50 protein-coding genes, 2 pseudogenes and 1 riboswitch (1 of these 53 only partly in view) are annotated in these 56,805 nt (G+C 70.1%); of the genes and pseudogenes, 35 read left to right on the forward strand and 17 right to left on the reverse strand.

Features of this window, described 5'->3' with window-relative positions; genetic code table 11:
- Window positions 1–245 precede the first annotated feature (245 nt).
- A complete protein-coding gene (locus tag AC6EH9_RS17515; protein ID WP_498424934.1) occupies window positions 246–1,286 on the reverse strand; it encodes a hypothetical protein in 1,041 nt (346 codons plus the stop codon).
- 112 nt (window positions 1,287–1,398) lie between these two features.
- Here AC6EH9_RS17515 and AC6EH9_RS17520 point away from each other — a divergent pair, with 112 nt between their 5' ends.
- A complete protein-coding gene (locus AC6EH9_RS17520) occupies window positions 1,399–1,917 on the forward strand; it encodes a GNAT family N-acetyltransferase (protein ID WP_498424936.1) in 519 nt (172 codons plus the stop codon).
- A gap of 140 nt (window positions 1,918–2,057) precedes the next feature.
- Here the strand turns inward: AC6EH9_RS17520 and AC6EH9_RS17525 are convergent, their stop codons facing one another.
- Window positions 2,058–2,357, reverse strand: a complete 300-nt coding sequence (locus tag AC6EH9_RS17525) for a hypothetical protein (protein ID WP_498424938.1) — start codon at window positions 2,355–2,357, stop codon at window positions 2,058–2,060.
- A gap of 173 nt (window positions 2,358–2,530) precedes the next feature.
- Here AC6EH9_RS17525 and AC6EH9_RS17530 point away from each other — a divergent pair, with 173 nt between their 5' ends.
- A complete protein-coding gene (locus tag AC6EH9_RS17530) occupies window positions 2,531–2,932 on the forward strand; it encodes a VOC family protein (RefSeq protein WP_498424940.1) in 402 nt (133 codons plus the stop codon).
- A gap of 246 nt (window positions 2,933–3,178) precedes the next feature.
- Window positions 3,179–3,358: a hypothetical protein gene (locus AC6EH9_RS17535; protein WP_498424942.1), complete on the forward strand. Its 180-nt coding sequence runs from the start codon at window positions 3,179–3,181 to the stop codon at window positions 3,356–3,358.
- Window positions 3,359–3,548: 190 nt separating this feature from the next.
- Here AC6EH9_RS17535 and AC6EH9_RS17540 read toward each other — a convergent pair whose 3' ends face one another.
- Window positions 3,549–4,088, reverse strand: a complete 540-nt coding sequence (locus AC6EH9_RS17540; protein WP_498424944.1) for a YaeQ family protein — start codon at window positions 4,086–4,088, stop codon at window positions 3,549–3,551.
- A 598-nt stretch (window positions 4,089–4,686) separates the two neighbouring features.
- Window positions 4,687–5,124: pseudogene (locus tag AC6EH9_RS17545) on the reverse strand (hypothetical protein); the annotation flags it as partial.
- Window positions 5,125–5,183: 59 nt separating this feature from the next.
- Here AC6EH9_RS17545 and AC6EH9_RS17550 point away from each other — a divergent pair.
- Both AC6EH9_RS17550 and AC6EH9_RS17555 read left to right on the forward strand, forming a co-directional pair.
- On the forward strand, window positions 5,184–6,026 hold the full coding sequence (locus AC6EH9_RS17550) for a hypothetical protein (RefSeq protein ID WP_498424946.1): 843 nt from the start codon (window positions 5,184–5,186) through the stop codon (window positions 6,024–6,026).
- 178 nt (window positions 6,027–6,204) lie between these two features.
- Window positions 6,205–6,693, forward strand: a complete 489-nt coding sequence (locus AC6EH9_RS17555) for a hypothetical protein (protein WP_498424947.1) — start codon at window positions 6,205–6,207, stop codon at window positions 6,691–6,693.
- Between the two features lie 150 nt (window positions 6,694–6,843).
- Here AC6EH9_RS17555 and AC6EH9_RS17560 read toward each other — a convergent pair whose 3' ends face one another.
- From AC6EH9_RS17560 to AC6EH9_RS17570, 3 genes are all read right to left on the reverse strand, one after another.
- On the reverse strand, window positions 6,844–9,084 hold the full coding sequence (locus tag AC6EH9_RS17560) for a hypothetical protein (protein ID WP_498424949.1): 2,241 nt from the start codon (window positions 9,082–9,084) through the stop codon (window positions 6,844–6,846).
- Entirely contained in the window at window positions 9,081–9,623 is a 543-nt protein-coding gene (locus AC6EH9_RS17565; RefSeq protein WP_498424951.1) for a hypothetical protein, read from the reverse strand. The genes AC6EH9_RS17560 and AC6EH9_RS17565 overlap by 4 nt, the downstream gene beginning before the upstream one ends.
- 62 nt (window positions 9,624–9,685) lie before the next feature.
- Window positions 9,686–10,708: a hypothetical protein gene (locus AC6EH9_RS17570; RefSeq protein WP_498424953.1), complete on the reverse strand. Its 1,023-nt coding sequence runs from the start codon at window positions 10,706–10,708 to the stop codon at window positions 9,686–9,688.
- 607 nt (window positions 10,709–11,315) lie between these two features.
- On the opposite strand from AC6EH9_RS17570, the gene AC6EH9_RS17575 reads away from it, so the two are divergent.
- The 3 genes from AC6EH9_RS17575 to AC6EH9_RS17585 all read left to right on the forward strand — a co-directional run bounded on the left by AC6EH9_RS17575 (window position 11,316) and on the right by AC6EH9_RS17585 (window position 14,162).
- The gene (locus tag AC6EH9_RS17575) at window positions 11,316–11,441 is read left to right on the forward strand and encodes a hypothetical protein (RefSeq protein ID WP_498424954.1); all 126 of its coding nucleotides are present in this window, start codon (window positions 11,316–11,318) and stop codon (window positions 11,439–11,441) included.
- A 267-nt stretch (window positions 11,442–11,708) separates the two neighbouring features.
- Window positions 11,709–11,945, forward strand: coding sequence for a hypothetical protein (locus tag AC6EH9_RS17580; RefSeq protein WP_498424955.1), 237 nt, complete (start codon window positions 11,709–11,711; stop codon window positions 11,943–11,945).
- Window positions 11,946–12,020: 75 nt separating this feature from the next.
- A complete protein-coding gene (locus AC6EH9_RS17585; protein ID WP_498424957.1) occupies window positions 12,021–14,162 on the forward strand; it encodes an oxidoreductase in 2,142 nt (713 codons plus the stop codon).
- Window positions 14,163–14,180: 18 nt separating this feature from the next.
- Here the strand turns inward: AC6EH9_RS17585 and AC6EH9_RS17590 are convergent, their stop codons facing one another.
- From AC6EH9_RS17590 to AC6EH9_RS17600, 3 genes are read right to left on the reverse strand one after another with little or no spacing between them, the layout of a single operon-like run.
- Window positions 14,181–14,966 (reverse strand): ABC transporter ATP-binding protein, encoded by a 786-nt coding sequence (locus AC6EH9_RS17590; protein WP_498424958.1) that lies wholly within the window; start codon window positions 14,964–14,966, stop codon window positions 14,181–14,183.
- Entirely contained in the window at window positions 14,959–16,035 is a 1,077-nt protein-coding gene (locus tag AC6EH9_RS17595) for a taurine ABC transporter substrate-binding protein (protein ID WP_498424960.1), read from the reverse strand. Before AC6EH9_RS17595 ends, AC6EH9_RS17590 begins: the two co-directional genes overlap by 8 nt.
- Window positions 16,036–16,066: 31 nt before the next feature.
- On the reverse strand, window positions 16,067–16,978 hold the full coding sequence (locus AC6EH9_RS17600; protein WP_498424962.1) for an ABC transporter permease: 912 nt from the start codon (window positions 16,976–16,978) through the stop codon (window positions 16,067–16,069).
- 188 nt (window positions 16,979–17,166) lie between these two features.
- On the opposite strand from AC6EH9_RS17600, the gene AC6EH9_RS17605 reads away from it, so the two are divergent.
- The 11 genes and pseudogenes from AC6EH9_RS17605 (at window position 17,167) to AC6EH9_RS17655 (ending at window position 32,773) form a co-directional block, all read left to right on the forward strand.
- The gene (locus tag AC6EH9_RS17605; protein WP_498424964.1) at window positions 17,167–18,333 is read left to right on the forward strand and encodes an acyl-CoA dehydrogenase family protein; all 1,167 of its coding nucleotides are present in this window, start codon (window positions 17,167–17,169) and stop codon (window positions 18,331–18,333) included.
- 25 nt (window positions 18,334–18,358) lie between these two features.
- Window positions 18,359–19,192, forward strand: a pseudogene (locus AC6EH9_RS17610) (MFS transporter); the annotation flags it as partial.
- A gap of 517 nt (window positions 19,193–19,709) precedes the next feature.
- Window positions 19,710–20,168, forward strand: coding sequence for a tellurite resistance TerB family protein (locus AC6EH9_RS17615; protein ID WP_498424966.1), 459 nt, complete (start codon window positions 19,710–19,712; stop codon window positions 20,166–20,168).
- A 78-nt stretch (window positions 20,169–20,246) separates the two neighbouring features.
- Window positions 20,247–21,878, forward strand: a complete 1,632-nt coding sequence (locus tag AC6EH9_RS17620) for an acyl-CoA synthetase (RefSeq protein WP_498424968.1) — start codon at window positions 20,247–20,249, stop codon at window positions 21,876–21,878.
- A 172-nt stretch (window positions 21,879–22,050) separates the two neighbouring features.
- Window positions 22,051–23,076, forward strand: a complete 1,026-nt coding sequence (locus AC6EH9_RS17625) for a thermonuclease family protein (protein WP_498424969.1) — start codon at window positions 22,051–22,053, stop codon at window positions 23,074–23,076.
- 142 nt (window positions 23,077–23,218) lie between these two features.
- Window positions 23,219–24,664, forward strand: a complete 1,446-nt coding sequence (locus tag AC6EH9_RS17630; RefSeq protein ID WP_498424971.1) for an HNH endonuclease — start codon at window positions 23,219–23,221, stop codon at window positions 24,662–24,664.
- Window positions 24,665–24,783: 119 nt separating this feature from the next.
- Complete coding sequence (locus AC6EH9_RS17635; RefSeq protein WP_498424973.1) at window positions 24,784–25,200, forward strand: DUF6394 family protein; 417 nt, start codon at window positions 24,784–24,786, stop codon at window positions 25,198–25,200.
- Between the two features lie 13 nt (window positions 25,201–25,213).
- Complete coding sequence (locus AC6EH9_RS17640) at window positions 25,214–27,013, forward strand: NAD-binding protein (protein WP_498424975.1); 1,800 nt, start codon at window positions 25,214–25,216, stop codon at window positions 27,011–27,013.
- 123 nt (window positions 27,014–27,136) lie between these two features.
- A complete protein-coding gene (locus AC6EH9_RS17645) occupies window positions 27,137–28,648 on the forward strand; it encodes a DUF3375 domain-containing protein (RefSeq protein WP_498424977.1) in 1,512 nt (503 codons plus the stop codon).
- Window positions 28,641–29,405: a DUF4194 domain-containing protein gene (locus AC6EH9_RS17650; RefSeq protein ID WP_498424979.1), complete on the forward strand. Its 765-nt coding sequence runs from the start codon at window positions 28,641–28,643 to the stop codon at window positions 29,403–29,405. Before AC6EH9_RS17645 ends, AC6EH9_RS17650 begins: the two co-directional genes overlap by 8 nt.
- Window positions 29,402–32,773, forward strand: coding sequence for an ATP-binding protein (locus tag AC6EH9_RS17655; RefSeq protein ID WP_498424981.1), 3,372 nt, complete (start codon window positions 29,402–29,404; stop codon window positions 32,771–32,773). Before AC6EH9_RS17650 ends, AC6EH9_RS17655 begins: the two co-directional genes overlap by 4 nt.
- Before the next feature lie 27 nt (window positions 32,774–32,800).
- Here the strand turns inward: AC6EH9_RS17655 and AC6EH9_RS17660 are convergent, their stop codons facing one another.
- The gene (locus AC6EH9_RS17660) at window positions 32,801–33,529 is read right to left on the reverse strand and encodes a hypothetical protein (protein ID WP_498424982.1); all 729 of its coding nucleotides are present in this window, start codon (window positions 33,527–33,529) and stop codon (window positions 32,801–32,803) included.
- A 153-nt stretch (window positions 33,530–33,682) separates the two neighbouring features.
- On the opposite strand from AC6EH9_RS17660, the gene AC6EH9_RS17665 reads away from it, so the two are divergent.
- The 3 genes from AC6EH9_RS17665 (at window position 33,683) to AC6EH9_RS17675 (ending at window position 37,215) form a co-directional block, all read left to right on the forward strand.
- Window positions 33,683–35,080: an MFS transporter gene (locus AC6EH9_RS17665; RefSeq protein ID WP_498424983.1), complete on the forward strand. Its 1,398-nt coding sequence runs from the start codon at window positions 33,683–33,685 to the stop codon at window positions 35,078–35,080.
- 109 nt (window positions 35,081–35,189) lie between these two features.
- Window positions 35,190–35,957, forward strand: coding sequence for a glycoside hydrolase family 16 protein (locus tag AC6EH9_RS17670; RefSeq protein WP_498424985.1), 768 nt, complete (start codon window positions 35,190–35,192; stop codon window positions 35,955–35,957).
- Window positions 35,958–36,003: 46 nt separating this feature from the next.
- Window positions 36,004–37,215 carry an AI-2E family transporter gene (locus AC6EH9_RS17675; protein WP_498424986.1) on the forward strand — a complete coding sequence of 404 codons (1,212 nt, stop codon included), beginning with the start codon at window positions 36,004–36,006 and terminating at the stop codon, window positions 37,213–37,215.
- A gap of 6 nt (window positions 37,216–37,221) precedes the next feature.
- On the opposite strand, the gene AC6EH9_RS17680 is transcribed toward AC6EH9_RS17675, so the two are convergent.
- The gene (locus tag AC6EH9_RS17680) at window positions 37,222–38,115 is read right to left on the reverse strand and encodes an SMP-30/gluconolactonase/LRE family protein (RefSeq protein WP_498424987.1); all 894 of its coding nucleotides are present in this window, start codon (window positions 38,113–38,115) and stop codon (window positions 37,222–37,224) included.
- Between the two features lie 248 nt (window positions 38,116–38,363).
- Between AC6EH9_RS17680 and AC6EH9_RS17685 the strand changes: the two genes are divergently transcribed.
- The 13 genes from AC6EH9_RS17685 to AC6EH9_RS17745 all read left to right on the forward strand — a co-directional run bounded on the left by AC6EH9_RS17685 (window position 38,364) and on the right by AC6EH9_RS17745 (window position 51,280).
- Entirely contained in the window at window positions 38,364–39,734 is a 1,371-nt protein-coding gene (locus tag AC6EH9_RS17685; RefSeq protein WP_498424989.1) for a hemolysin family protein, read from the forward strand.
- Window positions 39,731–40,780: a hemolysin family protein gene (locus AC6EH9_RS17690; protein ID WP_498424991.1), complete on the forward strand. Its 1,050-nt coding sequence runs from the start codon at window positions 39,731–39,733 to the stop codon at window positions 40,778–40,780. The genes AC6EH9_RS17685 and AC6EH9_RS17690 overlap by 4 nt, the downstream gene beginning before the upstream one ends.
- Before the next feature lie 123 nt (window positions 40,781–40,903).
- On the forward strand, window positions 40,904–41,512 hold the full coding sequence (clsA, locus tag AC6EH9_RS17695) for a cardiolipin synthase ClsA (protein ID WP_498424992.1): 609 nt from the start codon (window positions 40,904–40,906) through the stop codon (window positions 41,510–41,512).
- Window positions 41,505–42,431, forward strand: coding sequence for a DUF881 domain-containing protein (locus AC6EH9_RS17700; RefSeq protein ID WP_498424993.1), 927 nt, complete (start codon window positions 41,505–41,507; stop codon window positions 42,429–42,431). Before clsA ends, AC6EH9_RS17700 begins: the two co-directional genes overlap by 8 nt.
- Window positions 42,428–42,760: a small basic family protein gene (locus tag AC6EH9_RS17705; RefSeq protein WP_498424995.1), complete on the forward strand. Its 333-nt coding sequence runs from the start codon at window positions 42,428–42,430 to the stop codon at window positions 42,758–42,760. Before AC6EH9_RS17700 ends, AC6EH9_RS17705 begins: the two co-directional genes overlap by 4 nt.
- Window positions 42,753–43,511, forward strand: coding sequence for a DUF881 domain-containing protein (locus AC6EH9_RS17710; protein WP_498424996.1), 759 nt, complete (start codon window positions 42,753–42,755; stop codon window positions 43,509–43,511). Before AC6EH9_RS17705 ends, AC6EH9_RS17710 begins: the two co-directional genes overlap by 8 nt.
- Window positions 43,512–43,571: 60 nt before the next feature.
- On the forward strand, window positions 43,572–43,958 hold the full coding sequence (gene gcvH, locus AC6EH9_RS17715; protein ID WP_498424998.1) for a glycine cleavage system protein GcvH: 387 nt from the start codon (window positions 43,572–43,574) through the stop codon (window positions 43,956–43,958).
- 136 nt (window positions 43,959–44,094) lie between these two features.
- Window positions 44,095–44,637 carry a zinc-ribbon and FHA domain-containing protein gene (locus tag AC6EH9_RS17720; RefSeq protein WP_498424999.1) on the forward strand — a complete coding sequence of 181 codons (543 nt, stop codon included), beginning with the start codon at window positions 44,095–44,097 and terminating at the stop codon, window positions 44,635–44,637.
- Between the two features lie 70 nt (window positions 44,638–44,707).
- Window positions 44,708–45,406, forward strand: coding sequence for a transcriptional regulator FtsR (gene ftsR, locus AC6EH9_RS17725; protein ID WP_498425000.1), 699 nt, complete (start codon window positions 44,708–44,710; stop codon window positions 45,404–45,406).
- A 42-nt stretch (window positions 45,407–45,448) separates the two neighbouring features.
- Window positions 45,449–45,916: a bifunctional nuclease family protein gene (locus AC6EH9_RS17730; RefSeq protein WP_498425001.1), complete on the forward strand. Its 468-nt coding sequence runs from the start codon at window positions 45,449–45,451 to the stop codon at window positions 45,914–45,916.
- 191 nt (window positions 45,917–46,107) lie between these two features.
- Window positions 46,108–46,710 carry a MerR family transcriptional regulator gene (locus AC6EH9_RS17735; RefSeq protein WP_498425002.1) on the forward strand — a complete coding sequence of 201 codons (603 nt, stop codon included), beginning with the start codon at window positions 46,108–46,110 and terminating at the stop codon, window positions 46,708–46,710.
- Between the two features lie 107 nt (window positions 46,711–46,817).
- Window positions 46,818–46,927, forward strand: a riboswitch (glycine riboswitch).
- 160 nt (window positions 46,928–47,087) lie between these two features.
- Window positions 47,088–49,925, forward strand: coding sequence for an aminomethyl-transferring glycine dehydrogenase (gcvP, locus tag AC6EH9_RS17740; RefSeq protein ID WP_498425038.1), 2,838 nt, complete (start codon window positions 47,088–47,090; stop codon window positions 49,923–49,925).
- Between the two features lie 5 nt (window positions 49,926–49,930).
- On the forward strand, window positions 49,931–51,280 hold the full coding sequence (locus AC6EH9_RS17745; RefSeq protein WP_498425003.1) for a serine hydrolase domain-containing protein: 1,350 nt from the start codon (window positions 49,931–49,933) through the stop codon (window positions 51,278–51,280).
- A 300-nt stretch (window positions 51,281–51,580) separates the two neighbouring features.
- Here AC6EH9_RS17745 and AC6EH9_RS17750 read toward each other — a convergent pair whose 3' ends face one another.
- The 5 genes from AC6EH9_RS17750 to AC6EH9_RS17770 form a co-directional block, all read right to left on the reverse strand.
- Window positions 51,581–52,978 carry a TldD/PmbA family protein gene (locus AC6EH9_RS17750; RefSeq protein WP_498425004.1) on the reverse strand — a complete coding sequence of 466 codons (1,398 nt, stop codon included), beginning with the start codon at window positions 52,976–52,978 and terminating at the stop codon, window positions 51,581–51,583.
- Window positions 52,978–54,498, reverse strand: coding sequence for a TldD/PmbA family protein (locus AC6EH9_RS17755; RefSeq protein WP_498425005.1), 1,521 nt, complete (start codon window positions 54,496–54,498; stop codon window positions 52,978–52,980). Before AC6EH9_RS17755 ends, AC6EH9_RS17750 begins: the two co-directional genes overlap by 1 nt.
- 85 nt (window positions 54,499–54,583) lie before the next feature.
- Window positions 54,584–55,432, reverse strand: a complete 849-nt coding sequence (locus tag AC6EH9_RS17760; protein ID WP_498425006.1) for a hypothetical protein — start codon at window positions 55,430–55,432, stop codon at window positions 54,584–54,586.
- Complete coding sequence (locus AC6EH9_RS17765) at window positions 55,429–55,980, reverse strand: DUF6318 family protein (protein WP_498425007.1); 552 nt, start codon at window positions 55,978–55,980, stop codon at window positions 55,429–55,431. Before AC6EH9_RS17765 ends, AC6EH9_RS17760 begins: the two co-directional genes overlap by 4 nt.
- 129 nt (window positions 55,981–56,109) lie before the next feature.
- Window positions 56,110–56,805: the final stretch of an AAA family ATPase gene (locus tag AC6EH9_RS17770; protein ID WP_498425008.1), read on the reverse strand. 2,304 nt of this gene lie beyond the right edge of the window; the window shows 696 of its 3,000 coding nt (coding positions 2,305–3,000); its start codon lies beyond the right edge, outside the window; the stop codon is at window positions 56,110–56,112.

A 56,805-nucleotide genomic window follows, 5' to 3' on the forward strand; every position in this document is an offset into this window, starting at 1 on the left:
ACGAGCAAGCCCACTACGCTGCCCTCAACCGAGAGCCGCACCCCGTATAGGAACGGCCGAGAACCTGGGGCGCTTCACGGGAGCCGGTGCGACGTTGTGAAGGGGTTTTCGGTGGACCGTCGTGTGCCGCACCGAAAACGATCGCTTTCGGTCGAACCCATCCGGCGCCGGGCGGAACTGGGCGACTGAGGCACGCGTCCGGGCGCGTCCGAGCTGTTCAGTCCCAGGACTGCGCCGCAGGAGACTCAGCGTTCCTCCCAGATCGCCTCGATCTCGGCGACGTCCTCCTGGTCCTCGGTGCCGGTCTCACCCATCAAGCTGGCGATGAGGTCCACCTCGAACCTGGGGAGGCCGTATTGGGGTACGGGGCCGCGCCAGACCACGATCCCGGCAGACCCGTCCTCGTTGAGGAAGACGGATTGATAGCCGACCGGAGACTGGTTCCCGACAGCCTTGAGCTCGTTGCCCTGCTCAGCTCGCAGAATGGTCCCGCTGTCCGCCTTCGTGCACCGCCACCGGGGCGGGCAGTCAACGGCGCGGTCGGAGTCGAGCAAGTAGTAGCCGGTGACCGTGGCGCCGTCGGCGAACTCCACGCCTGCGCCGATCGTCCCGTCGCCGTACTGGGAAGCATCGACCTCGTATGCGCTCTGCTCCTGGCTGTGGAGGTAGGCCTTGGTCAGCTTCGAGGCGATCACCTGGGGTGACAGTTCGGTCACTGCGGCGGGGCTCTCGGTGTAGCCGGACACCCGGGACTGCGCCAACTCCTTCGTGGTGTTCAGGCCGAAACGATCATCGGTGACAATGGCAATCATCGATTCGACGCTGACCGACAGCTCGAGATTCCTGGGATCGCTGGTGACAGCGTCGCCTGCGTAGTAGGCCGAGTTGGTGCTGTCACCGTTGCTGTACGCGACGATGATGATGCCGGGGTCTTCCTCCGGCTCCTCGTCCTCCCAATACAACAACACCTTGCCCTCGGCAGTGCTCATCACCTCGCACGTCCCGCGATCGGTGAAGACACCGCAAGGGTCGGAATCTGGGTCCTGATCGCTCTCCGAGGCAGAGACCCGGAGCAAGTGGTCGTCCTCGCCGAATCGGATGCCGGCAGAGATGGACTCCTCCGTGGTGCCCTCAATGCTGTTCGTCTCGATGTCAGTGTGCTCGACGGCGATCGCGGCCAGCGCCTGGGGTGTCGCCTCCACGCGATCCCCGCCCTGAGCCTGTGGGTCGGCGCAGCCGGAGACAAGCAGGAGCGCAAGGGTCACCGTCGTTGCCAGTCTCACCATGGTGGGAACCTACCGAGCGGGACCGCATTCGCCCGAGAGCTCAACGACCGACCCCCGCAAACGACCAGCGTTCAAAGAAGCCGATCGAACTCATCGGCGACCTACTGCTGCGATGACCGCCAGAATCCGCCGATCCCGTACTGGCACGCTCCGCGATCCGATCCGTCACGAGGACGCCCATATCGCGGTAAATGAGTGCGTCGGCCGGTGTCGCGGTGATTACGCCTTCCTGGTGATCCGTGGAGCACGCAGCGAGGACTTTGGTGCTATCCGTCGCCTGTATCGGCAGCTGCATCCAGAGGATCCTGTCCGTGAGGATGACTCCGAGCGATCCGTGTTCGAGACGATCTTGGACACCCCCGGTCTGACTCTGCTGGTCCTGGAGGTCGGAGGCGATGTCGTTGCGACCACCTATCTCAACGTCATCCCCAACATGACGCGGAACGCCTCGCCTTACGCAGTGATCGAGAATGTCGTGGTGGACGAATCTCTGCGTGGCACCGGGTTGGGGAAGCAGATCATGGTGGCAACGCTCCAGCGCGCCTGGAACGCAGGCTGCTACAAGGCCATGCTGCTCACCGGGTCTAAGGACCCTCAGACCCACGCGTTCTACCGATCCTGCGGGTTCTAGCCGGACGCCAAGACGGCCTATCTCGCACGACCCTGATCCGTCGCTTGACCCGGCCCCGGCCGAAATCCCGGTCTCGTCGTCTTCGACGTTCGCACGCTCATCGGCAGTTCCGCGCGCCGTCAGCGGCAGGTGCGGGGCGTTCAGCGGTCGAACTCCCAGTCCTCTACGGACGTGTGGACCGGGATGAGGTTGATGCGCAGGTTCGTCCGGCCTTCCCGTTCGAGTCGCGCTTGGAGCGTGGTCGCGTCCTGTTCCGAAAAGAAGGCTCCGAAGTGGATGAGGGGTACACCCTCATCGGTTTCCTGCTCGACTCCGTACACGATTTCAGACGAGCGATACCCCCTTGGGAGACGCACGAACAGACTCCGCCAGGTGCGGAGGTGCAGGCGGCCGATCCTGAGCCGGATGCGCATCGGACTCTGGACCTCGAACTCGAACACCCCAGAAGCCTACGGCGTTTCGGGAGGCTCGCTCATCGTCAGATCCGTACGTCCGGCTCGCGGCGGTAGGACGCAGCTCAGCTACTGCGACTGCAGTCGCGGAAGTCGCTGTCAGTGCCGCGCGCCGGCAGGATGCAGGCACTGTCAGGCGCGTGAGACGTACGCTGACAATCATGACCGTCCGGGTTAGTGGGGTGTTGCAGCACAGCGTCTGGGCGAGCCTCGTCAGCGATGACGCCCAGGCCCTTCGCGATTGGCTGCTCCAACTCGGGTTCGTCGAAGACCTTCTGATTCCCGGTGAGCGTGTGGATGCCATTCACCACTGCCAGCTCGACTGGCCCGAGGGTGGGCGGATCCTGCTCTCAAGCACCGGTGAGCGACCCACGCCGTGCAGGCCGGGGGCCGCCTCGCTGCACGTGGTGACCGCGGATCCAGACGCGGTGTTGGCTCGCGCAATTTCACTGGACGCGAGAGTCGTGCGTGAGATCGTCGACCAGACCGACTATCCGTCGCGCGACTTCACGGTGGCTGACCCCGACGGTAACCATTGGACCTTCGCAACGTTCGCAGGCTAGGCCAACACGGCAGGGGCGTCGCCGACTGATCGACTGCGCGGCTCCACGCTGATTCGCGGCGGTAGGACGCACCTTCGATTTCTTGGCAACCTGTGCGAGGCCCTCCGAACGACTCGCCGGCGGTCGGAGGTTTCGCGGCACTGTTAGTCCCTGCCTAGGCCAATGGTGCGTCGTTCCGCCGTAGGGCTTGACGTGCAGGTCGGTCGGCGCGAGCGTCTTATCAGGCACAAAGGAGATGGTGAAGCTATGAGCAAGCAGCCTGCTGAAGGATCGGAGTCCCAGACGCCCGAAGATCAGGACGACGCCGAGCGCGACCCGCTGGACGGTGAGGGTGGCGGGGAGGGCATCGAACTGACGATGGGTGAACCCAACTCGTTCGAACCAGAAGAGGACCCCGGGGCCAGCCGCAACACGGAACCTGACTGACAAAAGCGACCAATGCCGCCCGCTGCCTTGCCCGGCCGCTGCGGTACACAATGTGCGTTTGAAGCGGCGTCGGCGGTACTAGGAGGGCAGCGCGCGATAGCGCTTTCGCGGTGGAGCGGGCGTGCCCTGCTGGCACCGATGAAGTGCTGCTCGGCAACAGCGGGGCCGCCAGCCAGGGGAGCCCGCGCCACTAACTGATCGGATGATCGTGGACCGCCGACGAAAGGTGCACGCCATTTAGTTCGAGGTAGAGCTGCCGCTCGGTAACAGTGAGCGTGAGCGCGTTGCGGCGCTCGATCGCGTCCACGGCGGAATCGATGAACCCGGGATCAAAGTTGTGCAGGACGATCTCGCTTGCGCGATGTATTTTCGCGCCCGCCCACTGCGCCAGCACCCTGGTGTGGTCGCGGTGCGTGTAGATGGTCGTGCGCTCAGCAGCCTTGCTGCCCGCGTGAAGGCGCGCGGCGTCGGGCGCCCCAACCTCGATCCAGGCCAGCAGCTTCCCGCTTAGGTCGCGCACGAGCACCGCCGGGTCGGCGGCCGCCGAGATCCCCTCGCTGAACGCGATGCCCTCTTCGTATTCGAGGCAGTAGGCGAGCACACGCGTCACGAGGTACGCATCGGTTTCCGACGGATGCCGCGCCGCCCGAAGCGTGAACTGCTCGTAGACGCCCCGATCCATGTCGGCCAGCTCGATCTCGAACGTGTGCATCGTCGCGCCGGCTGCCATGGGCCAATGCTGGCCTACATCGCGTCCTGAAGTCGAATGGCCTGAATCGCCGGGGGGAAACGAGGAAACGTCGCGGCGTGTCAGCGACAAGGCCTTGTCTTCCCTCGGAAAGCGGCGCATATCCTTCTGGGCGCACGGGAAGCAGGACGTTCACACTCCAGCGACGTAGGCGGTGAGGAAGTGGACGCCGTGTCGGTCGAGTTTCCGCGGGCGCGGTCGTAGTGCTCGGTCGTGCGTGGGGGATCGTGATCGGCATGGTGGCGGGCTTGTTGCCCTTGCCGACCAGGTGCAGGACTCGGTGTCCCCGCAGCGTTTCCGCGTAGTCCTCGATGCGTACCGCGGCTGCTTCGGATGCGCGCAGGGCGTTGATGCCGAGGAGGAATGCGAGCGCCCCGTGGTGCACCGTGAGGGTCTGGGCGACTTGGAGGAAGCGGATGAGTTCGAGTCGGTCGAGTCCATGGGTGCGGGACTCGTCGTGTTGGACCTTGGGAAGGCGTGCGTAGACGGCCGGGTCGGCAGTGATCAGACCGTCGATGTGTGCGAACCGGAAGAAGCCGCGGACGCCGTGCATCATTGTGACGATGGAGGAGTCCATCAGGCCGGTTTCGCCGAGTTGGTGGATGTACAGCTCGACGTGGGCACGCTGGATACCGAGGAGTGGATCCAGTTCGTGGTTCTCGCACCAGGTGAACCAGCGCCCGAGCTGGTAGGCGTAGAGCTTGTGCGTGCGTCCCGAGTAGCGGGCGAGGTAGGAGACGGCTGCGAGTTGGGCCGTGGTCATGGTGGTGGGCTGGAACGGGAAGACGGTCGAGTCGGGCACGGGATGCTCCGTGCGGCGGCTGGCTTGGCTCAGCCCGCCCGCCGCCAACGCGCCAAGCTCTTTGGCCAGCGACGCTAGTCCGAGGCGTGACTCAGCGCGTCCGCAGGCGGCGGTAGGACGCACTCGGGAAGTCTCGCGGGGCGGGGTGCGCCTTCGATACGGCACCGGAGGCGCTTGCCTGACGCAGGTAGTGGTTGTGCGACCACCTCTGATCATCGGCGCGGCGGCGTGCGCTCCAGCCGACAGATGCGAAGGTCGTCTGGTTTCATTCGCTTATGAGGGAGAGCACCCGACGAAAGCTGCAGGTTTCGACCTCACTGCCGCGCCTGCGCAGGGCCCTGAACGACCCAACCTTGTCGCCTCGTGAAGTCTCCATCATCGAGCGCAGGATCGACGACCTCGAGGAACGTCGGCGGCGGCGCCAGGGACTTACTGGTGGTCGAGCTCCCCGACAGCAGACACGCATGAGCTGGGCGCCAGCGCCGTATCACATCACTCGCACAAAGAGCGCTGACCCCACGGTCCACACCTATCGAGTAACCCTGGCATCGCGATACCAGCGGAGTGGTCGACCGCGTCAGGTCAGCCCCTACGTATCGTTCTACCTAAGCGACTTTGATGACAAGAATCTGCGGCTGTTCCAGCAGAGCCTGCTGAGATTGGCTGAATACTCGGGGGTCCATCAGCCAACGGTTGCAGAGGAGCGGCTAGGATCGATCTGGCGCCTATTTAAAGGGAACGTTGAGAAGGCGGCGGAATCAGAAATCGTTCGCAAGAAGGCGGCTGAGATTGACGCCGCCATTAGCCTCGCCCTCATTGGAAAGGCGCGGGCGGAGGTCGACGCCATCAACGCCGCGAGCATGCAGACGCTCATCCAGGGCCTGAAGGATTCCGACAGCGGCTGCATCCAGGTTGGCGGCAACCTTGTCGTAAAGTTTTTGCCACCGGGGGCAGCCACCCCCGTGGTATTGGCCCGGCGCTTGACTGTTCTCGAACAGAGAGCCCTTGAGCAAAACCCTGGGATCACAGCCGACCCAAGTGCAGCATTCGCCATGCTTGCGCTCGCGATGAAGATGATGAATGGAGAGTCACCCGCTCTCGGGTCGAGTGATTCCTGAAGTCGGAGCCTAAGCGAAAGATTCTATGTTCACATAGCGAGCTTGGCGGTCACGGTGGCAGACATCTTCGGCGTGAACCCGGTTCGGACCGGCGCGGCAGCGAACGCGGCGGTATGACGCATCTTCGCGGCCGGCGACATTCGACGACTGCTTAGCGGCCTCTGCAAGGATGTCGGTCATGACAGGGCCGGGCGAGATCGTCGAGAGTTCCAACAGCGACATGCTTGACTACAACCGCTACAAGTTCGGCGCCTTGTCGTTCCAGGTCGGGCTCACGGCAGACAGCGAGCGGCGGGTGCTAGGCGCCTTGGCCGCAGGCACCGAATCGGAACTGCTTCGCGCACGCAAGCAAATGGGTGACGACCGAGCCGAGATCTACACCTACTTGGCTCGAAGCGTCTCGGACAGCGAGAAGGATTTTCTTCGCGGGCTACTTACTGACAGTCGGGCGTACGAAGCCCACTTCAACGATCTTGTTCGGTCGGCTAGAGATGACGTCCACTCAGACCGAATGCACAGCCTTGCGACAGAAAGCAACACCATTGCGAAGAACGCAGAAGGCACTGCCCGCGCGCTCAAGACTTGGACAGCTGTGCTCGTCATAGCGACTGTCGTATTGGCTGCGGCAACGATCGCGCTTGTTGTAGCAACGGCGCGCTTGAGTTAGTCGGTTCGTCCGCGGTCGATCGAGCCGGCGTTCGGCGGGGACTGCGGCATGCGCACGGACGAAAGCGCCGACGTATAGACGGCAAAGCTAGATGGAGAAGGCAAAGGTCCCCATGGATTTGCGACAACCCGAATCTGGTGTGGTGCGGGCTCACGAGTCCTCCGACGGGTCCGTCGGGTCCGGTGTTCTGGCTGGGTCGCTGTCGTCTGCAACGGCGTCGACGTCATTCTCGGGGCCAGATCCGACCTCATTGGCGATGAGCCCGAAGGGCGGGTTCTCCGGGTCCCGGGTGTATCGGATGATGACGTGCTCATCGGCGTTGGCCGGAGGCGTGTTGTCGACGATGATGACTTGCGCTCCCCGACCGGCCTTGTCCAGCCAGTCCAGGAGGTGGTCGTAGAGCCTCTCGACGAGATGGATGTCGGCGAACTCCGTGTCTTCTGCCTGCCCGCCGAGATTCTTCTGAGGGGTGTCGATCATGAGGATGCCGGGATGTGCCGCGTCGGTCTCGTAGGCAACCTCGAACACGGCCAGAGCCCACGCGAGGGTCACCAGGACCTGACCGCCGCTGCTGGCTTCCTTGAAGTGCTGCCCGCGCACGTGAGGAATGAGCTGGTTGTCGATGAAGGGCGGCAGGGTGCCTGCCTCCTCGACCTTCGGGTACTTGATGGTTCGCAGAATCGCGGCGTAGCGAGCGGTGATGTCAGCCAGTACCCGGTCGCGATCGGGGCGCTGCTTGGTTTCACGCTGCTGTTTGCGGAGCGCTTCGAGATGCCGTGCGGCGCGCGCGTACGCGGCTTGGCGGGCCTCAAGGCCGGTGCGCAGCTTGATGCCTTGGGCGACCTGAGCCCGCTGGACCAGGGTCGCCTGGCGTCGGGTGCTGAGCTCGGTTCGTTCGGCAATGTACGGGCTCAGCGCATCCCTTGTCGCCGCGTCAAGGCGAGCCGCGCCGTCGGATTCGGCGGCTGCGTCTTCCTCTGCTGTGACCCGCAGGGCGGCTAGCTCGGTGCTGAGTCTCTGCCAGTACTCGTCGAGCTCCTTGTAGCGGCGCTTCGCGGCACGCAGCTCCTTGGTAGCAGCTTCGACGGGTTCGCCGGCCAGGTCTGCGTCGACCGTGGGTTTGGTCGAGTTCTGAGCGATTGCCGAAGACTGACTTTCGTCGGAGGGCTTGGTGTCGGTATGGCAGAGGCTGCAGATGCCGTTCTGAAGATGAGGCGTCTCAACTAGCCGGCTGAAGCATGCTGGACAGATCTCCACGGACAGTTGGTCGAACAGGGTCTCGGCTTCTACGAGCATCGTTAACTTCCGGATGTCATCGGCGTACTGGGCGCGAAGAGATCCGAAGCGGTCCAAGAGAGATATGCGGTCACGTACACGGAAAGAAGAGCGCGTGGCGCGAACGGCCAGGCTGGAATGGAACTGGCGCATCTCGGTGGCAAAGTTGGACGCGGCTCGCTCGCGGCCTTCGAGTTCCCTGAGCTGGTCTTGAACCGTCATCAGTTCGTCGTCGAGCTCCTTGGCCTCGGCCGCGAGTTGCTCGCCTTCTTTGGGCTGCTGCTGTGCCACGAACTCCGTCAGGTGTTCGAGCGAACGCCGTTGTGCCTCAAGTGCCGCTGCGGCGTCTTTAACTCGCCGGGCCAGGTCGGCTCGTTCGTTGTCGTGAACCCCGAAGACGGCGTCGACCACTTGGCGAAGCTTGAGGTTCTTCATAACGTTGCCAGCATGCAAGAGCTGTTGACTGCCGACCCGTTCGTTCAGGTAGAGGCAGATCCACATCAGGTCACGGAAGCTCATGCGATCGGTGCCCGACTCGTCCTTGGTCGGCGCTTCCTTTAGTTCGACGTCCTGCAATTCCACGGTCGTGAGCGCGAACTGGGAGATGGACTCTGGGTCGCTGGTCGGCTCGACGATGTAGGTGGTGCCTGCGAGTGGGTCGATGAAGGCGGCTGGGCCCGGGTAAACGTGGACGCTGGCGGCGTTGAGGGAGCGTTCGATGGTGAAGATGCCGTCTGGCGTCTGTACTTCGAGGGCCGCGGACCGCACCTGCCTCAGGACTTCGGAGTGGGCCGGGTAGTCCTTGGCGCCGAGGACGTACTCGATGAACCGCAAGACGCTGGTCTTGCCGGTGTTTGTGCGGCCGGCGATGACGCTGAGCGGCCAGGCGGCCCCGGTGGGCGGTGGGGCGTCCTCATTGGTGGGATCGGGTTCGGTGTCGGCGAACTCGACTGTGAAGGTGTCGCCGGGGCCGTGGAGCAGGAGCCGGCGAACTCGAAGGCCGCGGTCGATCGGCGGCAGGTTGAAACCGGCGGTCGGGGTTATGCCTGCTTCAGAACTGGTGTCTTCGCGCACCTGTTCGGTCGGCTGATCAGCGTTGACGGGTTCCACGCTCATTGAGGTTCTCCAGGCGTCGAGCGGTTGTCCGAGAAGGATTGCCCTGTTGTGTCCGCCGCGTCCGCGGAGCCGTACATGTCGAGTACGAGGGAGGGTGTCCGAAGCCATTCGCGGGCCCGGCGCGCGAGCGCTGCGGAGCTGAGGGACTTCAGGCGGCCGTGGACGACGTTGACGGACTCGCGGTATTGGTCGACGTATAGGGCGGTGAGTCCGGCGACGAACTCGGCGCCTAGCACGGTTTGGCCAGACCCGTCAGAGCGGCGCTCAGCGAGTCCGTAAGCCACGAGGAGGGCGAAGTCGTGTTGCAGCCGCTTGCGCCGGTTGGCGAACCGTGAACCGGTCGACGCGTACGTCAGCTGCCGTTCGTCGAACGCCGCACGATGCAGCCGGGCTCGGGCTCTCATGTCGTCTGCGTCGACTACAACGAAGGGGTTCGCAGCGAAGAAGTCGTAGTAGCCCAGTCGTTCGAGGTCGATCGTCCTTCCGTCTGCCGGGGCAACTTCACCGAGCAGGATCACCAGCTGGGCGAGCCGGAACACGGTGTGCTCCTCGGGAGCATGTGACCGAGAAAGTGGCCAGCCGAAGGCCTGTGATGCCGTCGTCACACCAATTCCTCCTCGGATTCGGGGGGCGGAGAGCCCGGCGCGAAGTCGCTGATGGCGTTGGGATTCTCTGCGTCCAGGGCGCCGCCGCGTTCCCCTGCCTGGCCAGGGCCGGCACCAACATCTGTGTTGGTGCTTGTGGATTCGCTAGCATGCTTGTTTGCTACGTGGCGCCAATCGTGCACCCAACCCGCTCGCGCGTCCTCTACGGCGCGATGCATCAGCCCGCGCACATGGAGGGGCCGGACGGGAAGCTCGGGTGGTGGGGCGAACGCCACTGTCGTCCGCATCACCTGCGCGAATAGGCGACGCGCCGATTGCTGGTACTCCGTGGAAGTCGGAGCGGTGGCCGGGTCAGCAACGGCGTCCTCCCATTGTCCGACCAGCGACGTGTCGATCTCGCGCACGGCGGCCAGTTCGCTCGGCATAGCTCTCGCCTCGACGTCTCGGACGAGCAGGTCGGCATTGAAGTACGCAGTTCTTTGCGCGTCGAGTTCGGTGATACCTGCCTCGCGAAGTTGGCGCACGAAGAGTGCCGACGAGTACTCGGGCGCTTCTTCATCGGAGACCGGGCGAACCGTACTTGCCGGATCGGCGGGTGGCCGGGCGCCAGCATCGGGGTAGAACTCCGCCACGACGCTGACTGCCTCGGGGGCGAGCAGCATGCGTCTCAGGATCGGGGCGTCCCAGATCTCGACACTGAGTCCGGGGTACTGCTTCTCCCAGGCCTTCTTCTTGGTGTCCCACCACTTTCGTTCGGGCCCGCTAAGTTCGCACGCTACGCATAAGGTCCACGCCTCGACCTGGTACTGCTCTCTTGAGGCGTGCTTCATCGCCGAGTCGAACGACTCACGAATCTGCTTCTTTTGAGAGTCGCCGATGTCGGTGTAGAAGTACTTGGACTGCCAGATGGATACCTTGTCCACCAAGCTTCCGGCGAACACGTCAATTCCCCAGTCGCCCGGGTCGGCGCGAACCTCGGTAGCGGCGGGGTAGATCTGTCCGATGAGCGCGGACAGCATGCGATGAAAGTCAAGGCGCGCACCGTCGTCGCCGCCGCACCGCACAAGGTGGAGCCGGAAGTCAATCTGGGCGATACGGCTACCCACACTGAGCGCCGCATGGTCGGACGGGGCCGAAGTCATGGCTGCTGACTCGCCAGCCGCGCATGCGTAAGCCGGGCGCCACCACGGGCACCTTCGCGTTTGTAGATAACCATCACGTTAGAGAAGCCATCCCGAATGAGGTGCATTGATCGGCGAGCCTAGCGGTGGTCAGAGATCGACGGGGTCGAATAAGACTGCGTCGTTCAGGAATCCCGGGCGTCGTTCAAGTTGGGCAACCGGAGTAGCGCACCATTCCCGTCCAGCTCGCGCGTCGCACCGTAGATGCTGCGCTGGGTGAAGGCTGCGACTCGACCGATGGTGTAGGTCTCGGCGGAACTGCCCATGCATCAATCTGGGCGAAAGGACATATGTCTGCCCATCACCTTGCGCACGCCTTGGCGATGACAGGTCGGCGGTCTCCCGCCGTAGGTACAAAGGTGACGGTGGCGGAACGGACTAGCCCCTGTTGGGGCACGGGATGAGAAGAGGTCCGTCGATGGGCTCGAAGCTTCCGGAGCCACCGATGTGGATCTGGTTCACCCACAGCGAGATGGGCAACAGCTATGCGCTGGAGGATCACGGCCCCTTTGGCGGCGAGCTGGAGTACTTACTCCCGATCAGCGACGACCTGCGGGACAGCATCTTGTAGTGGTCGCAGGAGTACCAGGACTTCGAGTCCGGTCTCGACACCTTGGACGACGATGCTTGGGAGGAGCGTGGTCGAGCGTTGGCCGCCAGACTCAAGGACGAGCTCGGTCCTGGCTACCACATCAGGTAAGAGCCGACGTTCACCGATCCACCTCCTGAGCCGGTCTGGAGCAAGGACCCGGGCATCAACGCACTCCTTCGCGAAGCGCGGGACATCCTCGGTGAAGAGCAGCAACACGGTGATCTGACCTGGCCGCCGGTGCGCGCCGTGAGCTTCGACGTCCGCGAGAACAAGCACGGAAGAACCATGACGATCACCTACCAGAGCCTGCTGACTCCCGAGGCGGGGAGAGGCAGCTCAGGCGTGCCTCGCGAAGGCTCTTTCGAGATGTGTCTCGACCATGCGTGGCTCGCCGCCGGGGGACTGGACGACCCCACTGCGCTCGCGGAGGAGATCGCGCGGCGGACGATGGCCGCCGCCCGCGCCGAGGTCGAGAAGCGCTGAACCCTGACATCGTCTATGTCCCGTTCTCCGGGGCCGACGCCCACGGCGGGCGGACCCGGCCCTACAGTCCGGAGAATGCGCACTCGCCGAACCGGACAGAGCTTCACCCACCTGCTGTCTCCCGGCCGGATCGGCCCGATCACCCTGCCGAACCGGGTGATCATGCCGGCCATGGACATGAACGTGTGCCACGAGGGCGAGATCGTCGCGGAGGACATCGAGCACTACGTCGCGCGGGCCGCAGGTGGCACCGGCATGGTGATCACCTCCGCCTCGGCGGTGGCGTTCCCGGTCGGAGCCACCAGCCTCAAGGAGCCGGCGCTCTCCGAGGACCGGTTCATCCCCGGGCTCAAGGCGCTCGCCGACGCGGTGCACGCGGCCGGCTCCCTGCTGTGCGTCCAGGCGACCCACCACGGCAAGGTCGCCCGGGTGGACACTCTCCAGGGCCGGCCGATGCTGGTGCCCTCGAAGCCGGTCGGCAAGCAGGACCTCAGCTCGCTGCGCGACAACACCCCTGAGGAGCTGCGGCTGATGGCGGGGGTGACCGCCGGCAAGGCTCCGTCCTACCGCGAGGCGACCGAGGACGACATCACCTGGCTGATCGAGCAGTTCGCCCAGGCGGCACGTCGGGTGATGGAGGCCGGCGCCGACGCGATCGAGATCCACTGCGCCCACGGCTACATCCTCGGCGGCTTCCTCAGCAGCGCCGACAACCGGCGTACCGATGGATGGGGCGGATCGCTGGAGAACCGCGCGAAGCTGGCCTGCCAGGTCATCGCCGCGGTCAAGGCGATGGTCGGCGACCGGCTGGCCGTACTGGTCCGGGTGGCCGGCGAGGAGTTCGGCGAGGAGGGCGCACTCAGCACCGAGGAGTGCATCGAGGCCGCCCGCCTGTTCGAGGCCGCGGGAGCCGACGCCATCCACGTCACCGGCTGGGGGCGCAACCCGTTCCGCGACTTCCTCAAGGGCCCGCTGCCCAACCAGGTCGGCGCCTACCGCGACCAGACCCGCCGGGTGAAGGCCGCCGTCGGCATCCCGGTGATCGCGGTCGGCCGGGTCCTGCCCGAGGTCGGCGAGGAGATCGTCGCCTCCGGCGACGCCGACTTCGTGGCGATGGGGCGCCAGCTGCTGGTGGACCCCGAGCTGGTCAACAAACTGCGCGCCGGGCGCCGCGAGTCCGTGCGCCCCTGCATCAACTGCTACGTCTGCGTCGAGCAGAACTTCTGGGACGACACCCCGGTCTGCGCGGTCAACCCGGCGCTGGGCGACGAGAAGCAGGCGACGTTCCTGCCCGTCGTGTCCCCGCGGCACGTGGTCGTCGTCGGCGGCGGCCCTGGCGGCATGGAGACGGCGCGGGTGGCCCGCGAGCGCGGCCACCGCGTGACCCTCGTCGAGGCGGGCGACCGGCTGGGCGGCTCCGCCTGGTTCTCCCAGCTCACCACCCCGCCCAACGGCCCCCTCCTGGACTACCAGCAGCACGAGCTCGAGCGGCTCGGCGTTGTCGTCCAGCTGGGGCAGCGGGCCACGGCGGAGTCGATCGCGGCGCTGCGGCCCAGCACCGTGGTCCTCGCCACCGGCGCACACCGCGGGCTGCCGGCGATCCCGGGAGCCCAGCTGGCGCACGTGCAGACCGGAGACTCGCTGCGCGCGCTGCTCACCGGGACCGGCGAGGCCCCGCAGGCCGACAAGAGCCGCAACGGCCGCCTGATGCGCTGGGCCGCGCGGGCCGGCCGACTCACCGGAGCCACCCGTCACCCGGAGCTGATGCGCCGCGCGACGCGGGCGTTCCTGCCGGTCGGCAAGAACGTCACCGTCATCGGCGGCTCGCTGGTGGGCCTGGAGCTGGCCGAGTTCTTCGCCGAGCGAGGCAAGTCGGTCACCGTGCTCGAGAGCGGCGCCCAGGCGGGGCTTCCGATGGCGCTGCCGCGTCGCTGGAACACCGTGCGCACGGCCACCGAGCACGGCGTGAAGATCGAGCGCCAGGCCACCGCGGAGGAGATCACCCCCACCGCGGTGCGCTACCGCGACCACGAGGGCAACGAGCGCTTCGCCCCGGCCGACCTGGTCGTCGTCGCCTCCGAGGTGGCGGCGGGAGCCCCGCTCGAGCAGGAGCTGGTCGAGCGGGGCATCCCGGTCGAGGTGGTCGGAGACGCCGGCGAGGTCGGCTACATCCAGGGTGCGGTGCACTCGGCCTGGCGGGTCGCGCGCGCGCTCTGAGCGCCCGGCGCGAGGCCCTTAGGCGGCGATGGCCTCGCGGACCCGCTCGGTCAGCGCGACGTACTCCGGCAGGCCGCGGATCTCGGCGGCGGGCTGCCGGCCCTGACCGAACACCGCCGGGCAGTCGAGCACGATCCGGCCCGGACGCGGACTCATCACCAGCACCCGCGAGCCCAGGAAGACCGCCTCGTCGACGCTGTGGGTGATGAACACGATCGTGCGGCCCGTCGCCCGCCAGATCTCCAGGAGCTCCTCCTGCAGCCGCTCCCGGGTGAGGGCGTCCAGGGCGGCGAACGGCTCGTCCATCAGCACGATGTCGGGCTCGTTCGCCAGCACCCGCGCGATCTGACACCGCTGCTGCATGCCCCCGGAGAGCTCGTAGGGGCGGTGGTCGGCGAACTCCGAGAGCCCCACCAGCTCGAGGTGGTGCCGCGCGATCTCGGCGCGCTCGCGCGACGCCACCCCGCGCAGCTTCGGGCCGAGCTCCACGTTGCGGCGCACGGAGAGCCAGGGGAACAGCGTCGACTGCTGGAAGACGACGCCGCGCTCGGCGCCCGGTCCGCGCACCGGCTCGGCGCCCACGCGGACAGCGCCCGCGCTCGGGGTCATGAACCCCGCCAACAGACGCAACAAGGTGGTCTTGCCGCAGCCCGACGGCCCGGCGAGGGTCACGAACTCGCCGGGCCGGATCGAGAGGTCGACGGGGCCGAGCGCGGGGATGGCGGTGCCGCCCACCGTGAAGTGATGCGACACGGCCTCGAACTGCACCTCGCGCTGGTGCCCGCTGCGCGCCGGCTCAGCCACCGCTCACGCTCCGGGCAGGCGCGGCGTCGACGTGCTCGGCGTACTGCTTCTGCGTGCCGACCGCCTCGATGCCGCCCTGGTCGAGCAGGAAGCGGGCGGTGGTGAGGAGGTCCTCGGCTAGCTTGCCGCCGAGCCACTCGTCACCGGCCTGCTCCTCGGCGGTGAGGAAGGTCAGACCCTTGATCTGGGTCTTCGCGGCAGCCGGCTCGATGCCGAGCACGGCGGCGATGGACTCGGTGGCGGCGTCCGGGTCGTCCTTGAGGAGACCGACCGCGTGGTCCTGGGCCTTGGCCCACTGCGCCATGAACTCCGGGTTCTCCTCGAGGAACGTCGTGCTGGCGGTCCCCAGGTCGTACGTCGGGCGCCCGGCCTCCGCCGTGTCCGCGCTCGAGAGCAGCCGCGTCCCGCCGTCGTCGAGGAGCTGGCTCTGCACCGGGTCCCAGACCCAGGCGGCGTCGATCTGGTCGCCCTGCCAGGCCGCCGGCATCTTGTCGGGGTCGAGGTTGATCACCTCGACGTCCTTGCCCGCCTCGAGCCCGGCGTCGGTCAGGGCCTGCAGCAGCGAGTAGTGGGCGGTGCTGCTGAACGGCACCGCGACCTTCTTGCCGCTCAGCCCCTTGATGTCCTTGATCGCCGGGTCCCTGACGACCAGGGACTCCGCGTCACCGATCACGTCGTGGATCCACACCACCGAGAGGTCGACGTCGTCGACGACGGGCTTCGACGAGGCGATGGTCGCGGGGGAGGAGCCCATCAGCCCGAGGTCGACGTCGCCGGAGCCGTAGTACTTCACCACGTCGCCCCCGGAGGCGGCCTGGACCCAGGAGATCTTCGCGTTCGGCATGCAGGCCTCCAGCAGGCCGAGGTCCTTGACCACCACGTCCGCGTTCGGGATGGGCTGCCAGGCGATGCGGGCGCTGGCCGTCACCGACTCGTCGGGCTCCCAGGGGCACTCGGACTCCGATGCCGCGGCGCTGGTGCTGCGTCCTGACTCCACGCAGCCGGACAGGGACAGCGCGAGCGCGGCGGCGGCCAGGGCGGCCGCACCTCGCCGGGATGGTGTGATCACTGATGCTCCTTCTCAAGGCCCGTGCGGGCGGTCATGCCTTGCCCCGCCAGGGGGCAAGGACGGATTCGAGGGTCTTCAACCCGAGGTCGAGGGCGATCGCGGCCAGGCCAATGACGATGATCGAGGCGATGACCAGCGCGCTCTGCAGCTGCTCGCCGGCCAGGTAGGCGAGGCCGCCGATGCCGGGGATGCCGTTGGCGATCTCCGCGGCGACGACGGTGGTCCAGGCGAAGCCCGTGGCGACCCGGATCCCGGTCAGCACCTCGGGCAGGGTGGCCGGCAGGACCACGGTGGTGAGCACCTGCCGTCGCGAGGCGCCCAGCGAGCGGACCGCGTTGACCTGGTCCTCGCGCACCCCGCGCACGCCGCTGATGGTGGCCATCGCCACCGGGGGGAACGCGGCCAGGAACAGCAGCCAGATCTTGGAGGTGTCGCCGATGCCGAACCAGACGATGAGCAGGCCGATGTAGGCCAGCGGCGGCAGCGAGCGCAGGAAGTTCAGGTACGGCTCGAGCAGCGTCCCCAGCCAGGTCGTCCCCATCACCAGCCCGAGCGGTACGCCGACGGCTACGCCGGCCCCGACGCCGATCGCGATCCGCTGGAGGCTGGCGAGCAGGTGCTCCCACAGGTAGTAGTTCTGCTCGCCGCGGACCATCCGCTCCGATCCCGGGCTGAGGGGGTGGTCGGTGTTCGCGCGCACGAAGGCGTCCCAGACCGCCCCTGGCGAGGGCAGGTACAGCGCGCGGACCAGGCCGGCCTCGGTGACCAGCCACCACACGAGCACCAGCGTCGCGAGCGACGAGCAGTGCAGCGCCGCCCGGCGGAGGCGCTGGCTGCGCCGCGCGCGCCGGACCTCGTCGCGCTCGCCGGAGGCGGCCCGCGGGGGCCGGGACCCCGAGGAAGGGGCGCCGAGTGTGGCGCTCGGAGCGTGGGTCTGTGTCATGGGGAGCAGGCCTCCCTCGATCCCGTGACGGAGCGTCGCAGGACGCGGAGGGATTAAAGCATAGTTATCCACTAGAGATAGACGCGTCTCGACTGCGGAAGATGTGCAGACGGATGTCGAGACACCGGCGGTGATGGTGTGCTCCAGTGGCACCGCGGCCACGTCCACCGAACTCCCGGAGGAGTCCCATGCCTCAGACACCGCTCGCGCTCTTCGGCACCGACGCCCTGCTCAGCGACGAGGAGCGGGCGATGCGTGACACGGTCCGCCAGTTCGTCGAGTCCAAGGTCAAGCCCCGGGTGGCCGACTGGTACGAGGAGGGCCGCATCCCGGCGCGCGAGCTGGCCCGGGAGCTGGGCGACCTGGGCGTGCTCGGCATGCACCTGGAGGGCTACGGGTGCGCCGGCACCAGCGCCACGGCGTACGGGCTGGCCTGCATGGAGCTGGAGGCGGCCGACTCGGGGCTGCGATCACTGGTGTCGGTGCAGGGCTCGCTGGCGATGTTCGCGATCTGGCAGCACGGCTCCCCGGAGCAGAAGGAGGAGTGGCTGCCGTCGATGGCCGCCGGTGAGGCGATCGGTTGCTTCGGGCTGACCGAGCCCGACTTCGGCTCCGACCCCGGCGGGATGCGCACCCGCGCCGTGCGCGACGGCGACGACTGGGTGCTCAGCGGCACCAAGATGTGGATCACCAACGGCTCGGTGGCCGACGTCGCCGTGGTCTGGGCGCAGACCGAGGAGGGGGTGCGCGGCTTCGTGGTGCCCACCGGTACGCCGGGCTTCGGCGCCGCGGAGATCAAGCGGAAGATGTCCCTGCGCGCCTCGGTCACCAGCGAGCTCGTGCTCGACCGGGTGCGGCTGCCCGACACCGCCCGGCTGCCCGGCGCCCGGGGGCTGTCGGGGCCGCTGTCGTGCCTGAACGAGGCCCGGTTCGGGATCGTCTTCGGCTCGCTCGGCGCCGCCCGCGACTGCCTGGAGACGGCGCTGGCCTACGCCGCTCAGCGCGAGATCTTCGACCGGAGCCTGAGCGGCTTCCAGCTCACCCAGGCCAAGCTCGCCGACATGGCCCTCGAGCTCGGCAAGGGGATGCTGCTCGCGCTGCACCTCGGCCGGCTCAAGGACGCCGGCACGCTGCGTCCCGAGCAGGTCAGCCTCGGCAAGCTGAACAATGTGCGCGAGGCGCTCGCCATCGCGCGCGAGTGCCGCACGATCCTCGGCGCCGCCGGGATCACGCTGGAGTACCCGCTGATGCGCCACGCCAACAACCTCGAGTCCGTGCTGACCTACGAGGGCACCAGCGAGGTGCACCAGCTCGTCATCGGCCAGGCGCTGACGGGCGAGTCGGCGTTCCGCTGAGGCGGGTCGACCCCAGGATCGGCCCGTGTCGCTCGTCTCGCCGGCGGCGCCCCTCGCCCACCCGGACTACCGGTGGCTGGTCACCGGCACCACGACCAGCGCCCTGGGCAACGCCATCACACCGGTGGCGCTCGCCTTCGCCGTGCTCGACCTCGGAGGCTCGGCGACCGAGCTCGGGCTCGTCGGGGCTGCCTACGCGCTGACCAACGTGCTCACCACGCTGTTCGGCGGCGTGCTCGGGGACCGGCTGCCGCGGGCGGTGCTGATGCAGGGCTCGGCGCTCGGGGCCGCGCTCACGCACGGGTTCATGGCCGTGAGCCTGATCGGGGGCTGGTCGAGCATCCTGCTGCTGGGCCTGGTCGGCATGCTCAACGGCGCACTGTCCGCGCTGAGCGGTCCGGCATCGTCGGCCCTGACCCGTCAGACCGTGCCCGACGAGCTCCTGGCGACGGCCGTGACGCTACGACGGCTGCTGCAGAACCTGGCGATGATCGGCGGGTTCGCCGGCGCCGGCATCCTCGTCGCGCTGGCCGGTCCGGGCTGGCCGATCCTCGTGGACGCCGCGTCGTTCGCGGTGGCGGCGTACTGCTTCCACCGGCTCCGGGTGGCGCCGCTGCCGGCCGGAGACGGGTCGACGTCGCTGCTGGGCGAGCTGGGGGAGGGCGCCTGCGAGGTCCTCCGGCACACCTGGCTGTGGACGCTGATCCTGCAGGCGACCCTCTACCACCTCTTCTACGGCGGGGTGCAGGGCGTGCTGGGGCCCATCGCCGTGCGCGACGCCTGGGACGAGGCCGCCTGGGGCTGGGCGCTGGCCACGCTGATGGCTGGGTTCATGGCCGGCGGTCTGGTCTCGCTGTGGTTCCGGCCGCGCCGCGGGCTGTTCGTCGGCACCGTCGTACTGGCGCTGACGGCGTGCTTCCCGGCGGCCATCGCGCTCGGCGACACCCTCACCCTGCTCCTGCTGGGCGCGTTCCTGCACGGTGCCGGCCTGGAGTTCTTCTCGATCAACTGGGACCTGTCCATCCAGCAGAACATCGCCCCAGACAAGCTCGCCCGGGTCTACTCCTTCGACCTCGTCGGGTCGTTCCTGGCCCGTCCGCTCGGGCTGGTGCTCACCGGCCCGATCAGCGCCGTCACCGGCTTGACCGCCTGGCTGTGGGTCTGCGTGGCGGTGATGGCCGGCGGCTCGCTGCTCGCCGCGGCCCTGCCGTCGGTGCGGCGCCTGAGCGGCGGCAGCCGCTGTCCGCGTGATCGTGCCCGCCGAGCGGGTTTCGTCATCTTCGACGCTGGTGGGGCAGACCCCCGTAGGGTCGAGGCAGCAACTCCTGGGTCGCGCTCGCGGCCGCAGTCGCCCACCGCAGAGGAACCACGCACCCATGGCTTTCTGGGACCAGCTCAAGCAGCGCAGCAACGACATGAACGACCAGCTCCAGCTCAAGGTCGGCCAGTTCAAGAACAAGGACTTCGCGAAGGCCGCGATGGGCATGTGCGCCCTGATCGCGGCGGCCGACGGGAACGTCGACGCCGGGGAGCGGGCCAAGGTCGTCGGACTCATCTCGAGCAACGACGTCCTCAAGGTCTTCCCCGCCGCCGACCTGCGCACCGACTTCGAGGGCTTCTGCGACAAGCTCAACAACGACTACGACTTCGGGAAGCTCGAGGTCCTCCAGGTGATCGGGAAGCTGAAGAAGAAGGAGGACCAGGCGCGGGCGGTCATCCAGATCGGCATCATCATCGGCGGCGCCGACGGGAACTTCGACGAGAACGAGAAGCTGGCCGTGCGCGACGCGTGCTTCGCCGTCGGGATCAACCCGGTGGAGTTCGACCTCGGCTGAGCCTGCCGCAGGGGCGGCGTCTGCACGGTCGTGCCGCGACCCTGGCGCCAAACGAGAACGTGTTCTAGTGTGCCCGGCGTGGCCCTCAACATCGCTGACCTCTTCGAACACGCCGTCGATGCCGCCCCGGACAAGCCCGCCGTGAAGGTGGGGGACCGGATGGTGACCCTTGCCGAGCTGGAGGCCGACGCCAACCGGCTCGCGCACTTCCTCGCCTCCCGGGGCGTCGGCCCCGGCGACCACGTTGGCGTCTACGCCAAGAACAGCATCGAGCACGTGGTCGCGGTCATGGCGGTGACGAAGATCCGCGCGGTCAACGTCAACGTGAACTATCGCTACGTCGAGGGCGAGCTCGACTACCTCTTCGACAACGCCGACCTGGTCGCGCTCGTCCACGAGCGTTCGTATGCGCCGCTGGTGGAGCGGTGCGCCCCCAAGCACCAGAAGCTGCAGACCCTGGTGGTCATGCCGGACGTGATGGAGCCCGACAGCACCGCGGACTTCTCGTCGTACGGCGGAGTGCTGTGGGAGGACGCGCTGGCCGGGCAGAGCCCCGAACGGGACTTCGACGAGCGCAGCCCCGACGACATCCACATCATCTACACCGGAGGCACGACCGGGTTCCCCAAGGGCGTGATGTGGCGCCACGAGGACTTCTGGCGGGTGCTCGGCGGCGGCATCGACTTCATGACCGGCCAGGCGCTGGGGGAGTACGACCAGTCCGAGCAGGCCAAGCAGGACGGGCGGATGGTCACCTTCCCGCTGAGCCCGCTGATGCACGGTGGAGCGCAGGCGGGGCTGCTGATGCACCTGTTCGCCGGCCACCTGACGATCCTCGAGCCGAAGTTCGACCCGGTGCGGACCTGGCAGGTCATCGAGCGCGAGGGCGTCCAGCTGATCTTCATGACCGGGGACGCGATGGCGCGCCCGTTGATCGAGACCTACGAGGCCGGCGACTACGACTGCCCCGACCTGATCGCGATCTCCAGCTCGGCCGCCATCTTCAGCCGCTCGGTCAAGGAGCGCTGGATGGCCGCCTTCCCGAACAGCTTCTTCACCGACTCCGTCGGGGCCTCGGAGACCGGCTTCCAAGGGACCGGGCTGCAGGAGGTGGGCAACATCCGCAGCGACGGCCCGCTGGTCTCGCTCGGGCCCTCGACCGTCGTGCTCGACGAGGCCAACCGGGTGCTGGATCCCGCCACCAACGTAGGCAAGGTCGGTCGCCTCGGGCGGATGGGCCACGTCCCGGTCGGCTACTACAAGGACCCCGTGAAGTCGGCCCAGACGTTCATCGAGATCGACGGGGAGCGCTGCTCGGTGCCGGGAGACTTCGCGCGGATCGAGCCCGACAACAAGGTGGTGCTGCTCGGGCGGGGCTCCAACTGCGTCAACACCGGCGGCGAGAAGGTCTACCCCGAGGAGGTCGAGACCGCGCTGATGGCACACCCCGGCGTGTACGACGTGCTCGTGGTCGGGGTCCCGGACGAGAAGTACGGGCAGGCGGTGGCGGCGGTGGTCCAGCCCCGCGAGGGCCACACCGTCGAGCTGGAGGAGCTGCGCAGCTTCCTGCGCGCGTCGCTGTCGGGCTACAAGCTGCCGCGGGTGCTCGCCGTCGTGGACAAGATCCCGCGCTCGGCCGCCGGGAAGGCGCAGTACCCGCGGGCGAAGGAGATGGCGGCTGCGGTGCTGGCGGGGGCGGCTCGCGTGTGAGGAGGTGAGCGAGCATTTCGCGCAGCATCCATCTCGAGTTCACCTGCCCCGGGACAGAGAGAAAGCCGACACGTCGGAACCGCTGACAGGCGGCGTCGGAGGATACAGAAGCGGCTTATCGTTCCGTTGGTAGTCGGCTCGAGACAGAGCCGGCCGGAACATAAGGGAACAGATGCGCGACATCATGGGCGCCGGACGCCGGGCCCACCTGCGACGCGGACCAATCGTCTTCCTCGCGCTATTGCTCTTGGCGGGATGTGCCGGCGAGCCCGAGAGCGGAAGCGAGGCCAAGGTGGCGGCGCCACCGGCTCCCTTCACCGCTGACGTGCTCGACGTACAGTCCGCAGGCGAGATCATCCTGACCGTCGACGACATCGAGCAGACGGTACGACTCGCCGGCGTCCATCTCCCTGACGAAGGCGAGTGCCTCGCCGAGGAAGCCACGCAGGAGCTGTCGCGGATGTTGTCGCATCCCCCGTCCGTGGAGTTGACCAAGGTCGGCGAGGATGAGCACGGAAGAGCGCTGGTGATGGTTTCCCGCGATGCGCAGGACGTCACGGTAGAACTCGTCGAGCGAGGAGTCGCGGTCGCTGACCAGCTCGAGGAGGATCTCTCCACGGAGATGGTGAAAGCACGTGATTTGGCGAGCTCGTTGCAGCGGGGCTACTTCAACCCACGGGAGGAGTGCACCTTCGCCGCCGCCGAGGTAGCTGCGACGAACGCGCTGAACGAGGCGCTTGAGCAGGAGCGGCCGAAGGGGGCCGAGCAGGCGGCGGCCCTTGTGCCGGGACTCGTTGCGGCGATCACCGCTGGGCAGGCAGCGCGGACGTTCCTGCGTACCGGGCGGCAGGACCTGCGGCTTCTGGCCTTTCCCTCCGCGGTTGTGACGACGGCGTCCGAGGGCTTGGGGGGCCGTCTAGCGTCAGTGAGGACGCGGCTGAAGAGAACTCGAGCGCTCTATCGCAGCTTCAAGGCACGTGAGCGGCGCGAGCGCATGGCCTATCAACGCGAGCAGGAGGCGATCCGGCGACAGAATGCGGCAGCGGCAGCGGCAGCGGCTGCGGCAGCGGCAGCGGCAGCGGCCAACTCACACTCCTCGAACTCGAGTGGGCAGAGCGGCCACTCCAGTAGCGGTGGATCCGGCTACACCGGCCCGCGGTGCTACGCCCCCGGCGGCACCAGCTGGCGGCCATGCTGAGCATGTAACTCGCGTCCAGCCTGAGGGGTTCTGTCGAGGCAGGTGACTCGCGACCGGAGGCTCCGGATGAGTTCTCCACAGTCCGCGTGTCGGGGCGGTTTCTGGGGGCAGGAGTGTCGGTGCTGCCTGCTTGAGTGGATCCATGACCCGGACCGCCACCCCCGACACCGCTCGTGCGGTGCTGGCCGCCGCACGGGTCTCGCGGGGTACGGCGGATGCGGCCGAGGCTCGTCAGCTGCAGTTGGCGGTGGACTGGGCGGCGATGCACTCGGTGGAGTCGTTGGAGGCGGCGGCGGTGATCCACGGGCCGTACGGCGACCATGGGATCCCGGTGGCCGGGCCGGGAGCGCCGTTGGTGGCGGAGTTCGCGGTGACCGAGTTCGCCCTCGCGATCGGGATGTCCACCGACGCCGGGCGGCGGTATGTGGGGCAGGCCCTGGAGCTGCGCCACCGGTTGCCGAAGCTCTGGCAGCGGGTGGTGGCCGGGGATCTCGTGTCGTGGAAGGCACGGCGGATCGCGGACGCGACGATGAGCCTGGTGCCGGCGGGTGCGGGGTTCGTGGACACCCACGTCGCTGCGGTGGCGCACAAGATCGGTCTCGCCGCCCTGGACCGGCTCATCGAAGAGGCACGGGTCCGGTTCCAGCCCGAGGAGGCCGAGGCTCGGCGCCGCGCCGCTGCGGACGGGCGGTGCTTCGACATCGACACCGATCAGGTCTCCTACGACGGCACCATGACGGTGCGCGGGGAGCTCGACCTCGCCGACGCGTTGGACCTCGACGCTGCGGTGGCTGCGGGTGCGGCGCAGCAGCAGGCGTTGGGGTCGGTGGACCCGTTGGGCGTGCGGCGGGCGAAGGCCGCCGGAGACCTCGCCCGACGCCAGCTCGCCCTCGACCTGGGCGACGGCGAGGCAGCCGCAGGTCAGTGCGGTGGATCCGACGCACCGTGTGCTTCCGATCAACCGCACACTGCTGCGCAGGGCGACACCGATAAGGCCCGGCGACCGCGTCAGGTGGTGCTCTACGTCCACCTCTCCCACGACGCGCTACGCGCCCGGGGCCTCGACGACACCGACGTACACCTGGCGCGCGTGGAGAACACCGCCTCCTTCGTCTCGGTCGACCAGATCCGCGACTGGTGCGCCACCCCCGACACCCAGGTGATCGTGAAGCCGGTCATCGATCTCGAGGACCACGTCCACGTCAACGCCTACGAGACCCCCGACCGCCTCGCCGAACGCCTGACCCTCATCGACCACACCTGCGTCTTCCCCTGGTGCACCCGCCCCGCCCGAAGACTCACCCCCGACGGCCATCGCGCCGACTGCGACCACATCCAAGACCACGCCACCGGCGGCACCACCTGCTCATGCAACCTCGCCCCACTCTGCCGACGACATCACCGCCACAAGACCCACAGCCCCTGGAGCTACACGCACCTCGACAAGGGCAGCTACCTCTGGACCAGCCCCCAGGGCTACCAGTACCTGCGCGACCACACCGGCACCCTCGACGTCTCCCGAGACCGCCGACGCGCGAATCCGCACGCCACCCCGCCCAAGCCGGACCTGCCTCCACCCGACCAGTAGGTGCCCCGCCCCGCACCCCGCCCAGGCACCACCCGGCGGGGTCAGTGGCACGTCCGCGCCACACCGGCGGGCGCGGCGGCCTCCCGACTTCCGCGTTCGGCGGGGTAGGTGAGGCTACGATGCCCGAGTCCGCGCGCTGGGAGGGTGCCATGAACCTGGAGAATGTCGTCTTCGGCTTCTTCGTGCTGCTCGCGGCGACCCTCAACTTCGGGTTCACCCTCGGCGACATCGGTGACCCGGCGGTGCACAACGTCTACGAGCTGTTCGCCGCTGTGGTGGTGAACCTGATCGCCACGGTGCTCAAGTTCGGTGACCGCACCCAGATCGGCGCCGTGCACCTGGCGACCAGCCTGGTGGCCAGCCTGCAGCTCATCGCGGCTGCCGTGGTCTGGTCCTACGCCAGCCACGTGACCGAGGCCGGCATGACCGTCGAGATGACCTCGGCGGTGGTCTCGCTGTCCGCCGGCGCGCTCTTCGCCAACGTGGTCTCGGTGGTCCTGCTCGTCGTCGAGACCGTCTCGTTCCAGCGTCGCTGACGGGGCCGAGCCCATGGGGAACCGGCTACCGAGCAGCCTGGCCGGGATCGTCGGCGGCCGCACCCGGCGCGAGCACGTGGAGGCCGTCGCCGTCGAGCTCCCCGAGGGTGCCCAGGAGCAGGCCACCGCCGGCATCTTCCTCGTCCTGCGGCGGATGCGCGCGCCGCTGATCCTGCTCATCGCGCTCTTCGCGCTGAGCGTGCTGGGACTGTCCCTGATCCCGGGCACCGACGCGGCCGGCCAGCCGCACCGGCTCAGCCTCTTCGACGCCTTCTACTTCATGAGCTACACCGCCACCACGATCGGGTTCGGCGAGCTGCCCTACCCGTTCTCGCCCGCCCAGCGGATGTGGGTCACCGGCTCGATCTTCATGTCGGTGATCGGCTGGGCCTACGCGATCGGCTCGATGCTCTCGCTGGTGCAGGACCGTGCCTTCCGCCGCGCCGTGGCCCGCCGGCTCTTCGAGCGCAAGGTGCGCCACATCGGCGCGCCGTACCTCCTGCTGATCGGGTACGGCGAGATCGGCCGGCGCATCGCCCGCTCGCTGGACGACATGGGCCGCCGCTTCGTGATCATCGATCGCGACGACGAGCGGGCGGCGTCCATCGAGCTGGACGCCTACCGGGCCGACGTCCCGGTCCTGGTCGGCGACGCCCGCAACACCGACAACCTCATCCTCGCCGGGCTGGGCAGCGCCGACTGCGAAGCCGTCCTCGCCCTGAGCGAGCACGACGACGTCAACCTCGACGTCGCGATGACCACGTCGCTGATCCGGCCCACCCTGCCGGTGATCGCCCAGGCCAGCTCGCACGAGACCGAGGACCGGATGCGCGCCTTCGGGGACACCGAGGTGGTCAACCCGCTCGAGCGCTTCGGCAACCACCTGCGGATCCTGTACCGCTCCCCGGCGGCCCACCAGCTGATGATGTGGCTGACCAGCGCGCCCGGCACCCCGCTCCCACAGCGCCGACCGCCCCTGCCGCGTGGGCGCTGGGTGGTCTGCGGCTTCGACGACTTCGGCCGCGACATCACCGCGGACCTGCGCCAGGAGCACATCGAGGTGACGGTCGTCGAGGGCGAGCGCGTCCAGGGTGGCGCCGACCGCTTCCCGCAGGCCGCCCTCGACGAGGCCGACCTGTCCAGCGCCGTCGCCTTCGTCGCCGCCACCCACAACGACATGACGAACCTGTGGCTGCTGGAGGTGGCACGGCTCGCCAATCCCGACCTGGTCCTCGTCGCCCGGCACAACGAGCCCGGCAACGCCGCCCTGTTCGAGGCGCTCGGCATCGACCACGCGATGGTCCGCGCCGAGGTGGTCGCCCACGAGGTCCTCGCCCGCCTCGCCAACCCCTCCCTGATGCGCTTCCTGCCCCAAGTCCCGCACCTCGGTGACGCGTGGGCCGCGCAGGTCGTCGACCGGCTGGTCCAGCGGTGCGGACCCTGGACACCGAACATCTGGCGCGTCGAGATCGGCGAGCGTGACGCCCCCGCCGTGATGCCCTGGCTGGAGGCAGGCCAGGTGCGTCTCGGTGACCTGCTGCGCTCCCCGAACGATCGGGAGAGCCCCTTGGCCGCCGTCCCGCTCGCCCTGCTGCGTGACGAGGTGGTGACCCCGGCGCCTGAGGACGACGAGCTCCTCCGGCCGGGGGACAGGCTCCTGGTCGCAGGGCGCCCCTCGGCGCGCCACGCCCTGGAGGCGACGCTCACCCAGGAGACCTCCGCGGCGTACGTCCTCGCCGACGAGGTGATCCCGTCGGCCTGGATCTGGCGGAGACTGGCCCGAGCCCGGGTGAGGCGGCGCCCCAGCAGGTGACCTGCGGCGCACCCGGCTGGACCGCCGACACCCCCGAATGCGAGGTCGCCACCGCGAGCGCCTACCGTCCTCCAGGCATCTCGTCCGCACCCGGCGGACGCGTGCGGAGGACCCGGGAGGGGCATGAGCGGCATCGTCGCCGAGCTGGCGCGGGTCACCGAGGCGTTCGACAGGCCGACGCTGCGTCTGCTCGACCGCAAATGGGCCCCGCTGGTGCTGTCGGTCTTCCGGACGTCGTTCAGCTCCGACGTGCGCACCGTCCACGCCGACCGCCTGCACACCCAGATCGACGCCTACCTCGACGAGCTGCGCATCGCCGGCGTCGAGGTGCCGCCCAACCAGACCGGCCGCTCGCTGTGCCTGCGGTGGATGGGCGACCAGTGGCTCTACCGCACCCTCGACGAGTCCGGCGACGAGGAGTACTCCCTCACCTCGCACGCCGTCGACGCGCTCGACCTGGTGCAGAGCCTGACCCGGGACCGGGCGCTGATCAGCGGCTCGCGGATCAACACCATCGTCGACGCCGTACGACGCTGGGCCACCGAGGCCAACCCCGATCCGGCGACCCGCGTCGCCCGCCTCAACGACCAGATCGAGCGCCTCACCGCGGAGCGTGACCGGATCGTCGCCGGCGGAGAGATCGAGCCGGCCAGCATCGACGACATGCAGACCGGCTACGTCGACCTGATGGACCTGATCGGCCAGCTGCCCGGCGACTTCAAGCGCGTCGAGGAGTCGGTGGCGGCCATGCACCGCAAGATCGTGCGCGACTTCCGCGAGGAGGACCGCCCGGTGGGCGAGGTGCTCGACGAGTACCTGCGCCGCTCCGACGAGCTGCTCGAGGCCACCCAGGAGGGCCGCGCGTTCGAGGGTGCCTTCGAGCTGCTGCGCGACAAGGAGCTGCTCGACGAGCTCGGGCGCGACATCCAGGCGATCCTGCAGCACCCCTTCGCGAACAGCCTCGGCCCCGACGACCACCGCGACTTCCGCAGCGCCGTCGCCGTCATCCGACGCGGGATCGACGACGTGCTCGCCCAGCGCACCCGGCTCTCCTCCACGCTGCGCGAGCACATCGTGCACCACGACGTGGCCCGCGACCGGGAGGTCGACCAGACCCTGCGCCACGTCGAGCGGCTGCTGGTCACCTGGATGGAGACCGCAGGCCCCCGCTCCCGCGTGGAGGTGGAGCTGATCCCCGGCACCTTCCACCTGCCCCACCTGCGCGAGCGCCTGCACGACCCGGCCGCCGACGTGGCACCGGAGTCGCTGAGCATCCCCGACCCGGTGGAGACACCGGTCGGCCTCAGCCTCGAGCAGCTGCGTCAGCAGGGTGGCCCCTCGCTCGGCGAGCTGCGCGACCTGCTCGGCGAGGCCGTCTCCCAGGGCGAGCTCACCTCGGCCGCCGAGGTGTTCAACGCGCTGCCCCCCGAGCTGCGCCGTCCCGTGGAGATCGTCGGGATGCTCCACCTGCTCACCCAGTGGGACGCCACCGCCGACAAGCAGGCCGTCGACCGCTTCGAGGCGGTTCGCCCCGACGGCACCCGCCGGGTCTTCGAGACCCCGGTCCTCCGGCTCGCCGCACCCGTCCCCGCCCCCGCCGACGCCCCCGCCACGCAAGGACCTGTCGATGAATGACGTCCACGACCTCGACGCCGCCTTCGAGGACGACGCCCCCGCCGAGGACTCCTCGCTCTCGCTGTTCGAGGGCGACGAGGGCGCACTGACGATGGAGCAGCGACGGACCCTCGTCGCGCTGCTCAAGCACCGCTACCTCAGCGCCGAGCGCAACCCGGGGGAGTGGCGCACCCTGCTGGCCGACCTGCCGCTGCTCAAGAGCCGGCTCAACGACCTCTTCCTCGATCTGCACATCGACCACGCCTACCAGGTCGCGTTCAAGCGCCAGGCCGTCCCCGAGATCGGTCCCGCCTTCCCGACGCTGCTGCACGACACCGCCTACACCCGCGAGGAGACGATCCTGCTCGTCGTCCTGCGCCAGCGCTTCCGCAGCCAGCGCTCCGACGGCAACGGCGTGGTCCTGGTGGACCGCGAGGGCCTGCTCGACGAGATCGCCGCCTTCCGGCCCGAGCACGCCACCGACCGCTCCGGTGACCGCCGCCGGGCCGAGAACGCCCTCGCCACCCTGGTCAAGGCGCGCATCCTGCTGCGCACCAACGACCCCGAGCGCTTCAAGGTGGCACCGGTGATCGAGGTGCTGCTGCCCCTGCAGCGGCTCAACGAGCTGGCCGAGTGGCTGACCCGGGCGACCAGCGACGACCCCGACGACGGGGGCCCGGACGTCGCGCAGGCCGAGCAGGCCGAGCAGGACGACGAGACCGAGCCGGACGAGACCGAGCCCGACGAGACCGAGCAGGACGACGAGGTGCCCGCATGATCGCCCAGGAGCCGCTCATGCACATCCCCGGCGCCACCGAGGGCACCACGCAGTGGCGCGCGGAGACCCTGCAGATGGTCAACTGGGGCGGCTTCCACGGCTACCACTCGGTGGAGTTCTCCCTCGACTCGATGCTGCTGACCGGCGCCACCGGCACCGGCAAGAGCACGTTCCTCGACGCCTACATCGCGGTGATGATGCCCTCGGACGTGCCGTTCAACGGCGCCTCCAACGACGTCTCCACGAGCAAGGCCCGCTCGGCCGACCAGCGCAACCTGCTCACCTACCTCAAGGGCAAGATCGACGACAACCGGGCCGGCGAGGCCGGCGGTCCGACCGAGAAGGTGCTGCGCGGCGACGACGGGCGACCCGTCTGGGGCGCGCTGGCGCTGACCTTCGTGAACGACCGTCGCCAGCGGTTCACGGTGCTGCGCGTGTACTACGCGCGGGCCGGCGCCGCGACGTACGCCGACGTGTCGCAGACCCGGGCCACCTACGACGGCTACCTCGACCTGCGCGAGCTCGAGCCGCTGGCGGCCTCCCGCTTCGACAAGCGCACCCTGCGCGGCGCCTTCGAGGGCATCAACCTCCACGAGACGGTGCGGGCCTTCGAGCAGACCCTGCACACCCGGCTCGGCATCGGCCAGAACGGCGACGGCCGCAAGGCGCTGCGCCTGCTGGCGCGCGTGCAGTCGGGGATGCAGGTGAACACCGTCGACGGCCTCTACAAGTCGATGGTCCTGGAGCAGCCCGGCACCTACGCCAAGGCCGAGCGCGCCGTGGAGCACTTCGAGGACCTCGAGGCCGCCTACGACGCGATGCAGACCGAGGCGGACAAGGAGCGGGTGCTGCGCCGCCTGCCCGAGCTGCAGCTCGAGCTGGACACGGCCCGGGAGCAGGAGCGGCTGATCGACACCTTCGGGGTCTCCCGCGACGGCGACACCCCGCTGGTGCTGTGGGCGCTGCGCACCGAGGACGCGCTGCTCGAGAGCGCCGAGGACGCCAACCACGAGGAGCTGGCCCGCCAGCAGCTCGCCGCGCGCGAGGCGATCGCGCTCGAGCGGGTGCTCCAGGACCGCGCCGACATCCTGGCCGAGGAGATGCACGCGAACGGCGGCCAGAGCCTGCAGCGGCTGCGCCACGAGCGCGAGCGGCTCGAGGACCTGCGCGAGGACACCGACAAGGCCCGCCGAGTCTTCCGGGCTGCGTACGGCGCGCTCGGCACGCCGCCGGCCGACGAGGCGGAGTTCGACAAGGCCCGCCTGGCGGCCGACGACTTCCTGGCCGCCTACCCCACCGAGCGGGCCGGGCTCGACGCCGAGCAGACCGCGCTGCACGAGCGGCGCTGGCCCCAGGAGCACGCCCGCCGCGAGCTGGTCGCCGAGCGCGACTCCCTCAGCGGACGCGCCAGCGTCGTCCCGCGCGCGCTGCACGAGGCGCGGGTGGCCCTCGCCGAGGCAGCCGGCATGGACCCCGACGAGCTTCCCTTCGTGGCCGAGCTGGTCGACGTCGCGCCGGGGGAGGAGGGATGGCGCCGCGCGGTCGAGGTGACGCTGGCATCGCTGGCGCGGATCGTGCTGGTCGAGGACGACCGGTTCGAGGAGTTCTCCCGCGCCATCGACTCCCTGCGCCTGCCGATCAGGGTCAACTTCGAGGGCGTCGCGCACCGCCCGCACCGTCCCGGCGTCGGCGACCCGCGCCGGGTCTCGGGCAAGCTGGTCACCAAGGAGTCGCCGTTCTCCTGGTGGGTCCAGGACCGGGTCTCCAGCCCCCGCACGGACCACCTGTGCGTGGAGACCGCCCACGACTTCCGGGGCAGCGAGCCCCAGGTCAGCCGGTCCGGTCAGACCCGCAACGGGCGCCGCGCCGCGCACGGCGACCTGAGCAGCACCCGGATCATCGGGTTCTCCAACGAGTCGCGGTTGCGCGAGATCGCCGCCGACATCGCCGCCCTCGACGAGCGCCTCGACGCGCTGGCCGCGGAGCACGGCGACGTGCGTGCCCGGATCGAGGACCTCGAGCGGCGCCGCGACGCCCACCTGGCCGTGCTCAACACCCGCTGGAGCACCGTCGACCTCGACGACGTCGACGCCCGGATCGCCGCCAACGTCGAGGCCCACGAGCGGCTGCTGGGCAGCAACGACCTGCTCAGCCAGCTCGGCGCCGAGCGTGCGGAGGTGCTCGCCCAGCTCGACGAGGTCGGCAGCCGCAAGCACACCGCCCAGGCGGCGGTCAACGAGCTCGGCCGGCGCGCTGAGGAGCTCGCCGACACCAAGGACACCGTCACCCGCGAGCTCGACCGCATCGACGCCGAGCAGCAGGTCGACCTCGACCAGGCGGCCTGCGCCTACCTCGACGGCCAGCTCGGCGAGGTCGGCGACCCCGAGGACCTGCGCGGCTTCCACGACAACCTGCGCCGCCTGCGCGGCCGGCTCGCCGAGCAGTCGCGTGCCGCCCGCGAGGAGGCCCGACGCGCCGCCGAGGCGATCACCACGCTGCTCGAGCAGTACCAGAGCCGTTGGCCCGACCCGAACCTCGGCGTCGAGGTCGGCTCCGTCGACGGCTACCGCGACATCCTCGACCACATCGTGGAGGCCGGCCTGCACGCGCGCCGCGCCGAGTGGAGCCGGCGGCTGGCGGGCTGGTCGGGCCAGGACCTGGTGCCGCTCTACGCCGCCTTCGACACCGCCGTCGAGGAGATCGAGGAGCGGCTGCGTCCGGTCAACGAGATCCTGGGCACCCTGCAGTTCGGCCCGGCGGGCGACTACCTGCAGATCAAGCTGCGCCGCCTCGCCAGCGAGGACGTCACCCGGTTCAAGCGCACCCTCAAGTCGTTGTCGTCGACCTCGACCAAGGACCTCAGCCCCGAGGAGGTCGAGGAGCGCTTCGCCCGGCTGCGCAGCTTCATGACGCTGATCAGCCGGCCCGACGGCGCCTCGCCGGCCGTGCTCGCCCGCCGCGACCACTTCCTCGACGTGCGCAAGCACGTCGAGGTGACGGCGGTGCGCTACGACCGCGAGAACCGCGAGGTCGGCTCCTACTCCACGCTGGGCGGCAAGAGCGGTGGCGAGAGCCAGGAGCTGGTGGCCTTCATCGTGGGCGCGGCCCTGCGCTACCAGCTCGGCGACGAGGAGCGGATCCGTCCGCGCTTCGCGCCGGTCTTCCTCGACGAGGGGTTCGTGAAGTCCGACTCGGAGTTCGCCGGCCGCTCGGTGCAGGCGTGGAAGTCGCTGGGCTTCCAGCTCATCATCGGGGCGCCGCTGGACAAGGTCAGCGCGCTGGAGCCGGAGATGGACAAGCTCTTCATGATCGCCAAGACCCCCGACCACCACTCGCACGTCTACGAGCTGGCCACCCCGACCGGCTGAGGGCGCGGGGGACCGCGCGAGGCGCCCTCAGCGCTGCGCGGTCACGGCGCGCAGCGGCTGGGCGCCGCTGGCCGCGGCGAGCCTGGAGGCGGCCATGTGCGCCAGGTCGAGCGGGCGGGCGAGCCCGCCGTCGTCGGTGACGCCCAGGGCCTGGGCCAGAACGTCGGCCATCAGCCGGGCCACGTCGGTGCCCTCGAGGCTGTCCTCGACCACGTCGAGCAGGGCGATCACGCGCGGGTCGCCGGGCCGGGGCTGGCGCCACAGCGACTTCGCGTGGTGACCGTTGGGGGAGAGGAACTCCTCGATCGAGACGCTGCGGTTGCTGCAGGCGTACTCGGTCGTGTAGGCGCCCTTGGACGCCCGCGGGGTGAGCGCGGCGCCGCAGACCCGGCACGGCGGCACCGGCCCCGCGCCGTACAGCCGACGCAGGTGCTGCAGCCCCTCGGGCGAGGTGACCGCGGCCACCTGGGCCCGGCGGACCTCGACCCGCTCACGGCGCTCCAGCGCCGAGGGCGCCGGGACCAGCACCGACGGCGCCCCGGGGATGCCGGGCAGCTTGCTCGAGCGGCCGAGCTTGGCGGCCGCGCGCCGGGCGCGGGTCCGGGCGTTCTCACACGACTTGCAGTCCAGGTGGTACCCGGTCTTCATCGCGGCCTTGGCCGTGAAGGCGCGCACCTCCTTCACCTCGGTGCAGGTGCGGCACCGGAGCATGGTCGGGCGGACCTTCTCCGGTACTGGGGTCATCTCGGCGGCCATTGGGTTTCCCCTCGTTGGGTTCAGCGACACCATCCGAATCGGTCTTCCGGGCCGGGGACTTTAGGGCCGGCCCAACTTCCGTGCCGTAAACCGCGTCCCGACCAGTGCCCGGGCGTAGGGTGCCGCCCGTCGCGGGTGCGGTAGAACATCCGGATGGACGCACCGACCCCGGCCGCCTCCGCCGCCGAGGCCCTCACCCGCAGCGAGCGGCTGGACCGGCTCCCGTTCACCCGTCAGCACCGACGCCTGGTGGCCGGCTCCGGGATGGGCTGGGCCCTCGACGCGATGGACGTCGGCCTGATCAGCTTCGTGATGGCCGCCCTGGCGATCCAGTGGGACCTCGGCGACACCACGCTCTCCTGGATCGCCGCGATCGGCTTCGTCGGGATGGCGATCGGGGCCAGCGCGGGAGGGCTCCTGGCCGACCGGATCGGCCGGCGCCAGGTCTTCGCGATCACCCTGCTGGTCTACGGTCTGGCGACCGGTGCCGCGGCGCTGTCGTGGTCGGTGGCCTCGCTGCTGGTCTTCCGCTTCCTCATCGGCCTCGGTCTCGGCGCCGAGCTGCCGGTGGCCTCCACCCTGGTCAGCGAGTTCGCGCCGGCGCGGATCCGCGGCCGGGTGGTGGTCGCGCTCGAGGCGTTCTGGGCCGTGGGCTGGCTGCTGGCCGCGCTGATCGGCTACTACGTCATCCCGCTCTCCGACGACGGCTGGCGCTGGGCACTCGCGCTCGGGGCCGTCCCCGCGCTCTACGCCGCGGTGGTGCGCTTCGGGCTGCCGGAGTCGGTGCGCTTCCTGGAGAGCCGGGGGCGCCACCGCGAGGCCGAGGACGCCGTACGACGCTTCGAGGCGTCGGCGGGCACCGAGCCGCCCCGTGGTGCCGCCACCGCTCCCGACCCGGGGCCGTCCGCGCCGACCCCGGGCCCGGCGGCGCTCTGGGCTGCCGGGCTGCGCCTGCACACGCTCTCGCTCTGGCTGGTCTGGTTCGGGGTGAACTTCTCCTACTACGGCGCCTTCATCTGGATCCCCAAGCTGCTCGTCGACTCCGGCATGGACCTGGTGCAGTCCTTCGGCTACACGCTGGTGATCACGCTGGCCCAGCTGCCCGGCTACGCGCTCGCCGCGGTGCTGGTGGAGGTCTGGGGTCGCCGGGCCACGCTGTCGGTCTTCCTGCTCGGCTCCGCGGTCTTCGCCCTGCTCTTCGGGCACGCCGACACCGGCGCCGCCATCCTCGGGTTCGGGATGGGGCTGTCGTTCTTCAACCTCGGCGCCTGGGGCGCCCTCTATGCGGTCTCGCCCGAGGTCTACCCCACCCGGCTGCGCGGGACGGGGACCGGGTGGGCGGCCGGGTTCGGGCGGATCGCCTCCGTGGTGGCGCCGCTGTCGGTGCCCTGGCTGCTCGCAGTGGGCGGTGGCACCGGGCTGCTCTTCGCGGTGTTCGCGGGCTTCTTCGTGCTGGCCGCGCTCGCCACCTGGGGGCTTCCCGAGCGCGCGGGGGAGCCGCTGGACGCCGGGTCGACGCCGGTGTGGTCTGGGTCACGGGTGCTACGGTGAAAATCGCGGGGGGCAGCGAACGGAAGCCTCCCTCATGGACCCTTCTCGCGTAACTGCTCGCCCCGCTCCCCACTCCCAGATCCGCCGGTCTCCGATCGGCCTGCGCCGGGTGCGCTGGCTCCTCGGCGCCGCGCTGGTGCTGGGGCTGGTCCTGCTGGTCCTCCCGACGACGTCCCCGCAGTCTCCGGCGCGAGCCGAGGCCCGCAAGGGCGCCGGCTGGCAGCGGGTGGCCACCGAGGACTTCACCACCTTCCGAGACGACCGCTGGAACAAGTTCCAAGGACGACCCGGCTGCTGTCCGCGGACCGTGTGGGACCCCTCCCGGGCCTGGGTGCGCAAGGGCGTGCTGACGCTCGCCAACCACCCCGACGCGCGCGGGGTCTGGCGCAGCGGCGGCATCGGGGCCTGGGGCTGGGGCGCCGCACAGCGGCGCTACGGGCGCTGGGACGCCCGGATCCGCTTCGACCGCGGCGCCGGGGTGTCGGGAACCGCGCTGCTGTGGCCGGGGCGCGGCTGGCCCCCGGAGATCAACTACTTCGAGGTCTTCGAGACCTGGGGCGAGCGTCACCGGGTGATGACCACCGCCCACTACGGCACCGCCGTGCGTCACCGGTTGGACCAGCACATCACGCGCGCGAACCTGACCCGCTGGCACGTCTTCAGCGTCCGCTGGGGCCCGCGGGCGTTGCGGTTCGTGATCGACGGCCGGGTGGTGCACGTGGTCCGCAACCGGGAGGCGATCCCCGACCGGGTGATGTGGCCGGGCTTCCAGACCCACGTGCACCCGCTGCGGGGCGGCCGGATGCCGTCGCTGCCCCGGGGCAAGTCCAGCGTGCGCATGCAGGTGGACTGGCTGCGCGTGTTCAAGCGGGTCTGAGCGCGCCGTTGTTTATCGTCAGGCACTTCTTGGCACTATCGGGGGCGTGATCGACGACGACCTGGCCCCGGCGGCCCCCCCGACCTCCACCCCCGCCCGCGAGAAGGTGATCGGAGACGGTCTCGCCTGGGTGGCGCGGTGGAGCGCCCGATGGGTGCTCATCGCGCTGGGCGCCTACCTGCTGGGCCTGGTCGTCCAGCAGCTCTGGTCGATCCTCCTGCCGGTGGTCCTCGCCCTGATCGTGACCACGGTGCTGCAACCCCCGGCCAGGTTCCTCGAGCGGCGCCTGCGACTGCCCAGCTCGCTCGCCGCGGGGGTGGTCCTGCTCGGCGGCATCGGCCTGCTCGTCGCCGTCGGCTTCGGGATCGCGCCGTCGGTGGCGTCGCAGTCCGGCGACATCGCCGACGACGCCTCGCAGGGCCTGCAGCAGATCCAGGACTGGGTGCGCACCAGCGATCTCCCGGTCACCGGCGAGCAGGTCGACGACGCGATCGAGGCAGCCCAGGGCTGGCTGACCGACAGTGCCGGCACCATCGCCTCGGGGGTGCTGGTCGGGGTGGGCGCGGTGTCGTCCGCGCTGCTCACCCTGTTCGTGACGCTGCTGCTGACCTTCTTCTTCCTCAAGGACGGGCGCCGCTTCATCCCGTGGGTGCGGCGAGTGAGCGGGCGCCGGGTCGGGCCGCACCTGGCCGAGGTCGCGGGCCAGACCTGGGGGACCCTCGGCGGCTTCATCCGCACCCAGGCGCTGGTCAGCCTGATCGACGCGATCTTCATCGGCATCGGCCTGATCGTCGTCGGCGTCCCGCTCGCCGTACCGCTGGCGATCCTGACGTTCCTGGGCGGGTTCGTCCCGATCGTGGGCGCCCTGGTCGTGGGGGCCATCGCGGTGCTGGTCGCCCTGGTGTCGAACGGCGTGACGGGCGCGCTGATCATTCTCGCGGTGATCGTGGGCGTGCAGCAGCTGGAGGGCAACGTCCTGCAGCCGTGGCTGCAGTCGAAGAGCATGCAGCTGCACGCCGCGATCGTGCTGCTCTCGGTGATGCTGGGCTCCACGCTCTTCGGCATCGTCGGCGCGTTCCTCGCCGTGCCGGTCGTGGCGGTCGCCGCGGTGATCCTGCGCTACCTCGACCAGCTCGTCACCGAGGTCTCGGAGCCGGACCCGGTGGCCAGGTCCCTGGAGACCGAGGCGCACGACCGCCCCGACGAGCCCGTCGAGACGGCCCCGATCACGAAGCCGGGCTCGGACGGGCCCGCCTGAGCGGCGTCAGGGCAGTCCGGCGTGCGGCACGTCGACGGTGGTGGTCATCAGCATCGCCTCGGCCGCGGCCGTCCGGTTCTCCTCGAAGAAGTCGGGGGCGACGCAGATCAGCAGCGTGCGACCGTCCTCGCCGCCCAGGGCACAGGCGAACGCGCCCAGCCCGGCCGGCAGCTGGATCGACTCCGCGACGAAGCCTCCCGGGGCCACCCGCGAGACCCGGCCGTTGACCGCGTCGGCGAACCACACGTTCCCCTCGGCGTCGAGCGTGCACCCGTCGGGGGCGGGCAGCCCGGTGGCGAGCGCCTCCATCACCGAGGTGGTCTGCGGGACCTCGCCCATCGAGGCCCACACGCTCCGGTCGTCGAGGGACCCGTCCGGCCCCACCCGGAACGAGGTGAACCGGGCGCCGGTGGTCTCGGCGACGATCAGCGTGTCGCCCTCGAGCACCATCCCGTTCGGGAAGCGCAGTCCCTCGGCGGCCACGGTGACCGAGCCGTCGGGGTCCACGCGCGCGATGCAGGCGTCGCGCATCTCGGCCCCGCCCATCAGGTCGAAGCCGAAGTTGCCCACGTAGGCGCGGCCTTGCGCGTCCACGACCAGGTCGTTGAGGTGCCCGGTGGCGACCTCGGAGAGGTCGGCGTACACCGACACCTCCCCGTTCGGCGCCCGGCGCAGCAGCCGGCGGTCCTTCATCGACACCACCAGCAGGGAGCCGTCGGGCAGCCAACCCAGCCCCGAGGGCTGGCCGGGGACCGAGAGCTCCTCGGTCTCGGTGCCGTCCTCGGCGAAACTGAACACCGCGTGGCGGTAGAAGTCCGAGGCCCACCAACGGCCCTCGTGCCAACGTGGCCCCTCGAAGAAGTGGCCGCCGGAGGCGAACGTCGTGAGCTTCCTGGTCATCGTGCTCCCTTCGCCGAGCGGGAGGACCCCGGCATCGCGTGGCTGATGGGGCGCACCCTAGCCCGCCGTGGCCAGCCGCGGGGGGGCGCAGTCGCGGGCCACGGTCCGGCATCGCTCGGACGCATCGGCGCTCGCCCGGTAGGCTGCGGGGGATCACGTCCCCTCGTAGAAGGACCTCAAGCTCCGCCCATGGACGGTTCTCAAAGTCCCCGGCTCTCCCGTTCCGCGCTGCGTGAGGGAGAGCGTCAATGATCGAGTTGCTCCTGCTGGGGCTCTCCCTGATGCTGGTCGCGCTCTGCGGGCTCTTCGTCGCCGCCGAGTTCTCCCTGGTCACGATCGACCGCGCTCGCGTGGACCGTGCCGTCGCCGACGGCGAGTCGGGCGCCGAGGGCATCCAGAGCGCGCTGCGCTCCCTGTCCACCCAGCTCTCCGGCGCCCAGGTCGGGATCACCATCACCAATCTCGCCATCGGCTACCTCGCCGAGCCGGCCATCGCCAACCTGGTGGACGGCCCGCTCGGGGCCGCGGGGGTCCCGGAGTCCTGGGTCTCGCCGATCGCGATCGCGCTCGGGCTCGGGCTCGGCACCGCGCTCACGATGATCTTCGGCGAGCTGGTGCCCAAGAACCTCGCCATCGCCAAGCCGATGGAGGTGGCCCGGGCCACCCAGGGCTTCCAGCGCGGCTTCACCCGGCTCAACGCGGTGCCGATCCGCTTCCTCAACAACTCCGCGAACGCGCTGGTGCGCCGCCTCGGCATCGAGCCCCAGGAGGAGCTCCGCTCGGCGCGCAGCGCGAACGAGCTGAGCTCGCTGATCCAGCGCTCGGCGAACCAGGGCACCCTCGACGCCGACACCGCCGAGCTGATGGAGCGCTCGGTGGAGTTCAGCAGCCGCACCGCGGGGGAGATCATGACGCCGCGGGTGCGCACCGTCAGCGTCGAGGCCGGCGACCGCGCGAGCACCGTGATCGAGCTGGCCCGGCAGAGCGGCCACTCGCGCTTCCCGGTGCTCGACGCCGAGGACGCCGTGGTCGGCACGGTGCACGTCAAGCACGCAGTGGCGCTGCCGGTCTCCGAGCGGGCCACGACCCGCATCAAGCACATCATGGTCAAGCCGATCGTGGTCCCCGACTCCCTGCGCCTGGACCCGCTGCTGACGCTGCTGCGCGCCGACGGCTTCCAGATGGCCGTGGTGCTCGACGAGTACGGCGGGCAAGCCGGCATCGTCACCCTGGAGGACGTGGTGGAGGAGATCGTCGGCGACATCGCCGACGAGCACGACCGGATGGGCTCGCGGGCCCGGCTGCGCCGCGACGGCGTCTGGTCGCTGTCCGGGCTGCTGCGACCCGACGAGGTGGCCGACGCCACCGGGATCGAGCTGCCCGACCACGAGGACTACGACACGATCGCCGGCCTGGTGCTGCGCCAGCTGGGCCGGGTCCCGGTGGCCGGCGACCACACCCGGGTCGTCGTACCCGACCGGGCCGATCCCGACCAGCCGCGTGAGCTGGTGGCCGAGCTCACCGTCGAGCACATGGACGGGCTGCGCATCGACCGGGTGTCGCTGCGCGTCCTCGACGACGACGACGCCGACGCCGACGCGGGGGAGGGAGACCGATGAGCGACCTCACCGCCGTGCTCGTCGCGGTGCTCCTGCTGGCGCTGAACGCCTTCTTCGTCGGCGCCGAGTTCGCGCTGCTCTCGGCGCGCCGCAGCCAGATCGAGCCCCGCGCCCAGGAGGGCTCGCGGGTGGCGCGCACCACGCTGCGCGCCATGGAGAACGTGTCGCTGGTGATGGCCGGCGCCCAGCTCGGCATCACCATCTGCTCCCTGGGCCTCGGTGCCGTCGGGGAACCGGCGGTGGCGCACCTGCTGGAGCCGGTGCTGCACGCCGTGCACGTGCCCGACCAGCTGCTGCACCCGATCGCGTTCGTCATCGCGCTGGCCGTGGTCGTCTACCTGCACGTGGTGCTCGGCGAGATGGTGCCCAAGAACATCGCGCTGGCGGGGCCGGACCGCGCCGCCCTGGTGCTCGGTCCGCCGATGATGGGCGTGGTGACGGTCCTGCGGCCCATCATCGTCGGGCTGAACGCCATCGCCAACGGGGCGCTGCGGCTGCTGCGCGTCGAGCCGACCGACGAGGTCAGCTCGACCTTCACCCGCGAGGAGGTCGCCGCGCTGGTCGAGGAGTCGCGAGGCGAGGGGCTGCTCGAGCAGGGCCAGTACGACCGGCTCGCCGGCGCCCTGGGCTTCACCGAGAAGTCCGTGGAGGCGGTGCTGATGCCGCTCGACACGCTCGCCACCGTACGGCGCGGCTCGACCGCCGCCGACGTGGAGGACCTGTGCGCGGCCACCGGCTTCAGCCGGTTCCCGGTGCAGAGCGACGACGGCGAGCTGCTCGGCTACCTGCACATCAAGGACGTGCTGGAGACCGACGAGTCCCGCCGCGACCGGGTGATCGACGACAAGTGGATCCGGCCGTTCGCGCTGGTCCGCGAGGGCGACGCGCTGCACGACGCGCTGGAGACGCTGCAGCGCCGGGGCGCCCACGTGGCCCGCGTGGTCAGCCCCGAGGGCAAGCTCCTCGGTCTGGCCACCCTGGAGGACGTCCTCGAGGAGCTGGTGGGGGAGATCCGCGACGCCGCGCACCACGAGGAGTCCGCGTGAGCGGCGCCGTGGGCGCGGGGCCGCGGGGGTGTGGCCGTTAGGGTGTGAACGGTCCGAGAGGAGCGCCCGGTCGGGGCAGACGAGAGACACGAGATTGGCGACACGCGACATGCAGGCGACCCCATGCCCGGCGAGATGACGCAGCGCTCGCAGGTATGGACCGTCCCCAACCTGCTCAGCATGGCCCGGCTCGCCGGGGTGCCGGTGTTCCTGTGGCTCGTGCTGGGCCCGGAGGCCGACGCCTGGGCGCTGGGCCTGCTGATGCTCTCGGGGATCACCGACTGGGCTGACGGCTACCTCGCCCGGCGCTGGGATCAGCGCACGGTGCTGGGGGAGATCCTCGACCCGGTCGCGGACCGCCTCTACATCCTGGCGGTCATCGTCGCCCTGGCCCTGCGCGAGATCATCCCCTGGTGGGTCGCGGTCGTACTGCCGCTGCGCGACGTGATGCTGGTCGCGATGGTCCCCTTCCTGCGCACCCGCGGCTACAGCGCCCTGCCGGTGCACTTCCTGGGCAAGGCGGCGACGTTCAACCTGCTCTACGCCTTCCCGCTCCTGCTCCTCGGCGACGGGGAGGGTGTGGTCGCCACGCTCGCCGAGGTGTTCGGCTGGGCCTTCGCCTTCTGGGGCATCGGGCTCTACTGGTGGGCCGGGCTGCTGTACGTGTGGCAGGTCCGCAAGCTGCTGGCCGGCAGCGGGCAGCGCGCCGATGACGAGGTGAGCGATGGTTGAGCCCCCGCGGCCCGGTCGACAGCTGCCCGATCACGTCACCCTGCCGCTGCTCACCCTGATCACCCAGCAGTCGCTGGAGCAGGACTACCAGGTCGTCGCCGATCGCAAGGCGCGGATCGCACGCGGCTCCGAGGGGGACGGGCCGGACGGCTCCGACCCCGACCAGTCGGAGCGTCGGACGCCGCGGCACGTGACCGCCGCGGTGGTGGCGGCCGTCTTCGGACTGCTGATCGTGGTCGCCTTCGTGCAGACCGAGCGCAACGCCACCGCCGACGAGACCCGGCGTGCCAGCCTGATCAGCAAGGTCACCGCGGGGCGTGCGGAGTTCGCCGAGGCCCAGCGCGAGATCGCCGACCTGCGCGAGCAGAACGCCGCCCTCTCCAGCTCGCTGGAGAGAGTCGCCGAGGACGAGCAGGCCGCGGAGTCGCGGTTGCGCCGGCTCGAGATCCGCACCGGGCACGTGGCGGTGCGTGGTCCCGGCCTCCGCGTCACCGTCGGAGCCGCCCCCAGCGGGAACCCCGCGCACGCCCTGCTCTCCTACGAGCTCGCGGCGCTGGTGGACGGACTGTGGAACGCCGGGGCAGAGGCGATCAGCGTGAACGGCGTGCGGCTGACGTCGCTCTCGGCGTTCTACAACACCGGTCTCGCGGTCTACCTGAGCGGCGAGCCGCGGCTGCACGCCGTGTCCGCGCCGTACACAGTCCTGGCGATCGGGGACACCGGGTCGCTGCAGTCGCGGTTCGCCGACACGTCGAGCGGCCTCGAGTTCCTGCGCGTGCAGCGCGGCCTCGAACTACCCTTCGACATGGAGCCCGTGGACTCGCTGTCGCTGCCTGCGGCGCAGTCGCGGCAGTTGCGCCATGTCCAGCCCTATGTCGCAGGTGCCAACCGTTCCACCGGAGAGGAAGCCACGTCGTGATCGCCGCCCTGGGGCTGCTTGTCGGGATCGTCCTCGGACTGATCCTCCAGCCCGACGTCCCGCTGGGGTTCGAGCCCTACCTGCCCATCGCCGTGGTGGCCGCGCTCGACGCGGTCTTCGGTGGCCTGCGCGCCTATCTGGACGGGATCTTCGACGACAAGGTCTTCGTCGTCTCCTTCGTGAGCAACGTGGTGATCGCCGCGGCGATCGTCTACCTCGGGGACAAGCTCGGCGTCGGCGGACAGCTCTCCACCGGCGTGATCGTGGTCCTCGGGATCCGGATCTTCTCCAACGTCGCCGCCATCCGACGGCACCTGTTCCATGCCTGAGCGCGAGCCGGACGGGCCGGAGCGTGAGCCGGCGTCGGGCCGCACCCGGCTCGGCGGCGCCCTGATGCGTCCCTCGCGGGCGCAGGCGGTGGTCGGGGTGCTGCTGGCCGTGGTCGGCTTCGCCGCGGTGACCCAGGTGCGCGCCAACGAGGACGACGAGACCTACGCGGCCTACCGCGAGCAGGACCTGATCGACGTGCTGAACGGCCTCTCGGGGACCTCGGAGCGGGCGGAGAGCGAGATCAGCCGGCTCGAGGAGATCCGCGACGACCTGAAGACGACGACCTCCTCGCGCCAGGCCGCGCTGGAGGAGGCCCAGGAGAGGGGCGACGCCCTCGCCATCCTCGCCGGCCAGGTCGCGGTGTCGGGACCGGGCATCCGGTTGACCATCGAGGAGGAGGACGGCACGGTCAGCGTCGCGTCCATCCTCGACACGGTCCAGGAGCTGCGCACCGCGGGGGCCGAGGCGATGGAGTTCAACGACCGGGTCCGCGTCGTCGCCCAGAGCGCCTTCGAGGACGGAGCCGGCGGGATCCGCCTGGACGGCCAGCTGCTCACCTCGCCGTTCGTGATCGAGGTGATCGGGGAGCCCAACACTCTCGCCGAGGCGCTCGAGTTCGCCCAGGGCCCGCGTGAGCAGCTCGAGGAGGACGGCGCGAGCGTCGAGGTCGAGGAGCTCGACGAGGTCATCATCGAGAGCGTCCGCCAGCCGGAGCAGCCGGACTACGCGCAGGCGGACCCGGGCCAGTAGCCTGCACCGAGATCGGCCACCCACGTGCCGCCGACCCACCGCCCAGACGAGGAGATCGACGTGTATCCCGAAGATCTGAAGTACACCAGCGAGCACGAGTGGGTCCGCGTCCCGGGGGAGAGCCAGGGGGCCGTGCGGATCGGCATCACCGACTTCGCCCAGGACGCCCTCGGCGACATCGTCTTCGTGTCCCTGCCCGAGGTGGGGGAGAGCGTCGAAGGCGGCACCACCTGCGGCGAGCTCGAGTCGACCAAGTCGGTCAGCGACGTCTACGCCCCGATCAGCGGCGAGGTCGTGGCCCGCAACGACGCGCTGGACGCGACCCCGGAGCTCGTCAACAGCGACCCCTACGGAGCCGGCTGGCTCTTCGAGGTGGTGCCCGCAGACGCGACCGTCGTGGACGGCCTCCTCGACGCCGCGGCGTACACCGCCTCGCTGGAGTCGTGACCGAACGACCGATCCGGGTTGCCCCAGCCGGGACGGCTGATAGGTTCGTAGGAACCATCAACCTCAGCCCCTGCTTGAGGGTTTGATCGGTCACCCCCGGAAGTCCCCCGAGAACGCCGCACTGGAGGAAGACCCGATGCCTTTCTGCACCGCCTGCGGGAAGCAGAACCCCGACGAAGCCCGCTTCTGCTCGCAGTGCGGCGCTCGCCTGGTGACTGACTCCGACCCCGCCCCGACCTCGCAGACGCCCGCGGTCGGAGGCGCTGCCGTGGGCGACTCCACCGCCACGATCACCTTCGGCGTGCCGGAGAAGGCCGACACCTCCGATCGCCAGCTCAACGCGGTCGACGCGGCGGCGGTCGACGCGCTGCCGAGCGGGCACGCGCTGCTCGTGGTGCAGCGAGGCCCCGGCGCCGGCAGCCGGTTCCTGCTCGACACCGACGTGGTCAACGCGGGCCGGCACCCCGACAGCGAGATCTTCCTCGACGACGTCACGGTCTCGCGGCGCCACGCGGAGTTCCGCCGGGTCGGCTCGACCTTCTCGGTCAGCGACGTGGGCAGCCTGAACGGCACCTACGTCAACCGGGACCGCATCGACGAGGTGCAGCTCAAGGACGGCGACGAGGTGCAGATCGGCAAGTACCGCCTCGTGTTCTTCTCCGGGCACCCGAACGGCTGACGTCTTGCGACCCACCGCAGGCGCCTCGGCCGCCCAGTCGGCGGGCACACCGGGGTCCTCTCGTGCCCGGATGAACATCGGGCAGGTGCTCGACGAGCTGCGTGCCGACTTCCCCGGGGTGACGATCCCCAAGATCCGCTTCCTCGAGGACAAGGGGCTGATCAAGCCCGAGCGGACCCAGGCCGGCTACCGGAAGTTCTCCGGCCAGGACGTCGAGCGGCTGCGCTACATCCTGCGCATGCAGCGCGACCACTACCTGCCGTTGAAGGTGATCGGCGAGCACCTCGACGCGATCGACCGCGGGCTCGAGCCGCCGCCCATCGAGCCGGTCGGGCCCACGGTGCCGCAGGTCGCGCTGGCCGCGGACGGGCTGCCCAGCGCCGAGTCGTTCGCGCAGCGCAGCGATCTTCGGCTGTCGAGGCGCGAGCTGGTCAAGGTGGCCGAGATCTCCGAGGAGCTGCTCGACCAGCTGGAGCAGTTCGCGCTGGTCCGGCGGCGCCCGGGCACCGGCCACTACGACGCCGACGCGCTGGTGATCGCGCGCACCGCGCGTGAGCTCGCCGGGTTCGGCATCGAGCCGCGCCACCTGCGTGCGTTCAAGTCGGCGGCGGACCGTGAGGTCGGGCTGGTGGAGCAGGTGGTGGCGCCGATGCGCGGGGGACGTGACGCCTCCGCTCGGGCCCGCGCCGAGGAGGCGGTCAACGAGATCGCCGCGCTCTCGGTGCGTCTGCACGCGATGCTGGTGAAGGCCGGGCTGCGCGGCTCCTGAGGGGCCGCGGCGCCATGTGGAAAGCAGAGTAGGGTGAGTGATGTGCGCGAAGTCGATGTCATCGGAGTGAGGGTCGAGATGCCCTCCAACCAGCCCATAGTGCTGCTGCGCGAGGTCGGCGGGGAGCGCTATCTCCCGATCTGGATCGGGGCCGTCGAGGCGACCGCGATCGCGTTCGCCCAGCAGGGCGTGGTGCCGCCGCGCCCGCTCACGCACGACCTGATGAAGGACGTGCTCGAGGCGACCGGCACCGAGCTCAGCGAGGTGCAGATCACCGACATGCGCGACGGCGTGTTCTTCGCGACGCTGGTGCTGGGCTCGGGCACCGAGGTCAGCGCCCGTCCGTCGGACTCGATCGCGCTGGCTCTGCGCACCGGCAGCCGCATCGTCTGCGCCGAGGAGGTCCTCGACGAAGCGGGGCTCTCGGTGCCCGCGGAGCAGGAGGACGAGGTGGAGAAGTTCCGTGAGTTCCTGGACCAGGTGGCTCCGGAGGACTTCGACTCCCAGTGAGTCAAGACTCACCCTCACCTTGAGGTTGAGGGTTGCGACACGCCGCCGAGCGCGTTGACCACCCACCCTCGGGGATCTACCTTGGAGTGTCTCTGTTGTAACTCCAACGCTGTCGTTGCTTCCGCAGCCCCAGCGCTTCCCCCTCGGGAGTTACGCACAACGGAGTATCTGACCGGAGGAAGTACGTGGGCGTGAACGACAATGGGCAGAATCCTGCCAAGGCTCAGGATCAGCAGGCGGCGCAGGCCGCCGAGCTGGCAGGCGAGCAGGGGCTGCTCTTCACCGACGACGTGTCGCCGCTGCCCAGCGACACGGGGTACCGGGGACCCACGGCGTGCAACGCCGCCGGCATCACCTACCGCCAACTCGACTACTGGGCCCGCACCGGCCTGGTGGAGCCCACCGTGCGCGGCGCCTCGGGCTCCGGATCGCAGCGTCTGTACTCGTTCCGCGACATCCTGATCCTCAAGGTGATCAAGCGCCTGCTGGACGCCGGGATCTCGCTGCAGCAGATCCGCACCGCCGTGCAGCACCTGCTCAACCGCGGCACCGACGACCTGACCCGCGTCACCTTGATGAGCGACGGCGTCTCGGTCTACGAGTGCACCAGCAACGATGAGGTCATCGACCTGCTCCAGGGTGGCCAGGGTGTCTTCGGCATCGCCATCGGGGGCGTGTGGCGCGAGATCGAGGGGACCCTCGCCGAGCTGCCCAGCGAGCGCACCGCCTCCGCCGACGACGCGAGCACCGGCGACGAGCTCGCCGCCCGCCGCGCCGCCCGCAAGATCAGCTGACCTGCTCTTCGCAACAAGCCCCACCACCGCACAGCACGACTGTGAGGCGGTGGGGCTTGTTCGGTTGAACCGGCGCTGGCGGGCAGATGGTAGGTTCGCAGGGCTGACGATCCCGCACGGGAGAGTCTCCGCCGGCCGAGAGCACCAGGGCCGGACGGAGCGCCGAAGGGGCAATTCCTCCCCGGAACCTCTCAGGCGCCCGGACCGTGCGGAGCAGGCGACTCTGAAGCGGCCCGCGCACGTGGCGCGGGCGTGACAGAGGGGGAGGCGTCCTGGACGACCGTCATCGAGGAGCCTTCGTGTCCGATCCCGTCAGCAGTCCGTCCCCCGAGGCGGGTCAGCCGGCCGACCGCCCCACACTCGCGCAGCTCGACGCGGTGGCGCCGTTCGCGCAGCGCCACATCGGGCCCCGCGAGGACGACGTGGCCACGATGCTCGCCCGCGTGGGCTTCGAGTCCCTCGACGAGCTGATGGACGCCGCCGTCCCCGGCGGCATCCGCTCCAGCGCCACCCTGGCCCTCCCGCGGCCGGTCAGCGAGCAGGTCGCCGCACGCGAGCTGCGGGCCCTGGCCGCCTCCAACCGCCCGGCCGAGGCGATGATCGGGCTGGGCTACCACGCGACGATCACGCCGGGCGTGATCCGGCGCAACGTGCTCGAGGACCCCAGCTGGTACACCGCCTACACGCCCTACCAGCCGGAGATCTCGCAAGGCCGCCTCGAGGCGCTGCTGAACTTCCAGACCGTGGTCGGCGACCTGACCGGCCTGCCCACCGCCAACGCCTCCCTGCTCGACGAGGGCACCGCCGCGGCCGAGGCGATGACGCTGGTACGTCGCGCGAACCGCAAGGCCTCGGGCCCGTTCGTCGTCGACGCCGACGCGCTGCCGCAGACCATCGACGTGGTGCGCACCCGCGCCGAGGCGATGGGCATCGAGGTCGTCGTCGCCGACCTCGGCGAGGGCCTGCCGGGCGGGGACGCCCCGGTCAGCGGAGTGCTGGTGCAGTATCCCGGCGCCTCCGGCCGGATCCTCGATCCCCGCACGGTGATCGGGCAGGTCCATGAGCGTGGCGGGTTGGCCGTGGTCGCCGCCGACCTGCTGGCGCTCACCCTGCTCGAGGCGCCCGGCGAGCTCGGCGCCGACGTGGTGGTTGGCTCCTCGCAGCGCTTCGGCGTGCCGCTGTTCTACGGCGGCCCGCACGCCGGCTTCATGGCGGTGGGCGCCGGGCTCGAGCGGCACCTGCCCGGACGGCTGGTGGGAGTCTCGGTCGACGCCGAGGGACGCCCCGCCTACCGGTTGGCGCTGCAGACCCGCGAGCAGCACATCCGCCGCGACAAGGCGACCTCCAACATCTGCACCGCCCAGGTGCTGTTGGCCGTGGTGGCCGCCATGTACGCCGTGCACCACGGGCCGGACGGGCTGCGCGCGATCGCCACCCGCACCCACCGCTACGCCGCGGTGATCGCCGCCGCACTGGAGTCGGCCGGCCTCGAGATCGAGCACCGGGACTTCTTCGACACGATCTCGGTGCGGGTCCCCGGCCGGGCCGCCGACGTGGTCGCCTCCGCCCGCGCGCTGGGTCTGCACCTGCGGCTGGTCGACGCCGACCGGGTCGGCATCTCGACCTCGGAGACCACCAGCCGCTCCACGCTCACCAGCGTGCTCAAGGCCTTCGGGCTGGCCGTGGACGTCGACGCTCTCGACCGGGCGTGCGAGGACCGGCTGCCCGACCCGCTGCGCCGCACCACGGCGTACCTCACCCACGAGGTGTTCTCCGCGCACCACAGCGAGACCCAGATGCTGCGCTACCTGCGTCGGCTCTCGGCGCGCGACTACGCGCTGGACCGCGGGATGATCCCGCTCGGCTCGTGCACGATGAAGCTCAACGCGACCGTCGAGATGGAGCCGATCAGCCTGCCGGGCTTCGCCGACCTGCACCCGTTCGCCCCGGCCGAGGACGCCGCGGGCTACCGCCAGCTGGTCGCGGACCTGGAGGGCTGGCTGGCCGAGGTCACCGGCTACGACCGGGTCTCCATCCAGCCCAACGCCGGCTCGCAGGGCGAGCTCGCCGGACTGCTCGCGATCCGCGGCTACCACCGCGCCCACGGCGGCGCCGCGCGCGACGTGTGCCTGATCCCGTCCTCGGCGCACGGCACCAACGCCGCCTCGGCGGTGATGGCCGGGATGCGCGTCGTGGTGGTCAGGGCACGCGAGGACGGCGCGGTCGACCTCGACGACCTGCGCGCCAAGTGCGCCGAGCACGCCGACGACCTGGCCGCGATCATGGTCACCTACCCCTCCACGCACGGGGCCTACGAGGACTCGATCACCGAGCTGTGCGAGATCGTGCACGAGCACGGCGGGCAGGTCTACGTCGACGGTGCGAACCTGAACGCGCTGCTCGGCTACGCCCGCCCCGGCGAGTTCGGCGGGGACGTCTCGCACCTCAACCTGCACAAGACGTTCTGCATCCCGCACGGCGGCGGGGGACCGGGCGTCGGCCCGGTGGCGGTGCGCGCGCACCTGGCGCCGTACCTGCCCTCGCACGCGATGCACCCCGAGGCCGACAAGCGCGAGGGGATCGGGCCGATCAGCGCGGCGCCGTACGGCTCGGCGGGGATCCTGCCGATCTCCTGGGCCTACGTCCGGCTGATGGGGGCCGAGGGGCTGACCCGGGCCACCGCGACCGCGGTGCTGTCGGCCAACTACATGGCCGCGCGGCTCGGGGAGCACTTCCCGGTGCTCTACCGCGGCCACCGGGGGCTGGTCGCCCACGAGTGCATCCTCGACCTGCGGGCGCTGAGCAAGGAGACCGGCGTCAGCGTCGACGACGTCGCCAAGCGTCTGGTCGACTACGGCTTCCACGCCCCGACGATGTCGTTCCCCGTCGCCGGCACGCTGATGGTGGAGCCCACCGAGTCCGAGGACCTGGCCGAGATCGACCGCTTCGTCGACGCGATGATCGCGATCCGCGCCGAGATCGACCGGGTGGCCGCGGGGGAGTGGACGCCCCAGGAGTCCCCGCTGCGGCATGCGCCGCACACGGCGCGCGCGCTGGTGGGCGAGTGGGAGCGCAGCTACCCGCGCGAGCTCGGCGTCTTCCCGGCCGGGATCGACCCGGACAAGTACTGGCCGCCGGTGGCCCGCATCGACCAGGCCTACGGCGACCGCAACCTGGTCTGCGCCTGCCCGCCGCTCGAGGCGTTCGCCGAATGAGCGCGATGCGTCCCACGCGTGCGGTGCTCGACTCGACGGCGCACCGGCTCCGGCTGGCGCTGGCCCAGACCCAGGTGGAGAACCGGGCGCCCTCGGTGGTCGCCGGGGTGCTGCGCGAGGGCGAGCTCGTCTGGTGCGAGGGGTACGGCGACGTGCCCGGCGACCCGCGCGACACCCAGTACAAGATCGGCTCCATCACCAAGACGATGACCGCGGTGCTGGTGCTCCAGCTCGTCGCCGCGGGCCGGCTGTCGCTGGACGACACGCTCGGCGCCGTGCTCGGCGAGGTGGGCTACGGCGACCGGACGATCCGGTCGCTGCTGGCGCACTCCGGCGGGCTGCAGTCGGAGCCGAACGGACCGTGGTGGGAGCGCTCCGAGAACGGGTCCTTCGAGGAGCTGGCCGCCGCCAACGACGGGGCCGACGCCGCCCGGGGCACCGAGGGCTCCTTCCACTACTCGAACCTCGCCTACGGCCTGCTGGGCGAGGTGGTCGCACGGCTGACCGGCCGCTCCTGGTGGGACGCGCTGCAGGAGAGGGTGCTGGCTCCGCTGGGGATGGACCGGACGTCGTACCAGGCGCACGGCGTGCACGCCGAGGGCTGGAGCGTGCACCCCTACGAGCGGACCCTGCTGCGCGAGCCGCACCCCGACACCGGCGCGATGGCGCCGGCCGGTCAGCTGTGGAGCACGGTGAACGACCTGGGGACCTGGACCCGGTTCCTGCTGCGGGGACACCCGGACGTGCTGAGCCTCGAGCGGCTCGAGGAGGCGTTCGTGCCGCGCTCGGGCGAGCTCGCCAGCGGGCTCGGCTACGCGCACGGCCTGGGCTTCCAGATGTTCCCCGGCGGCTCCGGGACCCTGGTGGGGCACACCGGGTCGATGCCCGGCTTCGTCGCGACGTGCTTCGTCGACCGGGTCCGGCGCCAGGGCGTGGTGGGCTTCGCCAACGGCACCACCGGCCTGCGCGCCGCCGCGCTGGCCGCGCGGCTGCTCGAGGAGCTGGAGACGAGCGAGCCCACGATCCCGGCACCGTGGCGACCGGTGGCCGCGGTGCCGCCGGAGCTGGCCGGCCTGCCCGGCGTCTGGCACTGGGGCTACACCCGGTTCGTGTTCGAGCTGGAGAACCGGCGACGTGGCGTGGAACTTTTGGCGCGCAAGGGTGGGGTGGTGGTCTACCGGTTCGCGGTGCGCGACGGGCGGATCATCGGCACCCACGGCCACCACCGCGGCGAGGAGCTGCGCGTGGTGCGGCGCCCGGACGGCTCGATCGCCCACCTGGACATCCGCACGTTCCTGTTCACCCGGGTGCCCTACGACCCGGAGTCCCCGGTGCCCGGGGGCGTCCCCGGCTGAGCGGGCTGGGCTGGGGGTGCCGCGTTCGCGCGGGGGCGGGGGAGGGTGCGCGCCTCCCCGGGAGCGCGCAGGAATCACGAGTTAACTCGTGAAACCCGCACTTCCCACGTGAAGGAACACGTGGGAAGTGCTGGTTTCGTGTGGTCAGTCGCCTGGGGGGCGTACGGCGCGGTCGCCCGTCGCGGCGTACGGCATGGGCGCCCGGGGGGCGGGTGATTGGCGCAGCCCGGGTCGTGTGCCCGACGGCGCGTTAGAGCGCGTACTCAGGCACACAACCCGGCTGGCGTGCGTGCTGGCCCCTCACAGGGCCTGGGACACGCTCGACATGTTGAAGTCCGGCACCCGCAGCGCCGGCATCGCGGTGCGTGAGAAGTAGTCGTCGCCCCACTCGCGGCTGAACGCCGGACCGGTGGCGCTGGCGTGCGAGAACCGGTTGAGCAGGTCCACGGGGCTCTCGTTGAACCGGAAGTTGTTGACCGCCCCGGTGATCTCCCCGTTCTCGACGAGGTAGACGCCGTCGCGGGTGATGCCGGTCAGCAGCATGGTCTGCGGGTCGACCTCGCGGATGTACCACAGACAGGTCAGCAGCAGGCCGCGCTCGGTGCCGGCGACCAGGTCGTCCACGGTGCCGGTGGCGCCGTCGACCTCCAGGACCAGGTTGTCGATCATCGGGGTCACCGCCAGCCCCGTCATCGCCGCCGAGTGGCGGGTCTGGAGCAGCGAGGTGAGCAGGCCGTCGCGGATCCAGTCGGTGCGGGCGAGCGGCAGACCGTTGTCGAAGACCGACGAAGTGTTGCCCGAGGCGCCTGCGGTCACGAACGGGGCGCTCTCCAGTCCCGGGAAGGCAGGGTCGCTGAACAGGGTGACGCCCGGGCGGGCGACCTGCTCGCCGACGCGGGTGCCGCCGCCGCGTCGGCTGAAGACCGACTGCCCCTCGTGCGCGACGCGGGCGCCGGCACTCCAGTAGGCGTCGATCATCAGGTCGGCCAGGGCGATGGGTGGCAGGATGGTGTCGTAGCGTCCCGCGGGCAGGTCGACGCGGCGACTGCCCCAGGACAGGCGCCGGGCGAGCGTTTCCTCCATCGCGAGCGCGTCCACGTCGGTGAAGTCGCGGGTCGCCCCGCCGACCCAGGCGCTCTGGGAGAGGTCGGCGCTCTTGCCGGTGCAGCCGTAGTGACCGGTGGGCTGGACGTGGCGCAGCCGCAGGCCGGTGCTGGAGCCGAGGTAGGTCGTCGTCAGCTCGTGGTTGACGAAGCCGTAGAGGACCCGGTCCTGCCCGCGGGCCCGCCCGAACGCCTCGCCCAGCGCCGGGGCGAACGCGTCGTAGACGTGGATGTCGGTGGGCACCGGCGCGTCGTCCCAGTCCGCGGCGGCCCCGCCGGGGACGAGGTCGGCGGCGTCCTCGGCCGGCTCGCCGAGGCGGGCTGCGGCGTCGGCCTGCTCGACGAGCGTGCTGACCTGCTCCAGTGAGCTGGCGCTGCCGCTCACCGAGCCGGTGGCGACGCCGCCGGCGCGCCGTACGAAGGAGATCACGGTGACCGAGAGCGCCTGCATCACGCCGTTGGTGGTGAGGGTGTTGTTCGCCCAGCGCAGGTTGGCGCTGGTGGCGTGGGAGGCGATCGCGATGCAGTCGTCGGCGCCGGAGGTCGCGAGGGCGTGCTCGACGAGGTCCTGCGGGCGCGGGGGCGTGGTCGTCATCAGTGGCCGGCCTCTTCGGTGGTGTTGAGGATGCGTACGTCGCGGAACAGCGAGGTCGGAGCGCCGTGGCTGACCGCGGCGACCTGGCCGGGCTGGGCCTTGCCGCAGTTGAACGCGCCACCGAGGACCCAGGTCTGCGGCCCGCCGACGGCCTCCATCGAGCCCCAGAACTCGGTGGTGGTCGCCTGGTAGGCGACGTCGCGGACCTGGCCCTTGAGCTGGCCGTCCTCGATGCGGTAGAAGCGCTGGCCGGTGAACTGGAAGTTGAAGCGCTGCATGTCGATGCTCCAGCTCTTGTCGCCGACGACGTAGAGGCCGCGCTCGACACGCGAGACGAGGTCCTCGGTGCTGGGGCCGTCGGCGGCGGGCTGCAGGGAGACGTTGGCCATCCGTTGGATGGGGACGTGCCCGGCGGAGTCGGCGTAGGAGCAGCCGTTGGAGCGGCCGGCGTTCAGCTCGGGATGGAGCCGGCCCATCGCCCGGTCGAGTTGGTAGCCGACCAGGACGCCGTCCTTGACGATGTCCCACGTCTGGGTCTGCACGCCCTCGTCGTCGTACCCGATCGTGGCGAGGCCGTGCGGGGTGGTGCGGTCACCGGTGATGTGCATGACCGGCGAGCCGTACTGGAGGGTGCCGAGCTTGTCGTAGGTGGCGAACGACGTGCCGGCGTAGTTCGCCTCGTAGCCCAGCGCGCGGTCGAGCTCGGTGGCGTGCCCGATCGACTCGTGGATGGTCAGCCACAGGTTCGAGGGGTGGATGACCAGGTCGTAGCGGCCCGCCTCGACGCTCGGGGCCCGCAGCTTCTCGGCCAGCAGCCCGGGGACCTCGGCCAGCTCGCCGTCCCAGTCGTAGCTGCCGTCGGTGAGGTACTCCCAACCGCGGCCGACCGGGGGAGCGAGGCTGGCCATCGAGTCGAAGACGCCGGTGGTCTCGTCGGTGCCCATCGCCTCGAAGAACGGCTGGAGGCGGATGCGCTGCTGGGTGGTGCGGGTGCCGGCCAGGTCGGCGTAGTACTTGTTCTCCTGCACCTGCTGGACACCGGCGGTGGCGTGCTGGACGGCGTCGTGGGCGCGCAGACGGCGAGACCAGTCGATGAGCAGCGTCGCCTTGTCGGCGGTCGGGACGTCGAGCGGATTGACGTCGTACGCCGAGAGCCAGGTCACGTCGTCGTAGACGGGCTCGGGGGCGAGCTCCACCGGCTCGGACGTCATCGTCGCGGCCACCAAGGCGACCTGGACGGCGGTCTCCGCGACGCGGCGGGCCTCGTCGACGGTGAGCAGCATCCCGGAGGCGAAGCCCCACGCGCCGCGGTGGATGACGCGGACCGCGAAGCCCAGGTCCTCGGCGTCCGCCGCGGTCTGCAGCACCTCGTCGCGCACGCCGACGTACTGGTGGCGCAGCCGCTCGAAGCGGAAGTCGGCGTGGCTGACGCCGAGCTCCCGCGCGCGCTGGAGGGCTGCATCGCCGAGGGCGCGGTAGGGGAGCGCGAGGAAGGTCGGGTCGAGGTCCGAGTCGCTCATGGAGGAAACCTAGTCGACCGGAGCGCTGGGTGGCGCCCGGGTTTGGCGGGAGCCTGCCTCGCAGGGCGGGGGAGGGGGCGGCGGATCAGCGGGAGAGGCGGGGGCTGGCTTCGAGGACGGTGAGGGTGGCGGGGTCGCCGGTCATGGTGACGGTGCCGTCGACGGGTTGCCAGGGGCCGTTGTTGAGGCGGAAGCGGGCGGTCCAGGTGGTGTCGACGGAGGGGTGGACGGTGAGGTCGGCGTCTTCGTACTGGTGGGAGATGTAGGTGTCCATGGGGAGGTTGTCGTGGAAGGCGGTGCCGGGGGTGGTGCTGGTCTGGTGGGTGCCGTCGCCGTGTTTCCAGGTGAAGGTGGTGGGGGTGATGTCGAGTTCGACGCTTTGGCCGAGCATCGTGAGGGTGTGGGTGAAGGGTTCGGCTTGGGTGGAGAAGAGGGTGTCGAAGTTGACGAGGGTCTCGCCGCCTGGGGGTTGGACGGTGAGGGTGGATTCGGGGAGGGGGACGCGGCGGAAGGCGCGGGTGATCATGCCGGGGGTGATGACCGGGGCGGCGGCGGCGGCTTCGCCTGGCTCGAGGCAGTGTTGCCCGATGTTGGTTCGTGTCCCCTCGGGGGTGTGCTGCCACACAGTGACGACCACACCCTCTTCGCCGCATTGCATCGCTCCGGCACAGTCGTAAAGGCCCGGATTGATGTCGAAGTCCCGTCCGCACGTCGAGGTATACGAGTATGTGAACGAAGTGGGGCTGCCTTGTGATGCGGTTCCAGCCGGCTGCGTCTCCGGCAGAGAGGGTGGTTCATTAACTTCGTACTGTGCCCAGAGATGATCACTCCCTGGCCGCACCTCCGGACCAAGCGAAGCGATGTTCGCTTCCGCCGCATGCCACGGCAGCAGCGCCGCGGCCAGCGCGGCAACCGTGAAGCCCGCGCCTATCACTCAAGCCGTCCGAACTGTGCGATTCGCCATCCGTCGTCGGTCCATCGGAGTTCGAAGGACAAAGCTCCTCGAGCTGTCGCGGTGACGCTTCGAGGCTGTCCCTTGCGATAGACGACTTCCTTAGGCCTGCGCACCGTGATGGCGACCGTGGGGGAATCAAGGGACGAGCCTTTGGGGAGTTTGCTGATCTGCATCAGCTCGTATCTCTTAGTCTCAATGCGGCCACCACCGTCATACAGTTCCTTCAAGTACGAAGCCGCGCTGCTGCAGGAGCGGCATCCCGGCATGGCGAGTGCCTCAAGATCGCTCACATCGCCTGTTGTGGATCCCTTGAATGTGGCGTCCGCCCAGTGATTGAAAAATGCGGCGATCCCTGCCTCCGTCTTCACCCGCCATGGCTCCGCCGTCGGCGTCGCTCTAGGCGTCGTCGCTGCCGCCGATGTGGCTGGCGGCTTGGCCTCGGGCTCCTCATCGTTCCCGGTGCAGCCGGTGAGCAGCAGGGGCAGGCACAGCAGCAGTGCGGTGACGGTGCGAGAGCGCAGGTTCACGTCGGGATCCTCACTGTCTGCGAGAGCCGCCGCCCAGGAGCCGGCGCAGGTCCAAGGTAGTGAGATCAGAGCGCGCAGCGACAGGCCCGCGACCGGAACTGTGGACAACGGCCCCGCAAGAAATGCGGGTCAGGCCGAGCGGAGCAGCCGGATCGTCGACCCGGTCCGGCTCTTGTCCACCTGCAGCTGCACCGGGATCCGGGCCCGCATCTCGGAGACGTGGCTGACCACGCCCACCACCCGTCCACCGTCGCGCAGCGCATCGAGGGTGTCCATCACGTCGTCGAGCGTCTCGGGGTCCAGCGAGCCGAACCCCTCGTCGACGAACAACGTGCCCAGGTCGGCTCCGCCCGCCTCCTGGGTGACCACGTCGGCCAGCCCCAGAGCCAGCGCCAGCGAGACCACGAACGTCTCACCGCCCGACAATGTCACCGGGTCGCGCTGCTCCCCGGACCAGGCGTCGCGCACGATCAGGCTCAACCCGCCGCGGGTCTCGCCGGCGCCCTTGTGGTGGGTGTGCTCGAGGGCGTAACGCTGGTCCGACATCGTCGCCAGCCGGACGTTGGCCGCGGCCACCACCTGGCCCAGACGGTAGGAGAGCACGTACGCGGAGAGGCGCATCTTGAGCCGGTTGTCGGCCGACTTCCCCTCCACGAACGACGCCACCCGCTCCGCCACGCCGTACGACGCCCGCGCGGGCTCCCACGTGGCGAGCGCAGCATCGAGCTCCTCGCAGAGCGTCCGCAGCCGGCGTACCCGCGCCTCGCAGACGCCGGCGCGACTCTGCAGCTGGGCCAGGCAGCGGGCCAGATCCGCGTGGGTGGA

It is taken from the genome of Nocardioides sp. Z21_20, assembly GCF_059766585.1.

What these genes read in the sequence shown, in the direction of transcription:
- AC6EH9_RS17685 (WP_498424989.1), top strand. Translation starts at nt 38,364, where the DNA reads ATGATCGAGTTGCTCCTGCTGGGGCTCTCCCTGATGCTGGTCGCGCTC.
- AC6EH9_RS17540 (WP_498424944.1), bottom strand. Translation starts at nt 4,088, where the DNA reads ATGGCAGCCGGCGCGACGATGCACACGTTCGAGATCGAGCTGGCCGAC.
- AC6EH9_RS17745 (WP_498425003.1), top strand. Translation starts at nt 49,931, where the DNA reads ATGCGTCCCACGCGTGCGGTGCTCGACTCGACGGCGCACCGGCTCCGG.
- AC6EH9_RS17710 (WP_498424996.1), top strand. Translation starts at nt 42,753, where the DNA reads ATGCCTGAGCGCGAGCCGGACGGGCCGGAGCGTGAGCCGGCGTCGGGC.
- AC6EH9_RS17555 (WP_498424947.1), top strand. Translation starts at nt 6,205, where the DNA reads ATGACAGGGCCGGGCGAGATCGTCGAGAGTTCCAACAGCGACATGCTT.
- AC6EH9_RS17750 (WP_498425004.1), bottom strand. Translation starts at nt 52,978, where the DNA reads ATGACGACCACGCCCCCGCGCCCGCAGGACCTCGTCGAGCACGCCCTC.
- AC6EH9_RS17690 (WP_498424991.1), top strand. Translation starts at nt 39,731, where the DNA reads ATGAGCGACCTCACCGCCGTGCTCGTCGCGGTGCTCCTGCTGGCGCTG.
- AC6EH9_RS17585 (WP_498424957.1), top strand. Translation starts at nt 12,021, where the DNA reads ATGCGCACTCGCCGAACCGGACAGAGCTTCACCCACCTGCTGTCTCCC.
- AC6EH9_RS17660 (WP_498424982.1), bottom strand. Translation starts at nt 33,529, where the DNA reads ATGGCCGCCGAGATGACCCCAGTACCGGAGAAGGTCCGCCCGACCATG.
- AC6EH9_RS17655 (WP_498424981.1), top strand. Translation starts at nt 29,402, where the DNA reads ATGATCGCCCAGGAGCCGCTCATGCACATCCCCGGCGCCACCGAGGGC.
- ftsR (WP_498425000.1), top strand. Translation starts at nt 44,708, where the DNA reads ATGAACATCGGGCAGGTGCTCGACGAGCTGCGTGCCGACTTCCCCGGG.
- AC6EH9_RS17520 (WP_498424936.1), top strand. Translation starts at nt 1,399, where the DNA reads ATGACCGCCAGAATCCGCCGATCCCGTACTGGCACGCTCCGCGATCCG.
- AC6EH9_RS17550 (WP_498424946.1), top strand. Translation starts at nt 5,184, where the DNA reads ATGAGGGAGAGCACCCGACGAAAGCTGCAGGTTTCGACCTCACTGCCG.
- AC6EH9_RS17575 (WP_498424954.1), top strand. Translation starts at nt 11,316, where the DNA reads ATGTGGATCTGGTTCACCCACAGCGAGATGGGCAACAGCTATGCGCTG.
- AC6EH9_RS17680 (WP_498424987.1), bottom strand. Translation starts at nt 38,115, where the DNA reads ATGACCAGGAAGCTCACGACGTTCGCCTCCGGCGGCCACTTCTTCGAG.
- AC6EH9_RS17720 (WP_498424999.1), top strand. Translation starts at nt 44,095, where the DNA reads ATGCCTTTCTGCACCGCCTGCGGGAAGCAGAACCCCGACGAAGCCCGC.
- AC6EH9_RS17530 (WP_498424940.1), top strand. Translation starts at nt 2,531, where the DNA reads ATGACCGTCCGGGTTAGTGGGGTGTTGCAGCACAGCGTCTGGGCGAGC.
- AC6EH9_RS17515 (WP_498424934.1), bottom strand. Translation starts at nt 1,286, where the DNA reads ATGGTGAGACTGGCAACGACGGTGACCCTTGCGCTCCTGCTTGTCTCC.
- AC6EH9_RS17625 (WP_498424969.1), top strand. Translation starts at nt 22,051, where the DNA reads ATGCGCGACATCATGGGCGCCGGACGCCGGGCCCACCTGCGACGCGGA.
- AC6EH9_RS17630 (WP_498424971.1), top strand. Translation starts at nt 23,219, where the DNA reads ATGACCCGGACCGCCACCCCCGACACCGCTCGTGCGGTGCTGGCCGCC.
- AC6EH9_RS17755 (WP_498425005.1), bottom strand. Translation starts at nt 54,498, where the DNA reads ATGAGCGACTCGGACCTCGACCCGACCTTCCTCGCGCTCCCCTACCGC.
- AC6EH9_RS17605 (WP_498424964.1), top strand. Translation starts at nt 17,167, where the DNA reads ATGCCTCAGACACCGCTCGCGCTCTTCGGCACCGACGCCCTGCTCAGC.
- AC6EH9_RS17700 (WP_498424993.1), top strand. Translation starts at nt 41,505, where the DNA reads ATGGTTGAGCCCCCGCGGCCCGGTCGACAGCTGCCCGATCACGTCACC.
- AC6EH9_RS17560 (WP_498424949.1), bottom strand. Translation starts at nt 9,084, where the DNA reads ATGAGCGTGGAACCCGTCAACGCTGATCAGCCGACCGAACAGGTGCGC.
- AC6EH9_RS17600 (WP_498424962.1), bottom strand. Translation starts at nt 16,978, where the DNA reads ATGACACAGACCCACGCTCCGAGCGCCACACTCGGCGCCCCTTCCTCG.
- clsA (WP_498424992.1), top strand. Translation starts at nt 40,904, where the DNA reads ATGCCCGGCGAGATGACGCAGCGCTCGCAGGTATGGACCGTCCCCAAC.
- AC6EH9_RS17615 (WP_498424966.1), top strand. Translation starts at nt 19,710, where the DNA reads ATGGCTTTCTGGGACCAGCTCAAGCAGCGCAGCAACGACATGAACGAC.
- AC6EH9_RS17570 (WP_498424953.1), bottom strand. Translation starts at nt 10,708, where the DNA reads ATGCTGTCCGCGCTCATCGGACAGATCTACCCCGCCGCTACCGAGGTT.
- AC6EH9_RS17535 (WP_498424942.1), top strand. Translation starts at nt 3,179, where the DNA reads ATGAGCAAGCAGCCTGCTGAAGGATCGGAGTCCCAGACGCCCGAAGAT.
- AC6EH9_RS17650 (WP_498424979.1), top strand. Translation starts at nt 28,641, where the DNA reads ATGAATGACGTCCACGACCTCGACGCCGCCTTCGAGGACGACGCCCCC.
- AC6EH9_RS17645 (WP_498424977.1), top strand. Translation starts at nt 27,137, where the DNA reads ATGAGCGGCATCGTCGCCGAGCTGGCGCGGGTCACCGAGGCGTTCGAC.
- AC6EH9_RS17640 (WP_498424975.1), top strand. Translation starts at nt 25,214, where the DNA reads ATGGGGAACCGGCTACCGAGCAGCCTGGCCGGGATCGTCGGCGGCCGC.
- AC6EH9_RS17635 (WP_498424973.1), top strand. Translation starts at nt 24,784, where the DNA reads ATGCCCGAGTCCGCGCGCTGGGAGGGTGCCATGAACCTGGAGAATGTC.
- AC6EH9_RS17665 (WP_498424983.1), top strand. Translation starts at nt 33,683, where the DNA reads ATGGACGCACCGACCCCGGCCGCCTCCGCCGCCGAGGCCCTCACCCGC.